The following is a 54,840-nucleotide window of genomic DNA, read 5'->3' as shown; positions in this document are numbered from 1 at the left end:
AGTATCAAAGGCTTGAATACCAGCAGAACGTGCAGCTTGTAAAATGGCGCACCGAGCATAGAGGAGTTCTACGCCGTCTGGGGACCGCTCGGTGCGCAAATTGCGGACATAGTCCTCGGCACCTAAAGCGATGCCAATAAGTCGTTGTGATGAGTGAGCGATATTTACCGCTTGTGTAATACCCATTGGTGATTCTATGGCTGCCAGTAAACCCGTGCTACCTTGTTCGCGGCCACAGCTTTTTTCAATACGTAAAATTTCATTTTCGATATCGATAACATCTTGTGCTGTATCGGTTTTAGGTAAACGAACAATATCAGCACCACCGCGCACGACAGCTTCGAGGTCAGCAACACCGAACGCTGAGTCAAGCGCATTCACGCGTACGACGGTTTCAATATCACGGTATAAAGGGTGCTGTAGCGCATGATAAACTAAGCGACGAGCAGTATCTTTTTCGCGTAAAGTAACCGAATCTTCGAGGTCAAACATTAGTGCATCGGCTTTATAAATAAACGAGTTACTGAGCATTGCCGCATTAGAGCCGGGAACAAACAGCATACTTCTGCGCGTGCGTGTTTTTCTTTCTGGCGTCATTATTTGTCCTCCCAAGGCAATGCTGTGATATCACAGGCTCTGGCTAGCAATGCTTCAAGTCGAGCTCTAAGTACGCACTCTAAAGCGCCCTTATCATCAACAATAATTTGAGCGCCTTGAATATCGTGTTGTTCGATTAACTCAAGCACGACGTGCTCAATGGCATCTCCAAATTGTTTTTCAACACTACTGCTAATTTGGATCGACACCTCTTCGGTATCTTCTAAAGGTTCTATTCGTACCATGACATCACTTGATTCAAGTGTGCCGGCAACGGCTGCGTGGAGTATTTTCATAGTTCACCTGTAACTAATTCAGAATTTTCGACGCGGTGAGAAGCCGATGAAGGGCGGGAAGCTAACATATTTTCTAAATAGAGATAGGTTGCTTCGGGGACAATCGGCTTGATCGCCGCCAGATCTTTTTTAGCGAGTAATCTGCGAACTTGTGAGGCTGAAACAGCCGTACCGTCATAGACCATTCGCGGAAATTCAACGAGCTCAATCGGTGGATAGCTAACTGAGCGAGTTTCCAGCCAAAAACGCATATCTTCGTTATATTGATTGGTGACTTTGCAAAATGGCTCTGTACCGACAAAGCGGTGGGTGATACCAAGAGCAGGAGCGATATATTGGCGGAAAATTTTAATGTCGATCTCGGTATAACAATTATCGACAACGGCTTTATCTTTGATGAAATAGCACGGGAAGGTAGCCCGAGAGATAATATATTCGGAGCCTTTGTGTATGGTTAAATTCTCAATCCCTTGAGTTCCAGCCTCAATTAATTCCAATCGAACGCTATAAGGGAAACGTGAGGTGTCTTCCTTAACCACAAACAAATGTAACCAGTCACATTCTTTCGCTGCTTTTTCAATTAAATAACGGTGACCAAGGGTAAATGGGTTGGCGTTCATAACGATTGCCCCAATTTTTTTACCTTCTTGACGTTGTTTTTTCAGGCTATTAATATAACGTTTTAAATAACAACAGCTATTTTCCATCAGTACCATGATATTGGGTACAGTGGCGAGTGTGTGAAAACCACATTGCTGAAATAAACTTTCATTTTGTGTTTTAGTATAAATAAATAAGTGAGTTGTATTATTTTCGTAAGCAAGATTGACCAACTCAGTAGCGAGTTTTAAGGCTAAACCTTCACCTCGAACATTATCACTAATAGCAACACACTTAATGACATTTTTAGCCAGACCACCACAAGCAATTAATTTATCATTGCGAGTAATAGTAATAAAAACGTCAATACTAGAATCAATATCTAAATCATTTTCTTTTAAAAACTGAGCTATTTCAGCTAGTTTCCTGTTCTCATGACGTTTCACATGGTTAAACGTGATGTTTTCGAACATATTAGTATCCTGCACCTCATATAGAGATGTTTTTAAGTTGTTACTAATGTTAAAGTTAATTAAATAAAAATTTCAGTATTAATTTAATAAATGAGTCATTAGTTTTTTATTTAATTATCTTTTTCAATATTAATATTAAAGATTATCTAATTAATATTTTTGACCTATTTCATGTTTCTAATAGGAGTTTGTAGTTGTTTAATGGTTTTAATGTTTTTAATTATTAAATAAGTTGTTTATTGCTTGGTTTTAATGTATTTAATCATTAATAAATACTTTATTAGTGATGCAATTGGCTGTATGGTCAGTGTATTCTGTGTTTTATCATGTAACAAAATTTTTACTTTTCAGTAGGTAATAGGGTATCTGATGAAAAAAGAATATTTGCATTTTCCGCTTCGAAAACACAAATCAATATCCTTTTCTGCTCGAGTCTTTCTTCTTTTATTGTTGGTTTCTATCGTTTTGACTTTGGGCCTAGGTAAGTATTTCACCGATACAGCTGAAAACCGTTTAATGGCGAATATTCGTTCACTGGCCATGAGCCAAGCAAAGCTTATTGCATCAATAGAGAGTATCGTCCAGTCAGTTAAAACTCGTGATATTCAAAAGCTAAAAGTGATTGCAGATAAACTTAATCAAGATTCGGATTACGACTATGTGGTGATTGGTGATGAAAACTCAATGCGTTTGTACCATCCCAATCAAGATAAAGTTGGGTTTAAGATGCAATGGAATAAGCCGGGGGCATTAGAGCGTGGCGAAAGCTATTTTATTGGTGGAGAAGGCTCTATCGGTAATGCCGTTCGCGCAAAAACCCCTATCTTTGATGAACAAGGTACTGTCATTGGTGTGGTTTCTATTGGCTATTTAACCAAGAACATTGAAACCTCACGTAGCGAGCTATTTGTCCAAACAGGGGCAACGTTTTTTGGTGTGCTGGTTATTTTACTTTTTTTGTCATGGGCATTTTCCCGTTTGATCCAACGGCAAATGTTAGGTTTAGAGCCAGAGCAAATTACGCAAATGGTCGTCGTACAAAAGGGGATCTTTGAAGCGGTTTTTGAAGGGGTGATTGCGGTTGACTGTACTGGGCGCATCATTAATATCAACCATAACGCCCGCCAAATGTTAGCATTGAGTGAACCCCCTAATCATTTAATTGGTCGTTCCGTCAGTGAATTAATTACCCCAGCAACCTTTTTTGTTCATGATATTGCGGTGACACAGCATGATGTGATTTGTGTATTTAATGGGTTAAATGTAATTGCTAACCGTATTGCCTTACAGGATGATAACCATTTAATGGGGGCGGTTATCAGCTTCCGTAGCCAAAATGATATCGAGTCTTTAAATGCACAATTGACACAAGTACGCCAATATGTTGAAAATTTGCGCTCACTACGCCATGAGCACCTTAATTGGATGTCAACGCTAAGTGGTCTTTTACAAATGAAAGAGTATGACCAAGCATTGGCGATGATCAAAGGTGAATCAGAATCACAACAGCAATTAATTGATGCACTGCGTAAGCAATTTTTTGATAAACAAGTGGCAGGATTGCTGTTTGGTAAATATCATCGGGCGAGGGAGTTAGGTTTACAATTGGAGTTTACACCAGGCTGCCAATTGAATTCATTACCACAGCAGCTGACGAGTACGGAATTTTGTGCCATTTTGGGAAATCTTCTCGATAATGCGTTTGAAGCTACTCTGAAAAATAATCGCGGTAATAAGCAAATAGAGCTGTATCTTTCAGATGAGAGTGCCGAGTTTGTGATTGAAATCGCGGATCAGGGGTGTGGTTTCCCTTCTGACATGAAAGAAAAATGGCTTGAAAGGGGGATGACGACGAAAACAGAATCTGTCGATGGACACGGGATCGGCCTATATCTTGTTGCCTCGTATGTAAAACGGTGCAATGGTGTGATTATTATTGAAGATAATCAACCACATGGTACTCTATTCTCAATTTTTATTCCGAAAGTGAAGATACAAAATGATTAAGATAAAAATCCTCATTGTGGAAGATGAACTCCTACTGGCAGAAATGCACGGTGAGTATATTAAATCCTATCCTGCTTGCGATAAGGTTTGGGTGGCGGGTGATCTCGCTCAAGCAAGAAAAATGATTGAATATATGAAGCCTGATCTGATCTTACTTGATAACTATTTACCTGATGGTAAAGGAATTGATTTGGTACATGAGTTGATTCAAGAAAGAAACAATGCTGATATTGTATTTACAACAGCCGCCAGCGATATGGATACGGTATCTGAAGCCATTCGCTTAGGTGTATTTGATTATTTGGTTAAGCCAATCGCCTATGAACGTTTGGGGCAAACATTAGATCGCTATATTCAACGTAAATCCGTGCTGCAAACAAATAACAAAACCAGTCAGAGCCAAATTGATGATATGTTCAATACCTATGCGCGAGGCGAAACCAAAGAAGAGCTGCCAACCGGTATTGATGCTTTGACTTTGGAAAAAGTACTCTCGCTATTCGCACAACCTAACGCGGAATATACCGCGGAGACGATTGCAGATACAATTAAACTAAGTCGCACAACGGCTCGTCGCTACTTAGAATATTGCTTAGCACAACATAAAATTGAAGCGGAAATAGAATACGGTAAAGTAGGGCGGCCGCAGCGTATTTACCGTGTCGCTAACAATAAATAAATGGTTAGAAACCGTTGCCTACTGATATCCAACCAGTAGGCAATAAACGCTATTTTTTAAGATTGTTTTCTAAGATTAATACTTTTTTCTCTGCCCGTTCATTGCCTTGAGCAGCAGCAATCTTGTACCAATACAAGGCTTTGCGATCATCTTGCGTCACCCCCATGCCATATTGATAACATGCACCACTGGCATACTGAGCGTCAGTGCTACCATGTTGTGCCGCACGTATAAACCAATGGCAAGCCTTCGCCTGATCGGCCTTGACCCCATCGCCGCGTGCATAAATCAAAGCAAGATTAAATTGAGCCGAAATTTCACCTTGTTCTGAAGCTAAAGTGAGCCATTTGATCGCTGATGGCACATCTTTAGTAATGCCTTGGCCATGTAGGTAAAGCATGCCTAAACTATTTTGTGCGGGTGAAAAACCTAACTGAGCAGAACGTGAAAAATATTGATAAGCCTGAGCATAATTAACTTTATCATACATACCTGTAGCCGCTTGATAGCCTAGTAGATAAAGCGCTTGAGGCTGATTTTGTTTAGCGAGTGCGAGATATATTTGCTGGGCTTTTTGCGCGTCTTCGGTGGCGGCAATACCTTTTTCATACCAATAAGCTAACATCAATTCTGCGGGTTGAAAGCGTTGAGCGGCGGCTTTTACTAACCACTCTTCTGCCTGTTGTTTATTCTTCGGCAATAGTTTATCGATTCCAGCCAATGTGTATTCAGCCATATTAAGTTGGCCTAATGGATCACCTGCATCAGCAGCTTTTTTCATCCAATACAGCATTTGCTGATTATTTTTACTGACACCTTTACCTTGTTGATACATTAAAGCGAGGTTAATTTGTGCTTTAGTGAATCCTTGCTCAGCGGATAGTTGGTACCATTTAGCCGCTTCACTTAGTTTATTTTCTGATTGATAAAGCATTGCAAGGTTAAATTGTGCTTCCATTTGCCCATCTTGCGCCTGTTTAAGCAAAATTTGCTTATCTTGAATCGGGGATGATGGCTCAGCATAACCGTTATGAGTAATGGCACTAAAAATCAGTAATAATGAAAGCAGTATTTTTTTCACTGAAGTTCCTTATATCAGCGTATCTGAAGGTAGGTTAACTTGCTGCATGACTCAGTGCAATGTTGAAAGCGTCAATACAGTTTGTAAAAAGTGCCATTTCGTCACATGCGAATAAAATTTCATGAAAAAATGAACTTTTTTTGCAAGAAAAGACTCTTAGATATAAGTATATTCTTTTGCTTGCGTGAGCATTCATATATTTACCCTCAATATTCATTTCGTTACGTAAAGTAATACGATAATGCAGCTATGAAATAGTCATTTCCAATCGAAATCACTAAGCTCTTTGAGTAGCATGCATGATGCCCAGTTAACCACTGGGCTTTTTTATCTAAAATTAAATCATTCGCTCGCAATTCATCTCCCATCTACGCTCTTATCACTGCGCTGATAACCTCTAAGATCTTCCAAACAATGATTGTTCGCGTTATATCAAGAATAGTTATTCATGAATTATCTCCATTATCATATCGGTAGTTGATATTTAATATGGTGAATAATGACTTAACTTAACGTAGTGATTTAAGAAAAGAGATTGTCGGATTCGGACAATAACTTAAATGGCAAGCTGTATTATAAATAGACAAAAAGGATGAATGGATTTTGTTGTCATATCTTGAAATAAGCATAATATGCTTAACAATGAAGTTACAATTGGTTGGTTAATGCGCAAGGATTGCCTGTTAAATTAACTGCAAAAGTGACATTAATCACGATATTAAGCTATTCATGGGGTAATTGGTACTAACTAAATCTTTATCTTTGGTGCATAAATAGCGTATATTGCTCAATTGATTTTTGCATTTCTAGCGGTGTTTATCCCTATAAATGTTGAATAAATAATCAAATATGCTTTAACTCATTGAATTTTATGTTTGTTGTTCATTAACATCGATTACACACACAGATGTTAATTTTGAAGGCTGGATTGATGGCGTACTCAGTCAGGAAAGTAGCTATTACTAGCCCTAAAAATCGAATTTCGAAACGTTAATTTTGAGAATATAACAATGCTGAGGGTATAGACAGTACCCCATTTTGCTTTTATTTATGTACAGGTTGTCATAGAGGTAACTAGTGTCCACAACTAACAACAAAGAGGAAGTCAGTCTTAACGCGTTTAAGCAACCTCGCTCGTTCTATCTAATCTTTTCTATTGAGCTCTGGGAACGTTTTGGTTATTACGGTCTTCAGGGGATCCTCCCAATTTACCTTAGCCAAGTGCTTGGCATGTCAGAGACAGAATCTATCACCTTATTTTCTGCCTTTGCTGCGCTAGTGTATGGTTTTGTTGCTATTGGAGGCTGGTTAGGCGATAAAATCCTAGGTACAAAACGTGTTATTGTTCTCGGTACATTAGTACTGATTGCTGGTTATGCTTTTGTCGCTTATTCAGATCATGATGTTTCTATGGTATATGTGGGGCTGGCAACAATAGCGGTTGGTAATGGTCTATTTAAAGCTAATCCATCATCGTTGTTATCGACGTGTTATGCCAAAGACGATCCTCGTTTAGACGGCGCATTTACCATGTACTATATGGCCGTTAACATTGGTTCCTTCTTCTCTATGTTGGCCACTCCTTGGCTGGCAAAACACTATGGCTGGGATATTGCGTTTTCACTGAGTGTTGTAGGTCTCGTGATCACACTGATTAACTTTTTTATGTGTAAAAAGTGGGTATCACAGCATGGCTCTAAGCCAGACTTTGCACCAATGGTGATTTCTAAGTTATTAGCCACTATTGTCGGTGTTGTTGCCTTGATTGCGATTTCAACATGGTTATTACATAACATGGGTATCGCTCGTGCAGCGTTAGGGATCATATCGCTAGGTATCATTATTATCTTCATCAAAGAAACTTTAGCGCTAGATGGTATTGCACGTCGCCGTATGATTGTGGCTTTGATTTTGATGCTAGAAGCGATAGTGTTCTTTGTTTTGTATAGCCAGATGCCAACATCACTGAACTTCTTTGCGTTGCATAACGTTGAACATGAAGTATTCGGTTTTAGCGTTGAGCCAGCGCAATACCAAGCTCTAAATCCATTGTGGATTATGATTGGTAGCCCAATCCTTGCTGCTATCTATAATAAAATGGGTGACCATTTACCAATGCCACATAAGTTTGCTATCGGTATGCTACTTTGCTCTGCGGCGTTCTTAGTACTACCTTTAGGAGCAAAATTTGCCAACGAAGCGGGTATTGTATCGGTTAATTGGTTGATTATCTGTTATGGTTTCCAAAGTATTGGTGAGCTTATGATTTCTGGTTTAGGCTTAGCGATGGTGGCACAACTCGTTCCTCAGCGCTTGATGGGCTTTATTATGGGATCATGGTTCCTAACCAACTCCGCTGCTGCATTTATCGCTGGATATGTTGCTTCTATGGCAGCAGTGCCAAAAGGAGAACTAACTAGCACTGTCGATTCATTAGCAGTATACAGTGATGTCTTCCTGAAAATTGGTATCGTGACGGGGATTATCGCTATTTTGATGGTAATAACAGCACCAATGCTGAATCGTATGACATTAGAGCGTGATTAGTCGCTACTGATTCTGTAGTCATGAATAAGAAAAGGCCACGATATTGAAGTGGCCTTTTTGTGATTTAATCGTATTACTTTTTCACTTTATGGACGATATCAACATATTTTGATTTATCGTCTTGTGTTGGATAAATACGGTAAGTGTATTCATCAGGTGAAACAGTGACGTTTTCGACGACACGTGTAAATAGAACTTCACCTTTATCATCTTTGGCTGTCAATGAACGGCTTTTACCATCATCACTAAATGACCATTCACCTTGCATTTTGGGTTTTCCATCAAGGGTCGTCATTTTAAAAGAACCATTTGGGTAATATTCTGCCAGTCCAAAGAAGTTAGCCACTTGCTCATTGGCTGGGTCGACTTTTTTGTTGTCCTGATCCAGAGCTTCTGTCGTCACCCAAACTTTATCAATCATCATATTTTCATAAGCATTAAGTGGTTTTTCTGCATTAGCATTAGCCACTACAGCCGATCCCGTAACCGTCGCTGAATTAGCTTGGGTTGTCGCTGCAAATGCAGTCACGCTAGATAAAGTAATGATTGCGGCAATCAGAGGTTTTAATTTCATAAATACTCCATTATTAGATGAGAATATGAACGGTTAAAAAGTATACCTGCTATTAACTTAGAAGAAGAAGAGCAAAATAGAAAGGTGAAAAGTATTGCGAATGGTGTCAATAATAGAGGTAGCTTTACAAAATAATCATCAAAATTAGTACAGAATAGAGTATATCCGTGGTGATTTGACAGTATTTGATTGAGTGGAAATATTGATGTTAATTGACAAAACTGGCAATCAATTAATGAATACCAGTTTCGATAATATGAAGATATTAGTTAAAATGTCGGTTATTAATTATTTTCAATGAGCGGTTATGGCCATTAATCAATAAAGTATTTGAAGTACGGCTTTGGCTATTTAATGATATCCCATCCATTAAGATGGTTGGGGTGATGGCAGTCGCCGCAAACATCACATCATCCGTACTCACCATGGTGTCTAACGTTAGGATCTCACCAATATTTACGCCCATTTGCTGACAGCGAATAGCTTCTTGCTCAGCTAATAGCCTATTTTGTGGCGTATCGCCTTTTGCCTGTGTTCGTGAGACCAAACGTGCTTGCATATCACCACCTAATGCACGAGCGATGGTTGCACTAATAATCCCCTCAGGTGCTCCACCAGTACCATACATCATATCGATAGCGTGTTCTGGTAAAATAGCTAACAGTGATGCTAAAACATCGCCATCAGGGATTGGGATAACCTTCGCGCCAAAATTACGTAGTGTTTGCATAATATGCTGATGACGGGGCTTATCTAAGACGGCAATCGATAAGCTTGAAATAGGTTTATTGAGAGCGGCAGAAAGATTTTCGAGATTTTTTTCTAGTGGATTAGCGAGATGAACAGCCTCTTTAGCGGCTGAACCTACGACTAATTTTTCCATGTACATATCTGGGGCTTGTAATAGTGTTCCCGTTGGCGCTGCTGCGAGAACGGTAATAGCATTATGTTCATTACACGCAACCATGCGTGTTCCATCGATAGGGTCGACTGCAATATCGAGTTTATGTTTCGCTGATAGATTACCAACTTGCTCGCCAATATATAGCATCGGTGCTTCATCGATTTCACCTTCACCAATCACTATTTTGCCATGAAAATCAATCTGATTAAGGCGATTACGCATAGCTTCTACTGCCGCCTTATCAGCGGCGTTTTTATCCTGTTTACCAACCCATTCATGTGCTGCTAGTGCAGCAACTTCTGTAACTGAAGCGATTGCATAAGCTAACTCATCGCTAATTTTCATTATTTATTTCCTGAATGCAAAAAACAGTAGATATGATACTTTTTTTGCCATCTATCTGGCAAATACATGGGAAATAAAACAACAGAGAGAAAAAATAGAAGAATAATAGAAGAATAAAAGTTAGCAGGTGGGGACCACCCGCTAACAGGAGAACTACAACATTTCAACTATCGCTATTCCACCTATAATCGAAATTAGTGCAGCAAGCGTACTTAATAGCACGGTGCCAGCGGAAGTTTCAGTATAGGCTTTATTGCTGATAGCTAAAGCAGGTACAGCTGTTGCTGTAGGCAGTACACCGATGATAAATGCTGCCTTTAACATATCGTCTTGTAGTCCTAGTGCGATACCTGCACCTAGGATCAAGGCAGCCTGTACAAAGTTTTTGATGAAAACGTTGAAAATGATTTCGGCATTAACGGTAAGTTTGATACCTGAAAGTAACAACCCTAGGAAAAAGAGTGCAACGCCTCCGGCTGTTTTACCTAACTCATTGACTGAGTTTTGTAAAATCTCAGGTAATTTGACGCCAAAAATAGCTAATAGGGCACCTAATATTGGTAAGAAAACTAATGGCTGGGCGATAGCTTTGCCAATTGATTTCAATACACCGTTATTTTGTTGCCTACCACTGATCATCAGTAAGGTGAATGGAATAATAATTATCGTATAGATTAAGTTACCAAGAACCATGGCAATTAAGCCAGAAGAACCAACAGTGGCTAATAATACAGGTGGCCCACAGTAAGCCATATCAGGGAAAGAAACCGACAATGCTTGCATCGCAGCATCTTTTTTATTATGACGGAAAAAGACTTTACCGCCAACAAAGCCAATAATATAAGAAACAATTAAACCAACAGCCAGTGCCAATAAATAATCAATATTTAACAATACAGAAGGTGGCGCTTGTGCCGCAGCCAAAAATAAAGCAAAAGGTAAGGCAATTTTAACGACAAAGTCAGCAAAGGCTTGCGAATATTCGCGTTTGATAAAACCATACTTCCCTGAGAGCCACCCAACAGCTAAACCAAGAATAATGGGTCCTAGGGCGGCCATTATAATATGTAGTAACATAATACTCCTCATTTTTTGATTATTTTGTTATGACTCAAATTTCACTGAGTAATCCAAAATAGCGACCATGTAATTTATACTGTGCACAAAGTCTCGATGCTTTCAGTTACACCTAAAATTATTTCGAGAAAACATCGTTTATCGATATGATTTCTCGAACTATTAATTAATCATCAAATTAATAAAATACACGTAGATATACATATCATAAATAAATAGAAATATACGTCAAAAGGAAAATTTTTTATTAGATAAAAATAAAATCATCCAACTAGGCGATTTATAACAATAAACAAAGTTAAAAAATCGATTAGATATAAATAATGCCTTCTATATCAATTGGGTAATTTATAGTATTTATACGCTAAATTGGTGTAATTATGGTATAAACCTATGTTAAGGCTCTTTTGGAGGGGGCTGTTTCAGTGTATGATTAATGGTCAGCTTTAATTTGTAATAATTTATTACAGCCCATTGGCAATGGGTAGAATGCTATCTACACTAGACTACGACTTGATTACTCTTTTTTTGTTAATTTTCTACGCTCTAAGTCATTCTGAAGTACAGCTAAGCGGCAAGGAGTGTGATCATTCTTTTTTAACGTATTGTACTGCTACTTGAAGCATAACGAGTATATATTGTGAGTTTGATTATGAGGGAAACCTATTTGTGGATATCCTGATACTGGTAGGGTTCATAGTTGTTGTTTTGGTGGTTGTTTCGCCAATTCTTTCCATTATTGCGCTAAGTCGTGCAAGTCGTTTGGAACAACAATTTTCACAACAAAATCAACGTATAGCATTTCTAGAAAAAGAACTGAAACTTCACACAAGTCATTTGTCGAATCATTCAACGGGATCCCCTCCTAGTCACACGCCATCATCAGTAGAACAAATGGTAGGTTCTGCATCACCGACAGATATCTCTATTGAATCACCAAAGCATGCTGATACTTCAACAGCGAAAACAGCGAGTATGTCGATGGAAGGGGAGCCACAAAAAATACAATCCGCAAGTTCGGCCTCTGTGCCTACGGTCGATGTCAATCGGTTTGATAGTAAAAATGCGCCAATTTACGCTGTTGATGTTAATCGTTTTGATGCTTCATCACAAAAAGAAAATAAAAATATTCGTGAGCAAAGTGATGGCTCTTGGCCTATTTTTAGTCATTTCTTCCATTGGATCTGGCAAGGCAACCCGTTAGCTAAAATAGGGATTTTACTGTTATTTTTTGGGATAGGTTATTTGCTTAAGTTTAGTGTCCAAAATAACGTTCTTTCCCCTCAAATACGTTTATTGATGAGTGCAGTAGGTTGTTTAGTTTTACTTGGCATAGGTTGGTATCTTAGACATAAGAAATCATTATTTGCCCTGATTTTGCAGGGGGGCGCGATAGGTTGCTTTTATATTACGATATTTGCCGCCTTCAAACTTTATACCATGTTGCCTTATAGCATGGCACTCATTGCGATGATTTTGGTATGTGCAGCAAGTATTGTGCTTGCGCTATTACAACGGGCGATTAGCTTAGCCATCTTAGCTTCTCTAGGTGGGTATTTAGCGCCAGTATTGTTATCGACCGGTGGCGGTAATCATATTCTGCTGTTCTCATACTACTTGATATTATCAATTGCTATTTTGGTTATCAGTGTTTGGCAGGCATGGCGCCCATTAAATTTAGTTGGCATGTTTATGACCTATGTGGTCGCTATATTATGGGGCTGGAATGAGTATCACCTAGAATATTATGTATCGAGCCAAATTTTTCTCATTGCTAATTTAATCGTTTTTAATGTACTCACTCAATTATTTGCATTACGTTATCCACACGAAAAACAAATGGTTGTTGATTATACTTTGCTATTCCTCCCACCATTTATCACGATGGTATTACAGTACGCAATTTCTTGGCAGATAGGCTTTGTGCCAGCCTTTGTGGCACTTTTATTAGGCGTTTTGTATTTGCTTGCCGGTTTTCAAATTCACAAACGATACGGTAGTTCAGGGAAACGCCTCGCATTAGGTAACATTGTCATTGGCGCAGGTTTTGTCACCTTAGCAATACCATTAGCGCTAACTTTCGAATGGACCTCAATTATTTGGTCAGTTGAGGGGCTATTATTGCTGTGGTATGGCTTCTCAGTGCGTAATAACAGATTAGTTACGGTAGGCATGGTGCTGATCATTATCAGCGCAGTCACGCTACTGGGTGGCTTCTCGCTATATTCATGGAGCAGAGCTAGCACCTATATGGTACCGATTTTATTGGTAGCTTGTTTTTGTGCAGGGGCACTGCTCCATTTATATCGTGAGTTATCGGCTTACTTTAAATTATTCAGTTATGGTTTTCTGCTACTAGGTTTAGTCGTTTGGTATTTTTGGTTACCGAACATTACCGATATTTTATCGTGGAGTGGGGAATCTGAAAGTTTCATTATTATGGCATTAGTGATTATTTCTGCTTGGTTATGGCGTTTGTTAGCCATTAAAACAGACTGGATCGCTTTATTACTGTGCCAATCATTTATCTGGTTAATTGGTTACTATTATCTTGCCTTAGATTTTATCAATGATGAAAATCCTATGGGGAGAGGTGAAGGCTCGTTGATTTGGCCTGTTATGTTGGGTAGCTCTATATTGTTTGTGATGAATGCGCATAAAGCACGTAATGTATGGTTACAGCGCATATTACACGGCGCAACGTTTTGGTTGATATTGGCCTTTATTGCGACACAAGTAAATTGGTTTGTAGCAATTTTACCTTGGGGTATGAATGAGTTTGGCTATTTTATTTACGTCATGGCTATCACATTAACAACCTTGGTATTGTATTGGTTACAAAATCAAAAAATGGCACCAATGAAACGTAATGGGATGATTTATTGGTATGCATTTTTACCTGTGACTGTGATTTTAATTTGGTTGTCTTTTATGGCTAATTTAGAAGACGGTAAATTGACATTTTGGAATTATATCCCACTCATTAACCCTCTGGATGAAGCGGGGCTATTTAGTATTGCTTCGCTATTATTGATGCGTCGTGGCCTTGTATTAAAGTTAAAACGAATTAGTGAATTTGATTTATTCGTTATTCGTGGGCTCGGTTTTTCTGCGGTGATCCTTAGTGGTTTATGGTTTAACGGTATTATACTCCGTGCAGTTGCTGATTTCTCTGAGATCAATTGGGCCTTCGATGCATTATTTGATTCTCGATTAGTACAAACCGTTCTTTCAATTAGTTGGTCACTTGTTGCACTTGGTTTTATGATTTTTGCTGCTTTAAAGCAAAATAGAGTTAGTTGGCTAATTGGTGCAGGTATTTTTGCGTGTGTTATCGCTAAATTATTTCTTGTTGATATCTATGGTCAAGATGGTTTATCCAGAGCAATTAGCTTTATTGCCGTTGCTGTGCTTATTTTGGTTGTGGGTTATTTTTCACCACTTCCACCAAAAGTCAGGCAAGAAAAAGGGGCCAATGGAGTAGATGATGATGCTAACTAAATATAAAGGGATGTTGCCGAGGATTTGTGTCCTCGCGGCTTCGTTATTATTTTCGAGTACTATATATGGGCAAAATAGCCAATCTTTAACGCCTTACGATTTTTATCAAGGTTCTGAATTAAGTGAGAACAATGAGAAAACTCCTTTCGCGTGGGTGGAATTACCCTCTGAAGCCTATATGAATTCAGCGCATTCGAAAACACTACAAGATGTTAGGGTATTCAATGGAACGGGGCAGGAAGTTCCTTCCGCACTCTTTTTTGATTCAGAAGAAAGCAGTGAAACCTCTCAAATTCCGTTTTCTTTACAACCTTTAATTATCAAAGCAGACCAAGTCAGCTCGAAAGAAGAAACGCTAAATGAACGGCAATATTTATTGGTTGAAGTTGTACCTAGTAAAGTAAGCCGTATTGAGATCCCATCGCTACAGAATAGACAAGATGTTAAGTATCAAGCCTTTTTATTAACACGTAAAAGTGAGCAGCAACGTAATTTGCCAATCCAAACCTTGTCTTTGGATTGGGATAGTAGTCAACAAGATTGGCAGGCAAAGTCTTTTATCTACGCTAGCCAAGACAAGCAGCGTTGGATAAACATTTCTACTAATCAACCAATAATGAGCTTAAATTCACATGCAGGGGAAATTCGTAGCAATACGATAGAATTATTATCTGGAAATGACCCAGCACTAATGGCGCCTTACTTAATGGTGATTACAGTCGCAGACAAAGAGGCACATATACCCGATTTAAAATCAGCCGAAGGAACTGCAAAAGTATTTCATTCAACAAGGCGACAAGAAACTTGTAACTTTACGACTAACAATGAAGGTATGTCGTTAAATCAACTTATTTATCGTTTACCTTCAGCACAGCCACTGAGCTCAATAGCGATACATTTGCAACAAACTAATCGGGTATTGCCATTACAGATAGAGTACACCGCGAATTCAGGCGAAAATTGGTTGCCACTATCTAATATAGTTGCTTATAACCAAATCAATGATGGTAAGCAGGTTCGCAATCCAGATGTATCCGTAAATGGCCTCATGGTTAAAAAATTGCGGATCACGGCATTGAAAGGAAGTTGGGATGATAAGCCGCCTTATGTTGAAGGGAAACGTGATGCTGTTAATTTAGTTTTTAATATGCAAGGTGCATCACCCTATTTATTAGCTTGGGGAAGCCAACTAGCAACCCTAGATAATCTAAGCTACCAAGAGCTATTAGGGCAGTCATTAACAGTTGAACAATTGATGCATCGTTATCCTGAATTATCAGCCTCAAATGAGATTATCGAGTTAGGAGGCGAGGAACAGCTTACTTCAAATATTTCAGCTGAAGGTTATTTTGATTGGGTGACTGGGATACTTTGGGGATTACTAGGGTTCGGAATACTGATATTAATTTATTTTTGTTGGTATTTGATAAAAGAGATCAATAGCAAAAGTTCTAAATGATCATTGAAGAAATAATAAAAAGGAGGTCATTGTACCTCCTTTGCTATTGATGGAGTTCTCAATAATTTATCAAATAAAATTAGATGATTACCTTTCATTAAAAAATTGACAAATCCCCCCAAATGATTACTCCTGAGAGCTACTTTTTGACAAGGAATTGAGTTAAAACAAAACTCTAGATTAAGGAGAACACGATGAAGACACAACTATTCTCAAAATTATTTATTGCGATAGCGTTGCTAACGAGTGCATCCGTATTTGCTCAAACAACTGAAACAATGCCTTCACACGAAAATGTGAAAATTGAGCATTCACTCAAACAAAATAAATTGGGAGATCTTGGCGATATTGAATCTATACGTGAACAAGTAGAAGTAAACCGCATTGAGCTATCAGAAACAACGACTGATCGTCGTTTTAATGGACGTCAATTCAGAATTGATGATAAAAAAGACTAACTATCACCTTTATTGTGTTACGCTTTTTTGATAACAATTAGCGTAAAATTACAGCCAGAGGAAACGATTATGTCTCAAGGCCAATGTTTGTGTGGTGCAGTAAAAATAGCAACTCAACAGCCAGTCGATAAAATTAGTGTTTGTCATTGTGAGATGTGCCAACGTTGGAACGGTGGGCCGAGTTTTACTATTGATTGCCATAGTGATGTTAGTATTGATGGGGAAGAGTTTATTACCCGTTTTGCATCATCGGAATGGGCAGAGCGTGCTTTTTGTAAGCAATGTGGCACTCATCTATTTTACCATCTTCATACTCCCTCTTCTTATTATGTTTCTTCAACATTGTTTGGAGAAACTAAAAGTGCAACTCTAGCAATGCAGATTTTCGTTGATAGTAAACCTGCTTACTACAATTTTGTTGAAAAAACGCCGATGCTGACAGAGCAAGATATCATCAGTTTGATGAGTAAATAAAGATCATGAGCTGGTTTTTACTGGCTCGTCTTTATCCTTTGTAATGCGAATGTCTCGAATATGGATTATAATAACTTAAAAGCCTAGTTGCTTATTATAGAGAATTATTTAATTCTAATAATTTAATAAGATAAGGCAAATTAAACTTTACCGCAGATTGTATAAATAACCATTAATGTTTAGGGATGTTCGCTGATGAACAGTATGAGAAATATGCGGCATGCTAGTAATATCGCATGGGTATTGCAGTGGGTATTGAATATTGGGTTGATTGCACTCGCTATTGTGCTTGTGTTCTTTTTAGCCAAAGAAACCTATACCATGGCATCGTTGATGTTTAGTGGCCAAAAAGAAGCAACAGCTTATGAGCTATTAGAAGGAATAGTCATCTATTTTCTTTATTTTGAGTTTATTGCTTTGATTACTAAATATTTTTTGTCTGGTTATCACTTCCCATTACGATATTTTATTTATATCGGAATTACTGCAATAATACGCTTAATTATTGTCGACCACAGTGATCCAATGACAACATTACTTCATGCCGGTGCTATTTTAGTCTTAGTTATTGCATTATTTATCGCCAATACAGAAAGACTGAAACGAGAATAGAATAATTCAAATTTTTTTTAATATAGGAAAAGGGATGAAACTCATTCCTTTTCCTTATGCATTTTTCAATTAACATAGAATATTAAGTAATAAAACATAGCTATTTTTATGTGAATCAGCGCATGTTTCTTTTTGGCAATGCTAATTCCTCTCATTCTAATGTTAAATTATACTAATACAATAAAATACCACTGGTTTATCCTGTTAAATATTTGAAAGAAAGTATTTTACTTTTTAGAAAGGGTTATCTACTGTGTAAAAGTTTATTATTCTATACTCGTCATCCTTTAAGTTGTAGGGGTGTTGACTACACTCAGCTAGCCGAGTACATAGTTTATCTATGCCCCCGTCTATCTTCGTTTGTCACCTACCTGAAACTCGAATGATTTAGAGTATAATAACCTAAGTAACTTGCAAATATGACAACAAATACACTCCCTAAAAAGAAAGGGTTTTTAAACCGTGTTGAGCGTATCGGAAACGTTATGCCCGATGTTACAATGCTGTTTATTTATGCCCTAGTGATCTGCTGGTTTTTATCTTATCTACTTTCATTTGTAGATTTTAATTATTATCATCCAGTGTCGAAAGAAAAAATATCTGTCGTAAATATGTTTAACTATGAAGAAATCATATTATTCATTACATCGGCAGTGAAAAACTTCATTAATTTCCCTCCATTAGGAATAACTATCGTCGCAACGTTAGGGATCGGCATTGCTGAAAGTAGTGGCTTTATTAATACTGCTTTGAAAAAAATGCTTTCCTTTATTACCCCTAAAATGTTGACGCCAACCGTGGTTTTTGTCGGTATCGTCTCTCATATTGCGTCAGACTCCGCGTATGTGATTTTGATGCCTGTTGCAGCCATGATGTTTTACGCCAGTGGTCGCCATCCATTAGCAGGTATTGCAGCGGCTTTTGCTGGGTTAGCAGGCGGTTTTACTGCGAGCTATACGCCATCAATTATTGACCCTATCATGCAAAGTTTTACCCAAGACGCAGCTCAAATGATGGCACCAGGTTACAGTGTTAACGTTTTGTGTAACTATTTCTTTAGCCTTGGTGGTACGTTTGGCGTGATTTTTACCTGCTGGTTTATTACTGAAAAAATTGTCGAACCTTGGCTAAATAAAAACTGCCCAATTACGACCAATGAAGTGGATGTCGATTCAGAACAAGATCTCAGTAAAATTACACCAATTGAGCACAAAGCATTTCGTGTCGCCGGCGGTATCGTGATTTTGCTTGGCGTAGGTTTATTTGCATTATTGTGGCCTGAAAACTCACCATTACGTGGTCCTGATGGTAGTTTAACCAGCCCTAAAGCCCCTATTATGCAAATCGTGGTACCGCTGTTATTTATTTTCTTTGCGGTGCCGGGTATTGTTTATGGTTATATGACTAAATCCTTTACCTCAACCAAAGATGTGGTTAAGGCAATGGAAAATATCACCAAGTCATTAATTCCATTTATTGTTTTTGCATTTTTTGCTGCTCAATTTCTCTATTCATTCCAGCATTCTAATTTGGGCACACTATTAGCGCTATCTGGTGCTGAATTATTGCGTACACTGGATATGCCTTCAGAAATGACGGTACTTGGCGTCATTATTTTGACGGCTCTGATTAATATCATGATCACATCTGCAACTTCTAAATGGGCAATTATGGCGCCAGTATTGGTTCCTATGCTAATGGCGGTGGGGATCTCTCCTGAACTGACACAAGCTGCATTCCGCGTGAGTGATTCCGCAATGAACGTCAGTACGCCAATGTTCCCATTCTATCCGTTGATATTGATGTATTGTCAGAAGTACTACAAAAATGCAGGTATTGGGACACTTTGCTCAATGATGATCCCGTTCACAATCGGTTTATTGATCACATTGACTGCAACGCTTTATCTGTTCTGGGCATTTGATATCCCAATCGGATTCGACAGTGGTTACACATGGCAGCCAGCGCCATAGTTTGCTGGACTGAGTAAAAAGGAATAGAAAATGAATCAATTAGGTAAACAGCTAGAACAACGTTTTTTCCGCTATCTTGCTATCGAAAGCCAAAGCGATGCTTCAGCAACGTTTGTGCCGAGCACCGAAGGACAACGTGAACTAGCAAAACTCCTCGCTAAAGAGCTAGAAAGCTACGGCCTTAAAGATATTTATATTGATGATCATGCGATCCTATATGCACTCCGTCCGGGCAACAAACCATCTGCACCTAAAATTGGTTTTGTTACCCATTTGGATACGGTTGATGTGGGATTATCCCCAGTTATCAAACCTCAGACTTTAAAATATGAAGGAAAAGACCTGTGTTTGAATGCACAAGAAGAGGTCTGGTTTAAAACTGAAGAGCATCCAGAAGCCGCTCCTTATGTAGGAGAAGAGATCATTTTTAGTGATGGAACCAGTGTACTTGGCGCTGATAATAAAGCCGCAGTTACGGTTGTCATGGAGCTAATGGATAAACTACAGAATGCTGATTTCGACTGTGGTGATATCTATGTCGCTTTTGTTCCTGATGAGGAAATTGGCCTACGGGGCTCCAAAATTATGGACTTATCCCGCTTTAAGGTCGACTTCGCTTATACGATAGACTGCTGCGCGCTAGGTGAAGTCGTTTATGAAACCTTCAATGCTGCTTCTATTGATATAACGATTAAAGGGATCACTGCACATCCAATGTCAGCAAAAAATGTGTTAGTTAACCCGATCCGCGTTGCGCATGACTTTATTGGCTGCTTTGATCGTTTTGATACCCCTGAACACACGGAGCATCGCGAAGGTTACTTTTATGTGACTGATCTCATTGCAAATCCAGATAATGCCAAAATTAAAATGGCAATTCGTGATTTTGATCGTAATAGCTATGAGGCACGTAAGCGTTATATCGGCGAAGTCGTAGAATTGATTAAAGCACGCCATCCAAAAGCAAAAATTGAATTCAATATTGTTGATGTATATAGCAATATTAGCGATTCATTGGGGGATGACCGCACTGCCATCGATTTAATTTTTGACGCATTAAAGATCCAAAATGTTGAACCAAACGTTATTCCAATGCGTGGTGGCACAGATGGCTCGGCACTGTCAGCGAGAGGTGTTTTGACACCTAACTACTTTACAGGCGCATTAAATTTTCATTCTAAATTTGAGTTTTTACCACTCAGCTCGTTTGAAAAAAGCTATTTAGTTTCTGAAACCATTTGTCGTTTAGTAGGGCAAAAATAATTTTATTATTTTTAATTTTATAATTATCAAATGACCATGTGTATGCATGGTCATTTAATTTATGGGTTAAATGATATATAACAACTAATTTTATTTGTTTATCTATCTGTTTATTATTAAATCTATCAGGTCATCGTTAATTTAAAATACTTTATTTTATATTCGGAACTTGTTATTTATGAAGAGTTTTGGAGATAAAATTGTCATAAAGTATAGGATGGAAAATGATTAATATAGCAATCATTGATGATAATAATATTTTAATTCGTGGACTTGAGGCAATATTTAACCGCCATAAACGATGTAGTATTGTTGCTTCATTCCCTTTTATCGAACAAGCCATTACATGGAATCGGCAGCAGAAGGCTAGTGTTATATTAATTAATAGTGATAATTGCCATTTCGAGTCACTAAAAACATTACAAACACTAAGACGCACTCAACCTGATGTAGGGATCATTATCTATAATATTCACCGCTATTATGCCTTTTTATTGAAGGCGCTTGATATCGGCATTCGTGGCATTCTAAGTGCGAAAATTGATGCAGATGAGCTTGTTGAAGCAATACAAGTCGTTAATGCTCGCAGCAAAATCATTTCACCGGATATTGCACAAACGATAGCTCTAAAACGTATTGATCAGAACGAGCAAGCTGATCTATATGATTTATTATCAACGCGAGAGCTCGAAATTATGCTATTTATTACTCAAGGCATTTCAATAAAGCAGATCGCTCAGATGTTGGCATTGAGTCCTAAAACAGTAAATACCTATCGATATAGAATGTTTGGTAAACTTAATATCCGTAGTGATGTAGAATTAACTCATATCGCTATCAGTAATGGGTTGATTGTAACCAAACAGGGTGTATCAGGGTGTCAGAACAGTTTGAACCAAAAGCTTTTTTAAAAACAGTCACTAACCAACCTGGTGTCTATCGTATGTATGACGCTGGGGGAACGGTGATTTATGTAGGTAAAGCAAAAGATCTTAAAAAACGCCTTTCCAGTTATTTTCGAGTCACTGTCAGTAGTCGTAAAACCGAGCAGTTAGTAAAAAATATTGCTTCTATTGACGTGACCGTTACTCATACAGAAACAGAAGCCTTGCTGCTTGAGCACAACTACATCAAGCTGTATCAGCCTCGTTATAATGTTTTACTACGAGATGATAAGTCATACCCTTATATCTTTTTAAGCAAAGAGACTCACCCTAGATTATCCATGCATCGTGGTGCTAAGCATGCAAAGGGGGAATACTTTGGGCCATTCCCTAACTCCTATGCTGTGAGGGAAACACTCGCGCTGATGCAAAAACTGTTTCCAATCAGGCAATGTGAAGACAGTGTTTATAAAAATCGTTCAAGGCCTTGCCTACAATATCAAATAGGGCGTTGTTTAGGCCCTTGTGTTAAAGGTTTAGTTAGTGATGAAGAGTACGAACAACAAGTTAATTATGTGCGCTTATTCTTAACCGGTAAAGATCAGCAAGTTTTAACTGGATTGATTGAACGAATGGAAAAAGCTAGTCAAGAACTACGCTTTGAAGAAGCGGCTCGTTTTCGTGATCAAATACAGGCGGTAAGAGCGGTTACTGAGCAACAATATGTTTCTGGTGATAGTGATGACCTTGATGTTATCGGTGTCGCTTTTGAGTCAGGACTAGCCTGTATACACGTCTTATTTATTCGCCAAGGAAAAGTACTCGGAAGTCGCAGCTATTATCCCAGAATTCCAGCCGGGACTTTATTAGAAGAAGTTGTACAAACATTTCTTGGACAATTTTATTTGCAGGGCAGTGAAAACCGGACATTACCGGGTGAGATTTTATTGGATTTTGCATTACCTGAAAAAGAACTATTAGCCGATTCATTATCACAGGTTGCAGGGCGAAAAATCCAAATCCAAACGCAGCCTCGAGGAGCGAGAGCTCGTTATCTAAAATTAGCACGAACCAATGCATCCACGGCATTGCTGACTAAATTGGCTCAGCAATCAACCATTCATCAACGTATGGCATCATTAGCCAAAATAGTTGAACTGGATTCAATATCTCGTATGGAGTGCTTTGATATTTCACATACCATGGGGGAGCAAACGGTCGCATCTTGTGTCGTTTTTGATAAAAACGGGCCAGTAAAAGCGGAATATCGGCGTTATAACATCACTGGCATCACTCCAGGTGATGATTATGCGGCAATGCATCAGGTATTAACACGCCGTTATGGTAAACATCTAGATGAAAGCAAAGTGCCTGATATTATTTTTATTGATGGTGGTAAAGGCCAATTGGGGCAGGCAAAAGACGTTTTTGATTCACTTGAAGTGGATTGGGATAAAAACCGACCTTTATTGATTGGCGTTGCTAAAGGAAGCGATCGTAAAGCAGGCCTAGAGACACTCTTTTTTAAACCTGAGGGGGAAGGTATCGCCTTACCAGCAGACTCACCAGCATTACATGTGATCCAACATATTCGAGACGAATCGCATAATCATGCGATCACTGGCCACCGTCAGCGACGGGCTAAAGTTAAAAATACCAGTGCATTAGAATCAATAGAGGGAGTAGGGCCAAAGCGTCGCCAAATGTTGCTAAAATATATGGGCGGATTACAGCCTTTAAAAAATGCAAGTATAGAAGAGATTGCAAAAGTGCCCTCGATCTCATACGCGCTAGCAGAAAAGATTTATAATGCATTGAAACACTAGGTGTCTTAGGGCACCATACTTATAAAATCCATTTTGGTCAAAAAGTTACTAAGTATGATGAAATTAAATATTCCTACGTGGTTGACCTTGTTTCGCGTCATCTTGATACCATTCTTTGTGCTGGCTTTCTATTTACCAGTAAGCTGGGGGCCTTTCGTGTGCGCATTGATTTTTGTTGTCGCTGCGGTCACAGACTGGTTTGACGGCTATCTGGCAAGGCTCTGGAAGCAAACGACGAAGTTTGGGGCATTTCTTGATCCTGTCGCCGATAAAGTTATGGTGGCGACCGCATTAGTGTTGGTGACCGAAAGCTTTGATGTTTGGTATGTGACTTTACCTGCTGCAACAATGATAGCCCGCGAAATTATCATTTCATCACTGAGAGAGTGGATGGCCGAAATAGGCAAAAGAAGCAGTGTAGCTGTTTCTTGGATTGGCAAATTTAAAACGACGGCTCAAATGATGTCATTGGTTGGTTTGTTATGGCGCCCAAATTTACTGATTGAGAATCTTGCGATCGCATTATTGTACATTGCCGCCATCTTAACATTCTGGTCAATGTATCAATATTTGAGGGCTGCATGGGCAGATTTGAGCGAAGCTTGATCGAAATGATTGAAAAAACAGCGAACGAACAGATTTAAGTGATTTTTTTAAATAATTGTGTTGACTCAAAATGTGAAATCAGTAGAATGCAACGCATCGAACGGCAACGAGGTTTACGAAAAAAAATAAGTAAATCAGCCAGTTTGAAAAAGATAGTTTAAGGCGGGAATAGCTCAGTTGGTAGAGCACGACCTTGCCAAGGTCGGGGTCGCGAGTTCGAGTCTCGTTTCCCGCTCCAATCTCAGCAGTGAGATTGAACAAGAAGGCGCGTTAGCAAAGCGGTTATGCACCGGATTGCAAATCCGTGTAGCTCGGTTCGACTCCGGGACGCGCCTCCAAAAATTTAGCCCAGGTGGTGAAATCGGTAGACACAAGGGATTTAAAATCCCTCGGCCTTTAGGCTGTGCGGGTTCAAGTCCCGCCCTGGGCACCAAATAAAAACCGCGTTGAATAACAACGGGTTAGGGAAAGAAAAGAGCGACCTTTAAGGTCGCTTTTTTTGTGCTCTAAATCACACTTCATAATACTTTCAGAATATCCTTTCAGAATATAAATTTCACACTCAGAATTTTTATGCATTATTTCTGATTACCTACTACGGGTACAATTTCTACTTTTCTATCATATCGAGCCGTTTGCCCTATATTCTTATGTCCTGATATTTTTTGCTTCTCTTGCAATGTGCCATCGAGGTCAGAGATCCCTTTAGCTTTCAAATCATGAAAGGTAAAGTCAAAAGATAGTTCAGGATTATTAATGGCTGCTTGTTCTTTTGCTTTTCTCCATCGACTATTAAATCCATCACGTGAATAAGCGCGGCCATTTTGTTGATGAACAATAAATAAACTGGATACACCATCATCAAGGGGAAGGCCAGTTGCCATTGTGATAACCGCTCTCAACCTATCAGACCAGCCTTTAATTTGACTCTTACCAGTTTTACCTTGCTTAATATAAATACCCGCTTCCATGAGCTGATCTTTTTTTAGTGATAAAACGTCTTGCTGCCGAGCGCAACACAAATAAGCGAGTTCCATAGCAACTTGTACTAATAATGGCGCAGATTGGTATAACGCGTCATATTCTCTATCTGTGATGTAACGTTCTCTCGCTTTTTCTTTGAATTGCTTAACACCTTGGCATGGATTTAGCTTTACCATTCCTCGTTCATAACCCCAACGGAATACACGAGACATAAACGTTTTTTCTCTATTGGCCTGAATTCGGCTTTTTAAACCCCGCCTATCCATATATTTACGGATATGTTCCGGCTTAATGTTGTTTGGATTCATTTTCCCAAATACAGGTAATACTTTATTTGAATATTTGTGATAGTCCTTTTGTGTTTCTTGTGATAATTCGATGAAATCAGCAGATTTTAAAAATTGCTCAACAAGAGAATTAAAGTTATCAGTATTTTTTTCATCGTTAATATACTTTTCATAGTGCGCCCAAACTTCGGCGACACTACTTTCAAGTGAACATAATCTTACAGTACCACCATTTATAGGCTTGAACTCAAAGGCTGAACGCCCCCTATAAACACGTTTTGGATAGCAATTATCTTCGGGGTTCTTTCTTGTTCTTGACATTACATAGCCCCGAAATTTGGTTCTTCTTGAGTTTGTGCTTGCGACCGCTTAGATAATGGGTTTTGAAAGTGCCCCCATGTTGTTCTAGGGTGACCATCAGGGCGCTTAATAAAGAAAATGCCCGCACGTTCTAAAGCTTTGCATTGCTGGGATGGTCGCTGATAACCTGTTAATTCAATCATTTCCTCATGAGTGATAATGTCATGATCGCTTTTCATTTTGGTCTTGCCTCATCATTAATAAAATAAGCAAATCTGCTGTATCACAAGCGCGTTTTATATCGGCTTCGGTTAATTGCTTGTTTTTAACGCTTGCTGCCAATCTGCCTAATTTAATATCGAAATCCGTTAATAACTGCTCTTCGGGTTTCCAAGGTTGTAATTGCATGGTGTTAACTCGTTTGGTCGTTGAGAAAACACCATGCTAGTTAGAAATAAAAAATAAAACTGATTATGCTTAATCAATTATTCGCTCGAATAATCGCCTCGACGGGATAGCATTCAGCAACCTTACCTTCACTAACTAATAGTTCTCTATCTACTAAACAGTTGATCTCATCAGGGTAGATATAGCCATAGGGTTCAAATTCACAATTAATAGCACTGCAAATCATCAGGAATAAACCAAACATTATTGTTTACCCCTCTGTTGCTGCACGGCCGTAGGTTGAATTTCAATTTTGATATACGCAGGAAAGTCATAAGAAACTTTGCAGCGCCTGTCCGTTGAAATAAAACCGTACGATCCATCGGGTAGGGTGATTTTTACTTCCTGGTCTTTTTGATGTTGGTGTCTTAGCATTGGTCTTGCCTCTTGGTTTCTTTACTTCTAATTGCAATCTTCAGTCTGGCCAACTGCAAAACTGCATCTTTATATTCTTCTGGGGCGTTGGCATAGAAACGATTAATAACGCCGTGTTCAGATTTTGTAATGCTCATTAAGTTTTCAATATCACAATTCAGAGGATTGCAATCGATAAACTTAATAACATGTCCTTTAGGGACAGGACCATTATGTTTTTCCCATACTAGAATATGTTTATGTTTCCATGTTCTAGGATGCGCTATTTTGACTTTGATGTATCCATCAGTAGTAATAACCTCGGTACCAATAGGTTGGTAATTATGAGGTATATTGTTCTTTTTAAATGATCTTGAATTTGCAGTGGTTAAACCTTTTTTACCTTTGTTTACTGGAATGTGACCTTTTGGAAACGCGCCAGATCTGCCTGTTTTAAGCTTTAGTCGCTTTCTAAAGCTATTCATTGCATCCTTAGAACGTGAGCAATTAAATTCTTTATTGAAAGCCAATGTTAATTTATCTAATGGCAGTAAATAGTTTTGACGCATCCAATCACACATAGCATCAGTATGAATAAAGCGTGTCATTTTTTTACTTCCAGATATTTAGGTGTATCCCGAATTCGACCTTCATCAGTCATACGTTTTACTGCGATGGCCAACTTGCCATTTTCAACAATTGAAGCAGCAACCTCAGTAACAGCCTTGGCTCTATTGATTTCATGCTTCAATTCGTCTCCTTTAAGGTCTTCATCAGAGAGCCTTTCAAGCTGTGCAAATAAGTGGTTGTGCAAATCTTCTAAATTATTCTTCATAATCAATACTCCGTGACATGTCACACTAATGCAAAATAGATGTAGATGCGGGTGCTTCTAATTGAATGAGGATTGCCTTCTTCATGCTTTCCAATATATTCCGTTCTTCTACAACAACATCCTGAGTGTGATCAGCACTCCAAGCGATAGAGCATTTTTGAGAGGATTGATCAAAGGTCACAATAACTTCTAATTTCATGGCCATAATATTATTTCCTATAATGCGCCCATTTTCAGAGCGCTGATGTAATTAACGGACTTGCAATGTACGCTCACCAATTTCGAGATGTGCGCCAGCCACTTTTTTGCCTTTTTCAATCGCTTCTTTAATGGCTTTTTTGTCCGGTGTAGTTACCACTTGAACTTGAACTAAATCGTTAGGAAGTAAATTCTCGTTTTCAATGACAACAGAGGTTGATCCTTTACGTGCAGTGAACGTATTTTTTGTTGTTTTAAGTTTATCCAACCCTGATTTTAACAAGCAATCTAAGGCATACTTTTTCAGGTTCTTAACTTGGTTTTCGAATGATTTTTTACGGTCAGATAAGCGTTTAGATTCCTCATCTAAAGTTTTGGCTTGCCCTTCCAAATTACGGGCATAGAGCATAATTGCATCCAGTTTATCGCCTAACTCACATTCAATACCTTCAAGGGTATCGGCGATATCTTCCGCAGTGAATTCACCATTTTCGACAAGTAGTTGTAATTTGCTGTAATCAGCAGCCATTGCAATAGCAGTAGTCTTGGTCATTAGATTGCCTCTTCTTTTTGCTCTAGTTGGATTAAGCGTTCATTTTTAATTTCTTTTAATCTAATCAAGCGAGCATTTAAATATTTTTCAACTTCGTGGTCTCTACGTTCTTTAGCTGATTTGATATGAATATCAATTTCACGAATAATAGAATTAGAAATTCCGTTCAACTCACTTTTAGTAATAGCATTTTCCATTGCCTTGGCATTCTTGGTTAGCTTATCGTCTAATTCATTTTTAATACGAATCATCTCATCAGCGTCATCTACTGCCGCTTTAATATCAGACTCAATTTTATTTTTAGCTACATACTCAGGGTTTTCGTGCATACCTAGATAAATGTCAGAGCTAAATCCGAGCATAGATAGTGCTTTTTTGATTGCATCTGTTAGTGATTTTTTCATTATTTCACCATCAGATTTAGGGCCATAATGTGTTTGATAAAGATATGGTGTTGCACCATAGCTTTCGAATTCAGCGCGATCACCAGTTGGCGTTAAGTACCAAAATTTAATCTTTACTGAATGATGCTGTTCACAGAATAACGTTCCATCTCCATTTCGAAGGAAACGAGTTGCGACTTGTTTATTGCGTTCATCTAGGACTGGTTCCGTCAGGGGCTTACCATCAATGAATCTTTCTTCAATAACCTCATAGTTCCAACCGATTCCGATAGGGCCGAAGATTTCAGTGGCGCGCATTATCATGTAAGTGCCGTTAATGCTAGTGCCTGTAAATCCCATACCGTCAAGAGGTTTAGTAAAGCGCGGATCAGTGCGCTGTACACGCTTCCAGATACTGAGGTTATCATTATTTTCTTTGAGCAAATCATCAAGGACGGCGGCGCGTTGCTCGAAATCGTCGTGCAGTACTGTCATTTCAGTTGCTGGTATTACAACAGGCTCTTTAGTTGGTTCAATAGCAGTTTCAGTAGCTGTGCTTTCTTCGACTTTAGCCGGCTTTTTTTTCTTGCGGGTACGTTTTGGTTTTTCTTCAATAACAGGTGATTTTTCTTCGATTATTGTTGATGATTGTTCATCGTTAGCTGGTTGCTGAATTAAATTATCAACTGAAAAACGGCCATTACCTAGAGATGTAATTTTTGGTTGCTCGGTACCGAGTTTCGAATCAATAAATGCTTTACGTGCATTGGCATTATCAATCAGCTCAGGTTGATCAAGGCTTTCAGTGATTAATGCAAAAATTTGCTCACGAGGAATATTTAAAACACCAGGGAAGGTGCGCAAGTCCATCGACCAGCGTTTCCATGCTTTGTCATCGTTACTGATGATCTCTTTAGCCCTGCGAACATCGGCACTCTTAGCATCACTTGGATTGACTTCTAATAGTGCAAGGGCAATTTCGATATCAAGTGCCTCGTAATCGCGTTTTAGCATCGGTTCTTCTTCAGATGCTGCTTCTGATTTAGGTTCTTCAGCTAACCAATTATTACCTAATCCAAGCGCTTTAATAATAGAGACGTTATCGTCTGCTATCTCATAAATGGCCTGAGCCATTTCAGCGGTTTGCTCTGCATTCATTGAGTCGAGTTTAACTATTCTTCCTAAGCCTTCTGCGATATTGCGAATTTTAGGTAATTCTTTGCTTTCATTAACAAAGCTCACAGCTTTACTGACATCAGAACGAGTGAATTGCGTTTTATTGAATAACAAAATAGCAGCGATACGAATAACGACATTTATTTTGTTAAAATCTTCATAAATGACAGGAACCCACTTTTCACCGTCGAATTCATTCTCAAGCGCAAACTTTTCATCAAATTTATCGAGAGCAGGGCGAGGGGATCCGAGAGCATCTTCACAAATAATCGGCTCATCGATATTAAAGTTATCCATTGAATCAGGGTATTCTTCAGATAGTTTGATCATCGCCGTTGCAGCAGCAATTTTGGCATTAGCCGCATTAAAAGCGATCGTTAAAGGTACAGCGCCGTTCGTCCGAGCATCGGTAGTCGGCTCGAATACACAGATAAAAGTTTTCATTATTGGTCTTGCCTCTTATTTTCCAGATTTGGCGAGCTTGATAGCTCGTTTAATTCCAGCTTTTTTAATGGTGGTTTGTTTATATTTACCCTTTACTGGGTTGGAATAAGCAGTGCCAGTTGATGGATAATATTCAACTTGCCGTTTACCACCGATAATAGAAATATGTTGAGTGCCGGAGCTAAAATCACAGTTATTTTCGTGCTCAATAACTGATAGCTCCGCATCTAATACAGCATCAATAGCTAGATTAATTGCATCCATCATATTCACCATTAATAAGGGATTTGTTCGTCGATTTTTGAAATTGGTTTGCCTTCTACACAGAGCAGCATTTGGATCTGATCTTCCAGTAAACTGGATTTTACCTGCGCATCAGCAAGTATTTTGTTTTGCTCTGATCGTAGATGTTCAATTTCAGCGTTAGCAAGTTCAACAGTGGTAGGTTCAACAAAAGGAATTTCAATTTGATGTTCAGCGACAACAAAACCTAATCCAGATTTGATATCTGCTTTGAATGCAAAAGTGTTGTATTCGTACGAGCCATCAAATTGTTTTTTAGCATGAACATAAAGCGTGACGCTTAGTTTTTTAGGTTGTGCTTTCATAGCAGCTCCTTTAAAATAACGGTGATCAGTGATTTATCATTGGTCTTGCCTCTTAAGCGGATTGGTCTCCGCTAAGAACTTCCGGTTAGCTTTGGTCGGCGACCCGGGTAAAAGAACCCACTTCGGTGGGTTTTTTTACGTCTGTATCAAATTCAAGTATTGCTGTTTCACTATCACCACAACAGTTGAATACTGTTTCTGGAAATGCTTCAAATAACGCAATAATTCTATCTAACTTAATATTTTTCATTTCATTTTTGGTTACACATATAATTGTCTCCTGTCATTTATGATGTTGCCCGTCTTTCCGAGCCGTCAGGTCAGTTCTTGCCTCGATCGTGGTCGATGGTCTTGCCTAGCTTTGGTCTAAATAAATTCCCTGATGTTGGTAAAAAAATCTGCCGTTCATCGTGGTAATCATGAAAGGTCGCGGTGAGAGCTTTGGTTCTCCTCCGACGAACAGCAGTAAAGCGAAATTGGTTTGAACACTTACCTAAACACTTGCTGTGTTGTTTTGCTTGCTGACAAATCTACAAGTTTAAATTGAATATTGCAAGTGATAATTACAAAATATTCTTGTAATTATTGACATGAAAAATTACAAGAAAGCTAAGTTCTTGTAATTTATATTGAATGGTTTGTGTTTATTTTAAGCGTAACGCTTGTAGGTTCTGGATTGGCTAAGAAGCACTTTTCCTGAGATGAAAAACTGTTCTTCATCTTCTTTCGTTATTTCCCAATCACGATATTTAACATTATCAGAAATAACAACTAGTTGATTTTTAATCATTTGCAACCGTTTAATATGAAGTGTCTGCCCAAATACAAACACATAAATACCATCACCATCAAAATGATTTATATGGATATCTATAAATATTTGGTCACCAGGACATATAGTGTCATTCATGCTATCGCCAGTAACAGTGATCATTTTTATGTTTGAACTAGGCCTATTTCCAAATAAACGTAGAGCTTCATCGGAGGTATACTCAATAGACCTAATGGTTTCTGTAAACTCCCCTTTAGTAATAATACCTGGTCCTGCACTAGCTTCAATATCAAGCAACTCAACGAAATATGAGTCCTCCTGTCGAGAAATCACAGTTGGTTTATCTACTGATTCAGCTGAAACACTATCCATAAGAAACCAATGCTCAGGATAGCCAGTAACCGAAGATAATGCGGATAGATTCGCTCCTCTAGGCGCAGTTTTACCACTCACCCAGAATTGAACAGATTGAGGGCTAACACCAATCCTTCGGGCTAACTCTGATTGAGACCAGCCTCTTTCATCCAATATTTGATTTATTCGTGTCGCTGACACGACATTCTGATTTTTTTTCATAATCTGATACTACAAGGATTCCTTGTAAAACTCACTTCAAGAAAAACTTGAAATAAGCTTGGGTTTAATTGTAAGATAAACTTGTAATCACTAAAGGAGACTACAAATGACACCACTTGTAAAAAATAAAATTAATCATTTAGCTAACCAATCTGAGATTGCTAGACGATTAGGAACTAAACCTCAAACAGTCAATCTTTGGTTTAAGAACGGCGTTCCTGCCCAGAAAGTTTTAAGCCTGTGTGAATGTTTAGAATGGCGTATTACTCCTCACGAAGTGGCGCCAGATATTTACCCTAATTCTTACGATGGCCTCCCAAGTGAATATCTAGTATTACAGGCTTCAAATTAAAAAACTGATTAAGCTTAATCAATTTTGCGACAGGAGACGCGAACAAATGAGTTTTGATATCGATATTGTCCGTTCTGAATTAGAGAGCTGGGCGACCGAACAAGGGCAGGAGCATGTAGCGATTGAGATCAGCCGTGCATACTCCCGAATAGTGCGAGATAAATCGCAGGGGCGTTTACATGTGATTGAAGATGAGAACGGTAGGGCGGATTGGAAGGCGATCAACAACAACAGGCAACAGATTTTCCGTTGGTTGCGTGGTGATTCTAGTGCGTCATTGCGAAAAATTACAGAGCTAATGCCAGCAATTGAAATGGCATTGCCAGCATCACGATTAGCTAGGCTTCGCGGTGATACCAAAAATTATTTAGCGTCAGTGGCGATACAACTTTTTGCTGATGCGATTAGTGAAGTTTTATTAGAGGGGCGTGACATGTCACACCATATTAATAATGCAGTTAATGCATTAAACGCTATCCCACGCCCGACCAGCGTACATTAAGAGGCAAGACCAATGCTAAGAACAATTGAAAAAATCACTTATTGCAATGGCTTTTTGTTGAATGGCCAACCTGCGGATAGAGAGCAAATTGAAGATATTTTCGAAGGTCGAAGGGCGGCTGCAATTAGTGTTTGGGTTCAATATGAACAGCAGAAGCAAAAATTGATGTTAAAAAAACTCACGCCTGAGCAATACAAAAATGCATGTCTTGAAATTGCTCGTGCTTTGGGGGTATAGAGTGAGACCATCCGATCTGATGCTAGATTTTGGACGACCAGTTGCTTATTACCCCGGTTTAGTGAAGCGCTTCGGCAGTGTTAATGCCGTCATATTCTTTAGCCAAATATTTTACTGGCAGGATAAAACAGATTCCGAGCTTGGAGTGTACAAGTCATCAGAGGATATTACAGCTGAAACGGGGTTAAGTTACAGAGAACAACTGACAGCGCGAAAACATTTGGTTAAGCGTGGTATTTTGGATGAAACCGAAAAGCGGTTAGAGCACAAAATATACTATCGTATAAATTGTGACAGACTTGACCAAATAATGACGCAACCTATTGATAAAGCCCCAAATGCGCAAAGCGCAGCTGGGGAAAGTCACAAAGGGGATTTCGCGGAGCAACAAAACGAACAGCCGCGACAAGACAAATCCTACGATGGCGGTGAAACAAATCCGCAATCCGATCCTACAGAGAATACAACAGAGAGTACTACAGAGAATAAAGACCCTTCTTGTCAGGTTGATTCACAACCAGACGAAAGTCTGAATGATAATTCATTTATGACTCGTCACCCCGATGCGGTTGTATTCAGCGCCAAAAAACGGCAATGGGGAACTTCTGATGATTTGCTGTGTGCGCAGTGGATATCTAAGCGAGTAAGGGATCTTTACGAAAACGCTTCCGAATTAGACGAGGATGTTGAGCTTCCTAAAGAGCCTAACTGGGCTTTATGGGCTAATGACGTTCGGTTGATGCGCACGATTGACGGTAGAACACACAGGCAAATCTGTCGATTGTTTGATAGGGCAAATAAACATCCATTTTGGTGCAAAAATATTCTTAGCCCCAGTTCGCTTAGGAAACAGTGGGATCAGCTTGTGCTAAAACTTTCAGATGTTTCACATGGCGAAGATAGCTTGCCTAATCAAGCCCACTGGAATAGCGCAGAAGCATGGGAGAACACATTATGAAAAATTTAATTTCAGTCATTGAGAGTAGAGATAGCAAAAAATTAGCTACTTTAATGCAGCCAATCAACAAACCTATGGGCATCAATGAGCATGCGGAAAAGTTAGTTGATATGTTGTTTGATAATTTAATACAAATTTTTCCTGCAGCAAAGCATACCGTGTTTTCAAATAAAGACGATATTTCAGCCACCAAAAGGCAATGGGTTCTTGCTTTTATCGAAAATAAAATAACCTCTGTTGAGCAATTGAAGGCAGGAATGAGTATAGCTCGGCAGCAAGAGTCCGATTTCTGGCCATCTTGTGGGAAATTCATTAGCTGGTGTAGAGAGGGAATGATGCAGGTTATAGGCTTTCCTTCTGTTTGTGAGGTAATGGCGGAGATGAAACGCTATAGCAACATGGAATGGAGATATCCTTCTGTTGAGCTGTTCCCATGGAAATCAGCAATTATGTATTGGATTGTACCAGAAGCAAGACGGCGAATGACTCAGTATAACTTATCGGATAAAGAAATTCGGGAGTTTATTAAAAAACAGCTGATAACTTATTATAACCAAATACAAGAAGGCAAACCGATCCCGCCAATAAAACCGTTAATTAACCGGACAAAAAGAGATGAGTCAGCATCCGAGCTTATTGATAAAGATGGTAAGTATCGTTTGATTGGTGAGGGTATGCTAAGAAAGATAAGGGAGAGGCTTGTATGTAAAAGTTGATATTAGAACTATTAAAACAATTAGTTACAGATAAAACAAAAGGTAAGAAAAAGGCTAGACCAAGCCATGACCACTAATATAGAGGCAAGACCAAATGATTATCAAAGACCCTATTACACACGAATCACTCGTGCGTGACACGAAACCTTTTTATCCTGACGATGGTTGTGATTATTCACCTTGTCACATAGATCGCCTTCATGCAGCAGCTCGAGCAAGAACAAAAGCACCTTATCAACCTAAACTGAAACCACAAAAGAGGTAGTTATGTCGGGGCAATCACGTTATTTGCCTGATGGGCTACCTCATAACCGTGCTTTATGGCCAGAAGAATATCGCGAACTGGAGCAGCTTGATTTATTGGCTAGTCGCCTGATTAGGCAGCTTAAGACTCAAAAAATATACAGAGAACGTGTTCTGGTCGAAATTGAAAAGGCACCTGAGGTACATCGGGAATTTTTTAGAGATAGGTTGAATTATTGGCGTGAGGTGATGAAGGTATGAACAATAAACCAGAAAAATTATTACAACATTTTAAATATGATAAATGCGTCCAAATGTGCAAAGACGGCTGGCGTGTCGTTCGTGAGCAGGAAGAGACCACTACATATAAGACTCATGCATTAACAGGGAAAAAACGCAGCTCAATACAAAAGAAAAACCGCTATTTTTTGGTAAACAAGTTTATATATCAAAGCAGACTGCAGAGTCATTGTGCTTTTTACAGCGCACAAATTTATCAAAAGTTCCTATGGCCAACACAGGGGTAAGCATTGATGAATAACGCCAGCATTACTCATGAAAGCTTTAACTTCAAAGATATGAAATGTTCACTCCACGAGTTAAATGGTCACTGCCAATCATCCGATAGCCTTATCGCTGTTATTGATGGCGATACACAACAAGTGTTCATGATTGAATGCCACCCTGTAAAACCTAACGAGGTAAATATGAAAAATAAAGTACAAATTGCCTGTGATTATCAAGGCCATGACTTTGGCGCGCATTATTTAGATAGTCAGTGTTTTGATGGCTACTTATGGGATATGGACGCTTGCGACGGTAGCGGAAATTTATATGAACCAATGGAGACAATTCCATGCCCTAAATGTAATGCAGATGCATGGTTAGAAAATTATCGTTGGTTATTTATCAATGATGGTGCTAATCATGGCTGTACAGGTTTGCCATTCAATAAAATAGGGCATTTTTATATACCCGATGAAATTAGAACTAAGCGCGGAGCAGTAAAGAAAATATACCGCTGGTTAAAGCGTGGTTATTACTACGGATTAAAAAATCGCCATTAATAATTGAGATAGATATGACTATTACATTAACAACAAAGCAAATAATAGCTATGGCTGATTTTGCTGGCTTAAAAGTAGAGCTGCACGGTTTACAAATTGACGACGAAACGGAATACACGCTAGATGAGAAGCATAATTTAGACTGCTTCGATAAGTCAAAGCCTGTTTTTTACTGCACTGAATATCCAGAAGAAGGCGCTATTCAGCTGGATTAATTTAACTCGCAGGGATGCAATGAAAGTGAAGATACATATGTATTAATTCAGTCTTTTGGGTGTGGATTAGTCACATGGATGTGAGTATGATTCCTGCTTTAAATAAGGAGGGATTATGAAACATAATATTGATGATTTCGACGGAATGAAAGACTTTATTATTAGCATTGTCACGATAGTTGCTTGGATTATAATTGGTGCCATTATAGCCATTGGTTATTTCACCATAGAGACTAAAGGTGAAAGTATCATTATTTCCTTTGTTTCCATGATATTTACTATAATTTCATCATTAGGTATTTTGGTGACTATTGGTGTTTATTTCTGGCAAAGGAGCGATGCAAAAAAATTAGCAAGCGAAGTAGAAAAATCAATTCTAAAGATGATTTTTTCTGAGTGCGAAAGGGTTGAAAGTGAATTAGAGCATGCGAAAAATGTTTTTTCTGTCTTAGATAAAAGAAAATTAGTAAATATAACAAGTAAAAATAATGGAGATATATTTATAATAACAAGCGTTAATGAAAATATGCGCTCTAACAATAATTATCTTAAAAGAATCGAACTATCCAGTATTGAGAATCTACTAGACTTAGCAATAAGTACAAATAGCAAATACTTTGAAGCTATATATTCCGTGATGGTGGATATTATGAGATACAATGAAGAACTTAGTCTTTGGTTACTCTCTGATGATGTAAATTATGAACACGCAGCTCTATATAGGATTAGTCTACGTGATATCTTGATTTTGATTAATAGAATAAAAACCACCCTGCACTAGCAAGGTTTTTTATACCTAAAATTCAGAGTAACAATTAATGCAAATAATCGTATATGTATTACTCATGCTAATACAAGGTTCTGCTGTGCCTGTATCTGAGCAAATATACACACAGAAAGAATGCGAGAGCCGTGCTATGCAGATAATGCAGGTGTGGAATGTTGAAATTAAGTGTGGAGAGGTGATTCGTGGAAGATAAACAAAATATACTTAATTCATTATTTATACGTTTAAATTGGGATGCGCAAGATACCGGCATGATTAGAATGCGAAATGAAAAAATGGGAGGCGAGCTTCAAATACGATGTACATCTTTATGGAAAGAATTAATTAATGCTATAGAACCAACAGAAGATTTAATTAATAGATTGACTAAATTTCATCATGATGTCGAAAAAGCAGCAAAAGAAACAGGGTTATATAAATAATCATTAAGAGGCAAGACCAATGAAAATGACCGCATCAGAACGCAAAGCCAAGCAGCGTGAGAGACAAAAACAGCAAGGCTTAGTTAAAGTTGAATTATTACTTGATGAGCAAGAAATGGAGATGCTTACAAGAAACTGTGCATTACGTAGACCAGGAAGAGAGCCGTACGATATCTCTGAGTATCTTTCTATGTTAATTAGAATTGATGACCGTTCAGTTATATCGTTAATTACCGAACTAAATAAACGGCGTTGTAAAAAATGTAATGAGCAATTGCCTGTGGCTGAGTGTTGTCTTAGTGGTGGTTCTGAGTGTTGGAATACACAAGGTTGGCATGAATTGAAGTTAGTCATTTAGGATTAGTCTCTATTACATTGTTTTCGTTAGATAAGATTTTATTTAACTACTTTTTTACTAAATACACATTATGAATTCAGCAAGCATTATTATATATATTGCTTGCTGAATTACATCGAGATAATGATAATAGAGACTCAAATATCCAAGGATTTCAATATGACTATCGAAGATGAATCACCCCAAGCTAAAGGCGGTAAAGCTCGAGCTGATAAATTGACAGCTGATGAACGAAAGAAAGTCGCTCAGAACGCAGCTAAAAAACGTTGGGAGAGAATCCAAAAAAATTTACCGGCAGCTCAATTTGAGGGAATTTTAAAGATTAATGACACTGAATTGGAGGTGGCTGTTCTAAATAACGGGAAACGCATAATCTCTCAATCGTCGGTGTTTAAAGCTCTAGGTCGTCCAAGCCGTGGTGTTAGGGCTACACTTGATGGTGAGATCATACTCCCCGCTTTCATGGATGCTGCAAACCTTGTTCCATATATAAATCAAGAGCTTATGGAGCTGATCAGACGTGAGCGATTTTTGGACAATTCAGGTGCCGAGCTTGAAGGTTATGATGCTTCAATTTTACCATTAGTTTGTGATGTTTATCTAAAAGCCCGTCAGGATGGAGCATTAAAATCTAATCAGATGGATACAGCGCAAAAAGCTGAAATCTTAGTTCGGTCACTTGCTAAAGTCGGAATTATAGCGTTAGTCGATGAAGCTACTGGCTACCAAGAAATTCGTCCAAAGGATGCGTTACAAGCTTATCTTGATAAAATCATAAGCAAAGAGCTTGCTGCTTGGGCAAAAAAATTTCCAGATGAGTTTTATGAAAATATTTATAAGCTAAGAAATTGGCCTTGGTGTGGCATGAGCAAGAACCGATTTAGTGTAGTCGCTCATTATACTAGAGATCTTGTATATGAACGACTCGGGGATTCTATTCTTCAAGAGCTTGAAAGAAAAACACCTAAACAATCTAATGGTCAACGAAAAAATAAAATGCACCAATGGCTTACAGATGATGTTGGTAATCCTATGTTATCCCAGCATTTGCATTCTTTAATAATGGTTCAACGTTTAGCGATCGCTAATGGATATGGGTGGAATCGTTTTATTAAGATGGTAGACCAAGTGATGCCACGAAAAGGTGGAACATTTGAATTAGAACTAAATGATACATCGCTGGATTAATCATTTAGTAATAGATATCGAATTTATCTCAAGTACTTCATGGCTAAATCAAATAGATGCAAACGAGCTATTAGCTATTAATGTAAGCACATAGATTTTATTTTGAATAGCAGTTAAAATTACTTCATTGGTCTGAACACCCAATCCTAAATACTTGCTGTGTCTACTGAGAGAAAAAGTATGGCACAGCATAGCTTTATCAAAATGTCTAACGACACTCTTGTACCGGCTAATCCCGCTGCGAGATATTTTCTGCATTCAAAAATCAAGTGTGGTGATGTGCTTTATGCTGATTTTAAGAAAGCACGTAATCCACGATTCCACCGCAAGTACTTTGCACTCCTCAATCTAGGCTATGAATACTGGGAACCAACCGGTGGTACAGTTTCGCCTGAAGAAAAAGAGCTGGTTCGTGGTTACGTTAAATTCCTCGCTTACTACACCGATAACGACGATGCCCTCCAATCAGCTGCTGATGTTTATCTCGATGAGATAGCACAGAAACGCGCACGTAATATTTCAGCGACTAAATCCTTTGATGCCTTTCGTTATTGGGTGGTCGAACAATCAGGACATTATGAAACCTTTGAAATGCCAGACGGTAGCCTACGTCGTGTAGCCAAATCAATCAGCTTTGCCAAAATGGATGACCTAGCCTTTGGCGAACTCTATAAATCAACCCTCGATGTGCTCTGGAACTTCATTCTATTCCGTAAATTCCCCACCCCAGAAGCTGCTGAAAATGCGGCGGCTCAGTTATTCAATTTTACCTAGAGGCAAGACCAATGACCAAAAAATCAAAGACCAAAGAAGATAAACAATGGCTATCAGATGTCGCCGAACTCGGCTGTATTTGCTGCCGAAATATGGGGTATGGACCATCACCGGCGGAAATTCATCATACGCGAGCGGGGCAGGGTATGGCTCAACGAGCTAGCCATAAAGATGTATTGCCGTTATGTCCACCTCACCACCGCGCTAGCTATGACACTGGTTTTCATGCGGCCCCTAAAACATGGCAACAAATCCACGGTACCGAAATTGAGTTACTGGAACAAACCAAAAGAGAAGTTATGGAGCTGCGCGCATGTCGAGTATAAAAAGTATTTCTGATGGTCTGGCATTAGACAAAGATCGTGAGGTCTGGCTCCAAAACTGGTTATCGTTATTCGGAGCCTGGGTTTATAGCGGACGCTTAGAAAAGCGGCAAAGTAGTATCATTGCTGAGTTTATGGCAAGAGTAGAAAGGCGCGATTATCCTGAGCGCGAAATGTGTAATGATGACGATGGTATGTTGATCGCAAAAGTTGTTGATAAGATTTATCACATAGACCGCATAGCATTCACTTTATTGTTATTGCGCTATGCTTTTGGTAGTTCTGATAGAGCCATTGCACGTTATTATTATGGGATAGCCAATCCAAGGCAAATGCTCCGTAGAAATTGTACAGTTGAATATAGAAAACCGTCAATGTCTACTTGCAGAAGAGAGACAAAAGAAATTATTCGCTCAGCTGAATATTTAATTTACCCACACCTCTATAATGCATTTAAAAACCGCGATAATGAGTGGAAAATTAAAAATAAAGGTGAGAACGTGTTGACATCTTTGAGCCAATGATCCATCATTTAGGTATAAGTTGCCGTTTTAGTAACTGTGATGAACTAACCCAGCCAATGCGCTGGGTTTTGTTTAAATAATACTTACCTTACGAAAATTGAAGTTTTATCGCATTGTATGATTGGTTTAAGCCTACAACAAAAGCTATTACAGATAGAGCGCCAAATAAAAACATGGCTAATATAGGTATTATGATTTTTTTATTACTAAGCGAGAAGGACTGGAGTATGTTTGTCATGTAGGCGAAAAAGGTGCACATTACAGTGAAAAAAATACCGTACCCAAAACTATACATAGAACTGGCAAATAGTTGAAGTACTGATTGGTTTAAACCTTTATTCCAGACATTACTAAAAAAAGCCAGAAGAGCAACAATTGCACCTCCATGTGCTAGAAATAACATTTTTACTATCTGTAATCCTGATTCATAATTGATTCTTGCTATTTCAATTTGGGCGTGAAGGCTATTTGAAGCGTCATTTATTTCCTCTTTGTTAGTCAAGTCATCTTTTTTAAGAGTGCTGATATCCTCTGTGCTCGTTAAGTTATTCGTATTAGTTGTTTCTGACATAAATACCCTCATTTTAAATTCAATGATTTTAGCCAATTAATTTCATCTTATCGTGAAAGAGCTCGATCATCACTAATCTTAATTTATTTAACTCAGGCACTCCGTAGGGGGTGAGATCATGCGTATGGATAAATATAGCAACGCAGCCTACGGCAGTGCTGGGCTAACAGCATTTTTCGCAAGTTTATCACTTTATGAGTGGGGCTTTATTATCGGGATGGCGTTTAGCATCATTCTTGGCCTCGCTACCTTTTTTATGAATAGGCGGGAACAACGAAAACGAACTCGTTTATTTGAAGACCTGGTCAATAAGACTGACCCACAAAACCCATCAGCTACCGCACGAAAAGCCGCCGAATTAATGGCGAAAGCGCCCAAGGATATCTAATGTCACTCAAACAAAAATTAACTGTGCTTGTTGGCGCTGGGGCTTCGGCTATTGCTTTAACTGTGATTGCACATTTTGAAGGTGTTAGATATGAGCCTTATGAAGATGTGGGTGGGATATTAACAGTCTGTTATGGGCATACGGGAAAAGACATTGTCCCCGATAAAATTTATTCAAAAGAAGAATGCAGCGAACTGTTAGAGCTTGATTTTATGAAAACTAAATTACAGGTAGATCGCCTTGTTAAAGTTCCTGTTGATGAACATACAAAAGCAGCCCTTTATTCATTTGCTTTTAACGTTGGTACCGGTGCGTTCGCTAAATCGACAATGCTTAAAAAGCTAAATGCAGGCGACCAATACGGTGCTTGTGAAGAATTGAAAAAATGGGTTTACGCTGGTGGAAAGGTTTGGCGTGGGTTAGTTAATCGCAGAGAGGCGGAGGCGGCCATATGTCATGGAAACCTATAGTGGCTGTAATTTTCTTTATGCTGTTAGCGATATCAATAATTGTATTTGGTGCTCACAGACTCACTGATAATACATGCGGCACTGATAAAGCCAGTTTAGAAAAGCGTTGTCAAAAAGCTATCGATCACTACAAGGGTAGGCAGGTGAATTATGAAATTCGATAAGTCATTTTGGCTATTTATCATGGTAGTGATATTAGGCTGGTGGATTGTTGCTGAGCATGATACGAGGATTGAAGTTCAAAAAGAGAATAAGCAGTTACGCCAAGATAATAACAATCTAAGCGAAACGATTTCTAAGCAATCACTTCAATTTAACCGGTTTAATCAAATCGCTTCAGTTGCATACCGAAACGGCATTCAGGCCGACACTAAAGCACAGGAGAAAATCATTGAATATCGTACGATACTCAAAAAAGAGTCTGTTTGTGATCCTCTTGTGCCCCAGCCTATTGCTAACGGGCTGTACGAGTACACAAACGAGTTACGTTCCAGCGCAATGCACACCGATACCGGCAACATTAACTGAACCTGTTCTAGCACCATTACCACCCGATAGTGATGGAAAAACATTGTCATATTCACAGACCATTCTATGGATCCCCCTGTTATTAGCGACAATTGGTAAAGCTAATCAGCAACTAGAAGCTATCAGAGAGATTGAAGCAGCTAGGACCAATAACTAAAAGTAGGGAGGTATCATGTTTAATGATTCATACGCACCAGCCTTCCTTGTCCTCGGTATTGTATGTGCGGTGTTCGGGTGGGGAGTAATTGAAGGTCTGATTTATCTCTGCGAGTGGATATTTTAGGTTTCTTGAAAGTATTAGAGAGCAGGGTTGATTATGCTATCAAAGCCCAAATATCATATAGACACTAATAATCTCGGAATAAGGATCTGTATGGTAAATCATATGATGTATACACATAGTGATACATGCTCACATAAAAATGTGGGCATAGATGGAGAATATGTTGAAAGATTTCATATTGTGCAAGGGCAGCTTGGTGCAATATCTAGGCTAATTAACTATTTTAACGCTAACGATATAGATGTTAGCTTTCTGTATAAAAAAACAATGGCTAAATATGATGGTGGTGCAACTTCTCCATTCATTCAGTTGGTATTTTGTAATAATAGAGATGCCACTCTGACGAAAGAAGAATTTTTTAGCAAATACCTGCAAATATATAATCATGAATATCCCAATAGTAGAGTCGAATAGCAATCTAAAACTTCATCAACTTATCACAAAGCCTACTTTCGAGTGGGCTTTTTAATAGGTTAAGGAGATAAACACGATGGCTAAACCGGATTGCAATTCAACCCGGATTTATTGGTTAAACAGTCTTACCATCAAGTTTCACGGATGCACTTGCACTACTGTTAGGAATATAAATTTCTATTTTTTTACCAGAATCGGTCATGACAGTTATTGTCACTGATCTAGGTGGTGCTCCAGTGTCATCACCAGTAAATGCTTCAACGATTTCTGATGAGCTTTTATCATCATTAATAATTGGCATTAAGTCACCATTAACTAAACCTGCATGAATCGTAAGGTTTCCCATACAACACCTTTTATTTGAGATAAGTGAATGGCACTCAACGATAAACAAGAAATGTTTTGTCGCGAGTACCTCATCGATTTAAATGCCACACAAGCGGCTATTCGTGCGGGGTATAGTGAGAAAACTGCTAACGCACAATCAAGCCGACTGTTAATAAATGTTAACATTCAAAATAGAATTAAAGAACTTAAAACAAATAGGAATGAGCGTGTTGAAATAGATGCTGATTATGTCCTTATGAGGTTAGTTGAAATTGACCAAATGGATGTACTGGATATTCTCACTGAGAACGGTGACTTAAAACCCATCAAGGATTGGCCTAAATCTTGGCGAACCACACTAAGTGGTTTAGATATCATGTCCATTTCTTCGGGTGAAGAAGATACTGAAGCATTGCTTAAGAAAATCAAATGGCCTGATAAAGTGAAAAACTTAGAACTATTAGGTAAGCATGTCAAAGTGCAAGCATTTAAAGAGCAAATCGAAGCTAAAGTTAAGAATGAGCATAACATCATGCTGGTTTCATCTTGTGACAATGTGGATGACTGGGAGAAATCGGCACAGCAGCAACAAGGCGAGGTACTCGGTGGATGAAGTACAATGTCGTTTGGAAACCTTTACCCGGATCCCAATCGTTATCTCTAAGTTGCCCCTGTAACGAAATATTGTATGAAGGAACACGAGGCCCCGGCAAAACAGCGGCTCAACTGGCTCGTTTTAGGCGTAATGTTGGCGTGGGTTATGGCTCATTTTGGCGTGGTGTTATATTCGATACGGAATACAAAAACCTTGGTGACATCATCACGCAATCAAAACGTATGTATCGACTGTTTAAAGACGGCGCTCGCTTTTTAGCATCAGCCTCGGAATTACGTTGGGTATGGCCTACAGGTGAAGAGTTGCTATTTCGTTTTGGTAAAGAAGCGGATGATTATTGGGATTACCACGGACAAGAGTTCCCTTTTATTGGTTTTAACGAGTTAACCAAGCAAAAATCATCTGAATTTTATGAAATGATGTTTTCCTGTAGGCGTTCATCGTTTAGGCCAGAAGATTATCCACTGAAAAACGGTTCACTATTGAGGCCTATCCCGCTTGAAGTTTTTAGTACCACTAACCCCTTTGGCATCGGTCATACATGGGTGAAAAAACGCTTCATCGAACCTGCGCCGCGCGGAACGGTTATCCGTGAAACCCAAAAAGTATTTAACCCACAAACTGAGCGGGAAGAAGATATTACATTAACCCGCGTGGCTATTCATGGTTCCTTTAAAGAAAATCCTTACCTAGATCCTGTATATATTGCGACTTTAATGTCAATTAAGGATCCCAATCGTAAAAAAGCATGGGTGGAAGGTTCTTGGGATGTGACGAGCGGTGGGCGTTTTGACCATCTTTGGAATGCAACTCATCACGTTATTAAGCCGTTTCGAATACCTGATAGTTGGATTGTTGATCGTTCCCATGACTGGGGGGAGTCAAAACCCTTCTCTAATCTGTGGTGGGCGCAATCAGATGGTACAGAAGCCACATTACCAGATGGTCGTAAATTTTGCCCTCCTGCTGGCTCCTTAATTTTGATAGGTGAATGGTACGGTTGTCCGCCTGATGAATTGAATAAAGGGCTGAACATGTCATCAACCAACGTTGCTAAAGGCATTAAGTGGATTGATGAGCGCTTGGTTGGATTAGATGCTGTTATTCCTCACGAAATAACCCAAGGCGGTATTACGCAAGGGCAATTAAACATCATGCCCAATATCTGTAAAAAAGTGATTAAAGGCCCTGCTGATAACTCTATCTATACCCCTAACGATGACGAGGACTCCATCGCACAAAAAATGGAGACTCAAGGTGTCGAATGGATGAAAGCAAACAAAAACCCCGGCTCTCGTATTAACGGAGCGTCTTTATTTGCTGACATGCTAGAGGCGGTGGTCGAAGGTAAGAAAACAGAGTCAGGAATGCCAGAAAAGCCAGCCTTTTATGTGTTTGACTATTGTCGCGGGTGGATCAGCCGAGTTCCTGTTTTAGTTCGAGACTCTAAAAACCCTGATGATGTAGATACTGAGCAAGAGGATCATGATTGGGATGCTACTCGCTATCGTGTACTTCATAAGCCATATAAACCTACCGGAACAGTAACTAAACTTAGGATATAAACTATGCCTGATATTTCAACTCCCAACCTTGACTATAACGATATGGTTGAGGCTTGGGATATCAATGATGCATTAATGGGCGGAACGTTGTATATGCGCACATTAGGCGAGCAATACATGCCTAAATGGCCTAAAGAAGATAATGATTCTTACAAGGAAAGACTCGCAACAGCAACATTATTGCCCGCTTATGAAGAAACCATTAATCAGAACGTAGGGCGTGTTCTTGCGGCACCTATTGTATTGAGTGAAGAAACTCCGCCTGAAATTGTTGAAATTGCCACTGATGTTGATATGGAAGGCAGTCGCCTTGATGTATGGGCACAGCAATTCTTCTATATCGCATTACAGTATGGTTTGGCGCATGCATTGGTTGATTATCCCAGAGTGGATTTGGACCTAGTCAAAACCAAAAGTGATGAAAAGAAGCTCGGGGCTAGGCCGTATGTAACTATGCTTAACCCTCGTCAGGTGATTGGTTGGAAATCCGAAACCAAAGGTGGGAAAACATACCTGACTGAACTGCGCGTGAAAGAAATTATTACGGTAGATGGTGATGACTTCGGGCAAACAAAGGTAGAGCAGATACGCCACATTATGCCCCGCAAAGTTGTTATTTATCGCCGAAATAAAGGTAAAGATGGGAATGACATATGGGTACCCCATGAAGAATGGAAAACTTCGCGTGATGACATTCCGCTAGTCACGCTTTATACAAAACGTACAGGATTTATGCGTGGGTCACCACCATTGCTTAATTTAGCTATTTTGAATATCAAACACTGGCAGAGCCAAAGTGAACAAGACAACATCTTGCATGTTGCACGGGTTCCTTTATTGGTGGCTTATGGCTTGAATGACGGTGCAGAACTCACTATCGGCTCATCATCAGCAACGAAATTTGATGATAAGACTAGGGGTGGGCTTGAATATGTTGAGCACACTGGATCTGCTATTGGCGCCGGTAAAGAATCCATTGCCGATTTAGAACAGCAAATGCGCCAAGCCGGTGCAAAGCTGATCAAAGGTGATAACACATCGACAAAATCTGTCGAGCAAACCAACGAAGAGAAAATGCAGGAAAACTCGCCACTCTACACGATGGCGATTTCGCTTGAGGATGCGCTTGATAACATTCTACAGATTTTTGCTGAGTACAAAGGACTTCCCGCGGGCGGCAATGTGGATGTCAGAACTGAGCTTGAAATCAGCGACAAAGAGATTAACTCAACAGCCGCGCTGGCGGTTCAAGCCTTGCGCCAAGGTGGTGATATTCGTCGTATTGACGCGATTCGCGCATTACAAGCGTTAGGTTTAATTGACCAAGATACCAAGCCTGAAGAGGTTATTGATGAGTTAAAAAATCAAGATCCCTCATTCATGGAGTAGCGTATGGCGACAGCAAATGACTTTATCCAAAATGAAAGTATTGCTCACGCCATTTGGGTCAGTCGGTACAGCACTGGCGTGGCTAAGCGAATCGTTAAATTACTTAACCAGAGCGATGCAGAGCTAGTGGCTCGGCTTTTGGTAGCGATGGATGGATTAGATTCTAAGAACTTCACTGTTGAGCGACTAGAAAGCCTGTTGGGTAGTGTGCGAGAAGTCAATAAACAGGCGATTGATTCTATTCATGCTAACCTATCTAGTGAGATGTTAGCTTTTGCACAACACGAAGCCGGTTATCAGTTATCGTTATTTGCTACCGCGATCCCTGAGCAAGTGATTAAGCAGGTTTCCCTGCAAAGTATCTCTGCACAACAAGCCTATTCCGCTGCCATGTCTCAACCCTTTCAAGGCCGATTATTGAAAGGTTGGATGAAGAACCTTGAAGCAGACCGCATGGCCAGAATATCAAATGTGGTGAGACAGGGCTTTTTGTTGGGTGATACCACCGAGCAGATAGCCCGAAAGGTGCGCGGTCATGCCAATAAAGGCTATCAGGATAGTGTGTTGCAATTAAGTCGCTCAAATGCCATTAGCATTACCAAAACGGCATTAGGACATATGGCGTCTGTGAGCCGTGATCACTTTGCTAACGCAAACAGTGATATCGTCAAAGGTAAACGCTGGATATCAACACTGGATAATCGAACGACACCAGAATGCCGAATTCGTGATCAGCTTATGTACACGATGGATAACAAACCGATTGGCCATAAAATTCCGTATCTGCAAGGACCCGGAAAACTGCATTTTTGCTGTCGTTCGACTGAGGTACTTGTTTTGAAATCTGCAAAGGAGTTAGGGCTTGATATTCGCGATATTCCTAACAGCTCCAGAGCCAGTATGGATGGGCAAATCCCCTCTGAAATTAATTACGCGGATTGGTTGAAAAAACAAAAGCCAGATAGACAAGATGAAATACTCGGTAAAACTCGCGCATCACTCATGCGTAACGGTGGTTTATCGTTTGATGAGTTTTATACCGACAAAGGTGAGTATTTATCACTAGAGCAACTTAAACGAATAGACAGTGAGGCGTTTCGTCGCGCTAGGCTGTAAAGCCAACTGATTACCAAGACTCCTAACGGGGTCTTTTTTTATACCTGTTATTGGGCGGATGCCACATAACGAACGGTCGGATGACCTTTTAAAGCCGGAAGGCGAGGAAGATGATATGAAGTTAAAGACAGTCGAAGTGAATGGTAAAAGTTACGCTGAAATTGATGATAAAGGCTTTCCTATTTATCAGCACGATGATGGTAAAGAAATCGGTTTCGATGCGGCGCAAGCAGTTAGCAAAATTACATCATTGAACGGTGAAGCCAAATCACATCGTGAAGCCAAAGAAGCGGCGGAAGCGAATCTGGCTAAATTCGCGGGTATTGAAGACCCCAAAAAAGCATTGGAAGCCATTGAGACGCTAACTAAAATTGACCAGAAGAAACTGATTGATGCTGGTGCAGTGGATCAAGTTAAAGCCGATATTACCAAATCATTCCAAACCCAATTGGATGAAGCTAATAGCAAAGCCAAAACACTTCAAGAGCAGCTTTATAACTCGATTATTGGTGGTAGCTTTGCAGGATCTAAATTCATCACCGAAAAGATGGCTATTCCTGCCGACTTTGTTCAAGCCCGCTTCGGTCAATCATTCAAAATTGAAGACGGTAATGTCGTGGCTTATGACCCATCAGGTAACAAAATTTATTCTCGTGCTAAGCCAGGTGAGTTAGCGGGCTTTGATGAAGCGCTGGAATTCTTAGTGGAGCAGTACCCGCAAAAAGATCACATTTTAAAAGCCTCTGATAATAGTGGCATGGGCACAAAATCAACTCAGCATCAAGCAGGGCAAAAAACAATGAAGCGTGCAGCATTCAATACGTTAAGCCCAGTAGAACAAAGCTCTACAGTCAACAACGGTATTACAATCGTAGATTAACCCTCCAGATGCCTTTCGGATGATCGGCATCGTTAGGTCTGGATAGGCCATCAAAAAAAACAAATCATATTTAAATCGATAAGGAACAATACATGTCCAATACATTAACACCGCTTATCCCGACGATTTATACCGCACTTGATACGGTTTCTCGGGAGCAAGTCGGTTTTACCCCTGCGGTATCACGCAATGCTAAAGCAGACGCAGCAGCTAAAGGCCAAACAGTTCGAGCTCCGGTTACAACGGGGGCAACCGCGGTCGATATCATTCCTGGCGCTGTTGCACCCAATGATGGCGATCAATCGATCGGTAGCGTAGATGTTGAAATCACCAAGTCCAAAATGGTACCTGTCAAATGGAATGGTGAAGAACAGCTTGCGTTAGGCCCTACTGGAACTTACAACACCATTCTTGCGGATCAATTTAAACAAGCATTTCGTACGTTATCTAATGAAGTGGATTCAGACCTTGCAGCACTTTACTACGCATCTTCTCGTGCGGTAGGTGAAGCGGGTAAAGCACCGTTTGGCGTAGCGGGTGATTTAAGTGATGCGGCAAATGCCCGTCAAGTGATGAGCGATAACGGAGCACCAACCACCGATTTACAGATGGTACTCGGGTCTTCTGCAATTGCTAACTTGCGTGGTAAACAGTCCGTTCTGTTCAAAGTGAACGAATCCGGTACCGATACATTATTGCGTGAAGGTGTCATCGGTCGCTTAGAAGGCTTCAATATTCACGAATCCGCGAATATTAAAAAACACGCTTCTGCTGCAACCGGCTATTTGGTAAATGGCGATAAAAAAGAAGGCGACATCATCATTGCGGTGGATACGGGGACGGGGGCTTTCAAAGCTGGTGATACCGTTACGTTCGCTGGGGATGCTCATCAATACGTTATTGCTGCAGCGACAGCATCAACCATCACTCTAGCGGCTCCGGGCTTGCGCCAAGATTTAGCCGATGACACGGTTATTACGGTACTGGGTACTTATACGGCGAATATGGCCTTTGATCGTGGAGCATTCCTACTGGCTGCACGTACGCCAGCAATGCCAGAAGGTGGGGATACCGCAGATGATGTCATGAATGTGACTGATCCAAAGTCGGGCATTACCTTCCAAGTGGCGCTCTATCGCCAATATCGCCAAGTGCGTTATGAAGTTGGTTTGTCATGGGGTGTTGCACCGATTAAGGCAGAGCACAGCTGCATTATTTTAGGTTAAATCATAAAGGGGCTTCGGCTCCTTTTTTTCTTTGGAGGAATCAATATGGCTAAAAAACCAAAAAATATTGACGAAACAGAGCTAGGTGAACAGGCTGCCGAGCGGCAAGTTGAATTGATTGCTATGCACTTGAATGGTATCGATGCGGATGTTCACCCTAATGAAGTTGAACGCTGGACGAATGAGGGCTGGCAAGCTAAGTAAGGGCATTTCATGGTCGAATATATCACGATTGAGGATGTCGATTTAAAACTGGGGACTGATTGGGCTGAAAAGTCTAAAAAGCCTAAATCAGTACTATCAGCCAACGCATGGCTAACCTCACTGAATCTTCGAGATTTTGGTCATGGTGATATTCCTGATGATGTAAAACAAGCGGGTGCCTATGCGGCTGAGGTTGCTTCTAAAGGTAAACTTTATCAGCAAGCGGATAGCGGTTCGCTGACCAGTAAAACGGTTAATGCTGATGGAGCTTCAGTGTCTAGATCCTATGCGGAGTTAAATTCAGGCAGTACGACACGTTTAGACCCCGACTTGCAACTGGCGTTAGCGCTACTTAGCCGATATGGAGTTAATACTCAACAAGTGCGATTGCGTAGGGGGTAATAATGGGGCTTCGTGACGAACTACAAGCCGAATTAGCAGCAGCATTTGATGATGACCTCGCGGATGCCGTCAATACGTTTGATGGGAAATACATTATCAAAGGCGATGATTGGGATCCTGTTACAGAAACCAGCACTGATACGGTTATTGAGTATTCAGGGAGAGGTGTTTTATCGCGCTATGCGACCTCAAAAATTGATAACGTAAATATCCTTATGGGGGATTTAAAACTCACCGCATTAACCAATGAAGTCACTGGCACACCTCAAGTTAACCATACTATCACGACAAAAGACCTCGTCACTCACGAGTTGAGAGCGTACACCGTTAAATCGGTGGGGACTGACCCAACAGGCGCGACATACTCCATTCAATTAAGAGGGGGATAATATGGCGAAGCAAAGCTGGTCTATTCCTCCCTCTGCATTCGCGGGACTTGTTGAAGCCGATGTAAATCGAAAAATGCGCGTTATCGCTATACAGTTATTGACTGAGATTGTGCAACGTTCACCCGTTGATACCGGGCGATTTCGCAATAACAATGCGGTGAGCATTCAACATCCTGATTATAGCGAAACTGGCTTTACGGGAGGGGCAAAGTTAGAGCGTGGTTCAAGCAGTGGTGTACAGGCGTATTCGATGGGGATAGGTAAAATAGGCGAAGCCAGTCGAGAGCGTTTTCCTGTCATCTATATTCAAAACAATCTTCCCTATGCTTCAAGTCTTGAAAATGGTCATTCTGGCCAAGCGCCTGAAGGGATTTATCGGTTGTCATTCGAAAGCATAGCACAGGCATACAAATGACATTAACAGAAATTAGAAACGCCATCACTCAACGAATGACGGCGCAGACCGCTATTGCTAAAAACGATGTGAGACACTCGAACGGTAGGCCATACGACCCAACAGGGAAATCTATTTGGGCACGTTTAACCATCAAACATGGCTTATCAGGCACACAAGAAATTGGAAACGGTCCTGTCGTTCATCGTACCGGTATCGCGTTCATTCAATTATTTGTTCCCTTGGAAACGGGCACGCTTTTTATCACTCAAATTGCAGATCAACTGAGAGAGTTATTTGAAAACCAAACCGATGGTCAGTTGGATTATTTTTCAGTGTCTGCTGATGATATTGGTGATGAAGGGCATGGCTGGTATCAATTTAATCTATCCATTCCCTATCGCGCACTCTAGGAGGCTAAATGGCATCAGGTGCAAAAACGGTCACGGCTTTTATCCGTGAGACAACGACTGGAACCACTCCAACGAGTGGTGTCTGGAATTTATTAACACGAACAAGCTACGGAGTTAAGCCTACGCAGAATACGTCTGATAATGACGAAATCGGCGGAACTCGAATGGCACAAGGTAAGTCACTCACAACCGTTGATGTGGGTGGTGATGTCGGCGCTAAGTTTCGTTATGGTCAACACGACGATTTTCTTGCGTCTTGTTTTGGTGCTGAGTGGGTTAATAATGCACTGACTATGGGCGATTCACGCATTACTTTTTCACTTGCAACTTACGCCTCTGATATCGGTGTTGCTTCGATTGCTCGTGGTTGCCAAGTTGGTTCAATGCAAATTGAAACCCCTGCCGATGGAGACGTAACGGTAACAGTGACTTTCGCGGGGCTAGATTTTGACTCTAAAGGTGATGGTACTAAGTATTATACTGAGCCGGTCGATAATGCAGGCAAGTTGCGTTACAGCTTCAAAGAGGTCACTAACCTTAAACTGAATGGCATCCAAGGCGGTAACGGCTTCTGTGTGGATTCCTTTAGCTTGAATTTTGACAACAATATGCAGACGCAACGCTGCATTGGTACAGGTTCGCCATTTGCAGGAGCGAACATCCCGACCACCTTTACGCCATCGGGTACGATTACCCTCTCCTGGTCTAAAGCCGCTTGGGAAATTTGGAAAAAAACGCTAACGGGTGAAACTATCCCGTTTGAATTCACGCTGCAAAATGCGGAAGGGGGCTATACCTTCTTGTTCCCCGCAGTACAAATTGATGGCGATTGGCCTGATGGTGGTAACACTGACATTATTCAGGTTCAACTCAATATTACAGCAGCAGACACACCACCAACCATTACACGCATCCCACTCGTTACGGGTGATGACGATTAATTATCTCGCCCGTTAATTCGGGCTTTTTCTTGCTAAAGGTAAATCAATGCTAATTATTAATAAAGAGTCAAAATTGGAAGTAACAAAATGGATTGAGCCACAAGAAGGTGTGAAATTGCTGATCGGTTCGATTGAAAACGAACAGTATCGTTCGACAAGTGCAACCATCTACCGCCATATTGACCGACTCGATAATAAATTAAACGTGGGTACCCCTGAATTTGATTTAACTAAAATTGATATCACGCAAACGCCTGACGATTTATTAATGGCTACAGTTGCGCGTTATTTATTGAAAGATTGGCAGGGTGTGGGTGAGCAAGATATTAATGGTAATCAAATAGCCATTGAATACTCGCCTGAGCGTGGGGCTATACTATTAAAGCAAAACCCTGAATTTTACTGGAAGATCCTTAATGCGGCGATTGAATTAGGCAAAGAAGAAACTGAAAACGTGGCTGATACCGTAAAAAAGCACTAGATGCTCAGAAGTGGTTGACTGAGTTTGGTGGTGAGCTAGGTGATAAGGCCAAGTGGAAGCGAAAGCAGCTAGGCCTTCCCGACATTCCTGCCCCTAAATTTGATGGTGTCATTAATGAGCTTTTAATGGCTTACGGTATTATCGGTCGCAACCGTCGATATGCAGGTATGACAGCATGTCCATTACCTCTATCACTTGGCGATATCGACCAGTATCTAACATCAAAACCCACAGCAATAAGCCGCAAAGAATTCGATGCGGCTATTTTTGCGCTTGATGATCTATTCCGTGAAGAATGGATGAAAGAGCAGGAACGGAAGGATAAAAACGATACTTAGCATTAGGTAAGTTTTTTCAATTTATTTCTTAGTTTAGGTTTTACATCCAATTGCTTCAACTATTTGCTAATATTCAATCATTGATAATTAAAAGGTATTGATGATGAAAAGAATATTAGCAGTGGTTGCTGTGGTTGCTTTGCTAACAGGGTGTGACAGTAAACCAGATGCCCCGTTCGGTTTGAAGTGGGGGCAGAGCATCGATAGCATCAGTTTTATTAAAGATGGTGATTGTGAGAAAAAACCAGAAACAACGGTGTGCGTGTTTGGTGCAGAACAGCCATTTAGTGAACTTTCATATTACAATTCATTAAAATTTGATAAAGCCGGATTATTTGAAGTGGAGTCGATGTTTATTGGAGGTCAAGATTATCTACCTGATTTTAAAGAGTTTGGAAATAAACTGAGCCAAGAAATTGATTACTTAAAATCTATAGGGTTTAACCAAGATGCGCTAACTAATATCTCTGATAAATGCAAAGAATCAGATAGCTGCAATAATATTAAAGAAGCTTCTGAAAGTAGCTATGGAAAATCAGAGGTATGGATATGGGAAGAACCTAACCGAAAGGTTCACCAATTAACAGTTATTTTTAATAAATAACTAGCAAATCAATCAAATTAACCCTGCCAGTTGGCGGGGTTTTTTCGTTCTAGGAGATAGAAATGACTGAGCAGACCTCAAG

Annotated in this window: 72 protein-coding genes and 3 tRNA genes (2 of these 75 running past the window's edge); 53 read left to right on the top strand and 22 right to left on the bottom strand. The window is 39.7% G+C overall.

Features of this window, described 5'->3' with window-relative positions; all coding sequences use genetic code 11:
* The 3 genes in view from citE to citC are tightly spaced (each overlapping or abutting the next) and all read right to left on the bottom strand, a layout consistent with a single transcriptional unit that may run on beyond the window.
* Window positions 1–597, bottom strand: partial view of a citrate (pro-3S)-lyase subunit beta gene (gene citE / locus M1E96_RS12895; protein WP_070926190.1) — the 5' portion only. 300 nt of this gene lie to the left of the window's left edge; the window shows 597 of its 897 coding nt (coding positions 1–597); the start codon lies at window positions 595–597; its stop codon lies off the left edge, out of view.
* Window positions 597–893 (bottom strand): citrate lyase acyl carrier protein, encoded by a 297-nt coding sequence (gene citD / locus M1E96_RS12890; protein ID WP_272579624.1) that lies wholly within the window; start codon window positions 891–893, stop codon window positions 597–599. The genes citE and citD overlap by 1 nt, the downstream gene beginning before the upstream one ends.
* Window positions 890–1,966, bottom strand: coding sequence for a [citrate (pro-3S)-lyase] ligase (gene citC / locus M1E96_RS12885; RefSeq protein ID WP_070926194.1), 1,077 nt, complete (start codon window positions 1,964–1,966; stop codon window positions 890–892). The genes citD and citC overlap by 4 nt, the downstream gene beginning before the upstream one ends.
* A 369-nt stretch (window positions 1,967–2,335) precedes the next feature.
* On the opposite strand from citC, the gene dpiB reads away from it, so the two are divergent.
* Both dpiB and dpiA read left to right on the top strand, forming a co-directional pair.
* Entirely contained in the window at window positions 2,336–3,973 is a 1,638-nt protein-coding gene (gene dpiB / locus M1E96_RS12880; protein ID WP_140182364.1) for a sensor histidine kinase DpiB, read from the top strand.
* Complete coding sequence (gene dpiA, locus M1E96_RS12875; protein WP_070926196.1) at window positions 3,966–4,652, top strand: two-component response regulator DpiA; 687 nt, start codon at window positions 3,966–3,968, stop codon at window positions 4,650–4,652. Before dpiB ends, dpiA begins: the two co-directional genes overlap by 8 nt.
* 49 nt (window positions 4,653–4,701) lie before the next feature.
* On the opposite strand, the gene M1E96_RS12870 is transcribed toward dpiA, so the two are convergent.
* On the bottom strand, window positions 4,702–5,733 hold the full coding sequence (locus tag M1E96_RS12870; protein WP_337979407.1) for a tetratricopeptide repeat protein: 1,032 nt from the start codon (window positions 5,731–5,733) through the stop codon (window positions 4,702–4,704).
* A gap of 1,077 nt (window positions 5,734–6,810) precedes the next feature.
* On the opposite strand from M1E96_RS12870, the gene dtpA reads away from it, so the two are divergent.
* Window positions 6,811–8,280, top strand: a complete 1,470-nt coding sequence (gene dtpA, locus M1E96_RS12865) for a dipeptide/tripeptide permease DtpA (RefSeq protein WP_337979406.1) — start codon at window positions 6,811–6,813, stop codon at window positions 8,278–8,280.
* A gap of 73 nt (window positions 8,281–8,353) precedes the next feature.
* Here dtpA and M1E96_RS12860 read toward each other — a convergent pair whose 3' ends face one another.
* The 3 genes from M1E96_RS12860 to M1E96_RS12850 form a co-directional block, all read right to left on the bottom strand.
* Window positions 8,354–8,854, bottom strand: coding sequence for a DUF4822 domain-containing protein (locus M1E96_RS12860; RefSeq protein WP_070926201.1), 501 nt, complete (start codon window positions 8,852–8,854; stop codon window positions 8,354–8,356).
* A gap of 265 nt (window positions 8,855–9,119) precedes the next feature.
* The gene (gene glpX / locus M1E96_RS12855; RefSeq protein ID WP_272579628.1) at window positions 9,120–10,103 is read right to left on the bottom strand and encodes a class II fructose-bisphosphatase; all 984 of its coding nucleotides are present in this window, start codon (window positions 10,101–10,103) and stop codon (window positions 9,120–9,122) included.
* A gap of 153 nt (window positions 10,104–10,256) precedes the next feature.
* Window positions 10,257–11,180, bottom strand: coding sequence for an AEC family transporter (locus M1E96_RS12850; protein ID WP_272579629.1), 924 nt, complete (start codon window positions 11,178–11,180; stop codon window positions 10,257–10,259).
* 669 nt (window positions 11,181–11,849) lie between these two features.
* Here M1E96_RS12850 and M1E96_RS12845 point away from each other — a divergent pair.
* From M1E96_RS12845 to M1E96_RS12785, 13 genes are all read left to right on the top strand, one after another.
* A complete protein-coding gene (locus M1E96_RS12845) occupies window positions 11,850–14,681 on the top strand; it encodes a DUF2339 domain-containing protein (RefSeq protein WP_369427098.1) in 2,832 nt (943 codons plus the stop codon).
* Entirely contained in the window at window positions 14,668–16,140 is a 1,473-nt protein-coding gene (locus M1E96_RS12840; RefSeq protein ID WP_337979405.1) for a DUF3999 family protein, read from the top strand. Before M1E96_RS12845 ends, M1E96_RS12840 begins: the two co-directional genes overlap by 14 nt.
* A gap of 194 nt (window positions 16,141–16,334) precedes the next feature.
* Window positions 16,335–16,598, top strand: coding sequence for a hypothetical protein (locus M1E96_RS12835; RefSeq protein ID WP_272579632.1), 264 nt, complete (start codon window positions 16,335–16,337; stop codon window positions 16,596–16,598).
* Between the two features lie 69 nt (window positions 16,599–16,667).
* Entirely contained in the window at window positions 16,668–17,072 is a 405-nt protein-coding gene (locus tag M1E96_RS12830; protein ID WP_272579633.1) for a GFA family protein, read from the top strand.
* Between the two features lie 195 nt (window positions 17,073–17,267).
* Complete coding sequence (psiE, locus tag M1E96_RS12825) at window positions 17,268–17,684, top strand: phosphate-starvation-inducible protein PsiE (RefSeq protein WP_140182356.1); 417 nt, start codon at window positions 17,268–17,270, stop codon at window positions 17,682–17,684.
* A 419-nt stretch (window positions 17,685–18,103) separates the two neighbouring features.
* Complete coding sequence (locus M1E96_RS12820) at window positions 18,104–19,657, top strand: AbgT family transporter (protein ID WP_140182354.1); 1,554 nt, start codon at window positions 18,104–18,106, stop codon at window positions 19,655–19,657.
* A 30-nt stretch (window positions 19,658–19,687) separates the two neighbouring features.
* On the top strand, window positions 19,688–20,920 hold the full coding sequence (gene pepT, locus M1E96_RS12815) for a peptidase T (protein WP_070926216.1): 1,233 nt from the start codon (window positions 19,688–19,690) through the stop codon (window positions 20,918–20,920).
* 224 nt (window positions 20,921–21,144) lie between these two features.
* A complete protein-coding gene (locus tag M1E96_RS12810) occupies window positions 21,145–21,831 on the top strand; it encodes a LuxR C-terminal-related transcriptional regulator (protein WP_070926218.1) in 687 nt (228 codons plus the stop codon).
* Window positions 21,798–23,630: an excinuclease ABC subunit UvrC gene (gene uvrC, locus M1E96_RS12805; RefSeq protein WP_319068527.1), complete on the top strand. Its 1,833-nt coding sequence runs from the start codon at window positions 21,798–21,800 to the stop codon at window positions 23,628–23,630. The genes M1E96_RS12810 and uvrC overlap by 34 nt, the downstream gene beginning before the upstream one ends.
* Window positions 23,631–23,687: 57 nt before the next feature.
* Window positions 23,688–24,236 (top strand): CDP-diacylglycerol--glycerol-3-phosphate 3-phosphatidyltransferase, encoded by a 549-nt coding sequence (pgsA, locus tag M1E96_RS12800; RefSeq protein ID WP_140182403.1) that lies wholly within the window; start codon window positions 23,688–23,690, stop codon window positions 24,234–24,236.
* A 162-nt stretch (window positions 24,237–24,398) separates the two neighbouring features.
* Window positions 24,399–24,474, top strand: a tRNA-Gly gene (locus tag M1E96_RS12795).
* A 26-nt stretch (window positions 24,475–24,500) separates the two neighbouring features.
* A tRNA-Cys gene (locus M1E96_RS12790) sits at window positions 24,501–24,574 on the top strand.
* A gap of 8 nt (window positions 24,575–24,582) precedes the next feature.
* Window positions 24,583–24,669: transfer RNA gene (locus M1E96_RS12785), tRNA-Leu, on the top strand.
* 145 nt (window positions 24,670–24,814) lie between these two features.
* Here the strand turns inward: M1E96_RS12785 and M1E96_RS12780 are convergent.
* The 13 genes from M1E96_RS12780 to M1E96_RS12720 all read right to left on the bottom strand — a co-directional run bounded on the left by M1E96_RS12780 (window position 24,815) and on the right by M1E96_RS12720 (window position 32,153).
* Window positions 24,815–25,828: a tyrosine-type recombinase/integrase gene (locus M1E96_RS12780; protein WP_140186858.1), complete on the bottom strand. Its 1,014-nt coding sequence runs from the start codon at window positions 25,826–25,828 to the stop codon at window positions 24,815–24,817.
* Entirely contained in the window at window positions 25,828–26,046 is a 219-nt protein-coding gene (locus tag M1E96_RS12775) for a DUF4224 domain-containing protein (protein WP_140186856.1), read from the bottom strand. The genes M1E96_RS12780 and M1E96_RS12775 overlap by 1 nt, the downstream gene beginning before the upstream one ends.
* Window positions 26,030–26,215, bottom strand: a complete 186-nt coding sequence (locus tag M1E96_RS12770; RefSeq protein ID WP_014658109.1) for a hypothetical protein — start codon at window positions 26,213–26,215, stop codon at window positions 26,030–26,032. The genes M1E96_RS12775 and M1E96_RS12770 overlap by 17 nt, the downstream gene beginning before the upstream one ends.
* Before the next feature lie 73 nt (window positions 26,216–26,288).
* Window positions 26,289–26,459: a hypothetical protein gene (locus M1E96_RS12765; protein ID WP_196993033.1), complete on the bottom strand. Its 171-nt coding sequence runs from the start codon at window positions 26,457–26,459 to the stop codon at window positions 26,289–26,291.
* A 163-nt stretch (window positions 26,460–26,622) separates the two neighbouring features.
* Window positions 26,623–27,216, bottom strand: coding sequence for an HNH endonuclease signature motif containing protein (locus tag M1E96_RS12760; protein ID WP_196993031.1), 594 nt, complete (start codon window positions 27,214–27,216; stop codon window positions 26,623–26,625).
* The gene (locus tag M1E96_RS12755; RefSeq protein WP_196993030.1) at window positions 27,213–27,443 is read right to left on the bottom strand and encodes a hypothetical protein; all 231 of its coding nucleotides are present in this window, start codon (window positions 27,441–27,443) and stop codon (window positions 27,213–27,215) included. Before M1E96_RS12755 ends, M1E96_RS12760 begins: the two co-directional genes overlap by 4 nt.
* 25 nt (window positions 27,444–27,468) lie before the next feature.
* On the bottom strand, window positions 27,469–27,648 hold the full coding sequence (locus tag M1E96_RS12750; protein WP_140186850.1) for a hypothetical protein: 180 nt from the start codon (window positions 27,646–27,648) through the stop codon (window positions 27,469–27,471).
* Between the two features lie 45 nt (window positions 27,649–27,693).
* Window positions 27,694–28,194, bottom strand: a complete 501-nt coding sequence (locus M1E96_RS12745; protein WP_369427097.1) for a siphovirus Gp157 family protein — start codon at window positions 28,192–28,194, stop codon at window positions 27,694–27,696.
* Window positions 28,194–30,197: a hypothetical protein gene (locus M1E96_RS12740; RefSeq protein WP_369427096.1), complete on the bottom strand. Its 2,004-nt coding sequence runs from the start codon at window positions 30,195–30,197 to the stop codon at window positions 28,194–28,196. Before M1E96_RS12740 ends, M1E96_RS12745 begins: the two co-directional genes overlap by 1 nt.
* A gap of 15 nt (window positions 30,198–30,212) precedes the next feature.
* Window positions 30,213–30,461, bottom strand: coding sequence for a hypothetical protein (locus M1E96_RS12735; RefSeq protein WP_349493178.1), 249 nt, complete (start codon window positions 30,459–30,461; stop codon window positions 30,213–30,215).
* Window positions 30,462–30,472: 11 nt separating this feature from the next.
* Window positions 30,473–30,805, bottom strand: a complete 333-nt coding sequence (locus M1E96_RS12730; protein ID WP_369427095.1) for a hypothetical protein — start codon at window positions 30,803–30,805, stop codon at window positions 30,473–30,475.
* 85 nt (window positions 30,806–30,890) lie between these two features.
* Window positions 30,891–31,055: a hypothetical protein gene (locus M1E96_RS12725; RefSeq protein ID WP_369427094.1), complete on the bottom strand. Its 165-nt coding sequence runs from the start codon at window positions 31,053–31,055 to the stop codon at window positions 30,891–30,893.
* Between the two features lie 399 nt (window positions 31,056–31,454).
* Window positions 31,455–32,153, bottom strand: a complete 699-nt coding sequence (locus M1E96_RS12720) for a helix-turn-helix transcriptional regulator (RefSeq protein ID WP_070926239.1) — start codon at window positions 32,151–32,153, stop codon at window positions 31,455–31,457.
* 106 nt (window positions 32,154–32,259) lie between these two features.
* On the opposite strand from M1E96_RS12720, the gene M1E96_RS12715 reads away from it, so the two are divergent.
* From M1E96_RS12715 to M1E96_RS12635, 17 genes are all read left to right on the top strand, one after another.
* Complete coding sequence (locus M1E96_RS12715) at window positions 32,260–32,505, top strand: YdaS family helix-turn-helix protein (RefSeq protein WP_070926242.1); 246 nt, start codon at window positions 32,260–32,262, stop codon at window positions 32,503–32,505.
* Window positions 32,506–32,551: 46 nt separating this feature from the next.
* Window positions 32,552–33,007, top strand: a complete 456-nt coding sequence (locus M1E96_RS12710; RefSeq protein ID WP_369427093.1) for a toxin YdaT family protein — start codon at window positions 32,552–32,554, stop codon at window positions 33,005–33,007.
* Between the two features lie 12 nt (window positions 33,008–33,019).
* Window positions 33,020–33,244 carry a hypothetical protein gene (locus M1E96_RS12705; protein ID WP_369427092.1) on the top strand — a complete coding sequence of 75 codons (225 nt, stop codon included), beginning with the start codon at window positions 33,020–33,022 and terminating at the stop codon, window positions 33,242–33,244.
* Window position 33,245: 1 nt separating this feature from the next.
* Entirely contained in the window at window positions 33,246–34,202 is a 957-nt protein-coding gene (locus M1E96_RS12700; protein WP_369427091.1) for a hypothetical protein, read from the top strand.
* Entirely contained in the window at window positions 34,199–34,918 is a 720-nt protein-coding gene (locus M1E96_RS12695; RefSeq protein WP_369427090.1) for a replication protein P, read from the top strand. The genes M1E96_RS12700 and M1E96_RS12695 overlap by 4 nt, the downstream gene beginning before the upstream one ends.
* A 94-nt stretch (window positions 34,919–35,012) precedes the next feature.
* A complete protein-coding gene (locus M1E96_RS12690; RefSeq protein ID WP_369427089.1) occupies window positions 35,013–35,183 on the top strand; it encodes a palmdelphin in 171 nt (56 codons plus the stop codon).
* Window positions 35,184–35,185: 2 nt separating this feature from the next.
* On the top strand, window positions 35,186–35,422 hold the full coding sequence (locus M1E96_RS12685; RefSeq protein WP_369427088.1) for a hypothetical protein: 237 nt from the start codon (window positions 35,186–35,188) through the stop codon (window positions 35,420–35,422).
* Complete coding sequence (locus M1E96_RS12680; RefSeq protein WP_349493185.1) at window positions 35,419–35,688, top strand: hypothetical protein; 270 nt, start codon at window positions 35,419–35,421, stop codon at window positions 35,686–35,688. Before M1E96_RS12685 ends, M1E96_RS12680 begins: the two co-directional genes overlap by 4 nt.
* 6 nt (window positions 35,689–35,694) lie before the next feature.
* Entirely contained in the window at window positions 35,695–36,228 is a 534-nt protein-coding gene (locus tag M1E96_RS12675; protein WP_349493186.1) for a hypothetical protein, read from the top strand.
* A gap of 14 nt (window positions 36,229–36,242) precedes the next feature.
* On the top strand, window positions 36,243–36,443 hold the full coding sequence (locus tag M1E96_RS12670) for a hypothetical protein (RefSeq protein ID WP_349493187.1): 201 nt from the start codon (window positions 36,243–36,245) through the stop codon (window positions 36,441–36,443).
* A 115-nt stretch (window positions 36,444–36,558) separates the two neighbouring features.
* Window positions 36,559–37,224, top strand: coding sequence for a hypothetical protein (locus M1E96_RS12665; protein WP_349493188.1), 666 nt, complete (start codon window positions 36,559–36,561; stop codon window positions 37,222–37,224).
* A 188-nt stretch (window positions 37,225–37,412) separates the two neighbouring features.
* A complete protein-coding gene (locus M1E96_RS12660; RefSeq protein ID WP_349493189.1) occupies window positions 37,413–37,652 on the top strand; it encodes a hypothetical protein in 240 nt (79 codons plus the stop codon).
* A 19-nt stretch (window positions 37,653–37,671) separates the two neighbouring features.
* Window positions 37,672–38,010 (top strand): hypothetical protein, encoded by a 339-nt coding sequence (locus M1E96_RS12655; RefSeq protein ID WP_369427087.1) that lies wholly within the window; start codon window positions 37,672–37,674, stop codon window positions 38,008–38,010.
* 159 nt (window positions 38,011–38,169) lie between these two features.
* Entirely contained in the window at window positions 38,170–39,198 is a 1,029-nt protein-coding gene (locus tag M1E96_RS12650; RefSeq protein ID WP_369427086.1) for a P63C domain-containing protein, read from the top strand.
* 180 nt (window positions 39,199–39,378) lie between these two features.
* Window positions 39,379–39,972: a DUF1367 family protein gene (locus M1E96_RS12645; protein WP_369427085.1), complete on the top strand. Its 594-nt coding sequence runs from the start codon at window positions 39,379–39,381 to the stop codon at window positions 39,970–39,972.
* Window positions 39,973–39,983: 11 nt separating this feature from the next.
* A complete protein-coding gene (locus M1E96_RS12640; protein WP_369427084.1) occupies window positions 39,984–40,298 on the top strand; it encodes a Ref family recombination enhancement nuclease in 315 nt (104 codons plus the stop codon).
* Window positions 40,286–40,819, top strand: a complete 534-nt coding sequence (locus M1E96_RS12635) for an antiterminator Q family protein (RefSeq protein ID WP_369427083.1) — start codon at window positions 40,286–40,288, stop codon at window positions 40,817–40,819. Before M1E96_RS12640 ends, M1E96_RS12635 begins: the two co-directional genes overlap by 13 nt.
* A gap of 88 nt (window positions 40,820–40,907) precedes the next feature.
* Here the strand turns inward: M1E96_RS12635 and M1E96_RS12630 are convergent, their stop codons facing one another.
* Complete coding sequence (locus M1E96_RS12630) at window positions 40,908–41,390, bottom strand: hypothetical protein (protein ID WP_369427082.1); 483 nt, start codon at window positions 41,388–41,390, stop codon at window positions 40,908–40,910.
* 118 nt (window positions 41,391–41,508) lie between these two features.
* Here M1E96_RS12630 and M1E96_RS12625 point away from each other — a divergent pair, with 118 nt between their 5' ends.
* From M1E96_RS12625 to M1E96_RS12610, 4 genes are all read left to right on the top strand, one after another.
* Window positions 41,509–41,778 carry an HP1 family phage holin gene (locus M1E96_RS12625; RefSeq protein WP_004912034.1) on the top strand — a complete coding sequence of 90 codons (270 nt, stop codon included), beginning with the start codon at window positions 41,509–41,511 and terminating at the stop codon, window positions 41,776–41,778.
* Window positions 41,778–42,248 (top strand): lysozyme, encoded by a 471-nt coding sequence (locus M1E96_RS12620; RefSeq protein ID WP_369427081.1) that lies wholly within the window; start codon window positions 41,778–41,780, stop codon window positions 42,246–42,248. Before M1E96_RS12625 ends, M1E96_RS12620 begins: the two co-directional genes overlap by 1 nt.
* 150 nt (window positions 42,249–42,398) lie before the next feature.
* Window positions 42,399–42,776, top strand: coding sequence for a hypothetical protein (locus M1E96_RS12615; RefSeq protein ID WP_369427080.1), 378 nt, complete (start codon window positions 42,399–42,401; stop codon window positions 42,774–42,776).
* A 385-nt stretch (window positions 42,777–43,161) separates the two neighbouring features.
* Window positions 43,162–43,473 carry a hypothetical protein gene (locus M1E96_RS12610; RefSeq protein WP_369427079.1) on the top strand — a complete coding sequence of 104 codons (312 nt, stop codon included), beginning with the start codon at window positions 43,162–43,164 and terminating at the stop codon, window positions 43,471–43,473.
* A 115-nt stretch (window positions 43,474–43,588) separates the two neighbouring features.
* Here the strand turns inward: M1E96_RS12610 and M1E96_RS12605 are convergent, their stop codons facing one another.
* Complete coding sequence (locus M1E96_RS12605) at window positions 43,589–43,819, bottom strand: hypothetical protein (protein ID WP_369427078.1); 231 nt, start codon at window positions 43,817–43,819, stop codon at window positions 43,589–43,591.
* Between the two features lie 27 nt (window positions 43,820–43,846).
* Here M1E96_RS12605 and M1E96_RS12600 point away from each other — a divergent pair, with 27 nt between their 5' ends.
* The 16 genes from M1E96_RS12600 to M1E96_RS12525 all read left to right on the top strand — a co-directional run.
* Window positions 43,847–44,413: a terminase small subunit gene (locus M1E96_RS12600; RefSeq protein WP_369427077.1), complete on the top strand. Its 567-nt coding sequence runs from the start codon at window positions 43,847–43,849 to the stop codon at window positions 44,411–44,413.
* A complete protein-coding gene (locus M1E96_RS12595) occupies window positions 44,410–45,981 on the top strand; it encodes a terminase (RefSeq protein ID WP_369427076.1) in 1,572 nt (523 codons plus the stop codon). The genes M1E96_RS12600 and M1E96_RS12595 overlap by 4 nt, the downstream gene beginning before the upstream one ends.
* A 3-nt stretch (window positions 45,982–45,984) precedes the next feature.
* On the top strand, window positions 45,985–47,370 hold the full coding sequence (locus M1E96_RS12590) for a DUF4055 domain-containing protein (protein WP_369427075.1): 1,386 nt from the start codon (window positions 45,985–45,987) through the stop codon (window positions 47,368–47,370).
* Window positions 47,371–47,373: 3 nt separating this feature from the next.
* On the top strand, window positions 47,374–48,486 hold the full coding sequence (locus tag M1E96_RS12585) for a phage minor head protein (RefSeq protein WP_369427074.1): 1,113 nt from the start codon (window positions 47,374–47,376) through the stop codon (window positions 48,484–48,486).
* 115 nt (window positions 48,487–48,601) lie between these two features.
* Complete coding sequence (locus M1E96_RS12580) at window positions 48,602–49,366, top strand: DUF6651 domain-containing protein (RefSeq protein ID WP_369427073.1); 765 nt, start codon at window positions 48,602–48,604, stop codon at window positions 49,364–49,366.
* A 92-nt stretch (window positions 49,367–49,458) separates the two neighbouring features.
* Complete coding sequence (locus tag M1E96_RS12575; protein WP_369427072.1) at window positions 49,459–50,592, top strand: P22 phage major capsid protein family protein; 1,134 nt, start codon at window positions 49,459–49,461, stop codon at window positions 50,590–50,592.
* Window positions 50,593–50,637: 45 nt separating this feature from the next.
* Window positions 50,638–50,796 (top strand): hypothetical protein, encoded by a 159-nt coding sequence (locus M1E96_RS12570; RefSeq protein ID WP_369427071.1) that lies wholly within the window; start codon window positions 50,638–50,640, stop codon window positions 50,794–50,796.
* Between the two features lie 9 nt (window positions 50,797–50,805).
* Entirely contained in the window at window positions 50,806–51,198 is a 393-nt protein-coding gene (locus M1E96_RS12565; RefSeq protein WP_369427070.1) for a protein singed, read from the top strand.
* Between the two features lie 2 nt (window positions 51,199–51,200).
* A complete protein-coding gene (locus M1E96_RS12560) occupies window positions 51,201–51,587 on the top strand; it encodes a glutamate 5-kinase (protein ID WP_140187724.1) in 387 nt (128 codons plus the stop codon).
* Between the two features lies 1 nt (window position 51,588).
* Entirely contained in the window at window positions 51,589–52,002 is a 414-nt protein-coding gene (locus M1E96_RS12555) for an HK97 gp10 family phage protein (protein ID WP_369427069.1), read from the top strand.
* On the top strand, window positions 51,999–52,394 hold the full coding sequence (locus M1E96_RS12550; protein ID WP_369427068.1) for a phage tail terminator-like protein: 396 nt from the start codon (window positions 51,999–52,001) through the stop codon (window positions 52,392–52,394). The genes M1E96_RS12555 and M1E96_RS12550 overlap by 4 nt, the downstream gene beginning before the upstream one ends.
* Window positions 52,395–52,402: 8 nt before the next feature.
* Window positions 52,403–53,335, top strand: coding sequence for a phage tail tube protein (locus M1E96_RS12545; protein ID WP_349493209.1), 933 nt, complete (start codon window positions 52,403–52,405; stop codon window positions 53,333–53,335).
* Between the two features lie 46 nt (window positions 53,336–53,381).
* Window positions 53,382–53,816: a hypothetical protein gene (locus M1E96_RS12540; RefSeq protein WP_349493210.1), complete on the top strand. Its 435-nt coding sequence runs from the start codon at window positions 53,382–53,384 to the stop codon at window positions 53,814–53,816.
* A 14-nt stretch (window positions 53,817–53,830) separates the two neighbouring features.
* A complete protein-coding gene (locus tag M1E96_RS12535; RefSeq protein WP_369427067.1) occupies window positions 53,831–54,154 on the top strand; it encodes a hypothetical protein in 324 nt (107 codons plus the stop codon).
* A 103-nt stretch (window positions 54,155–54,257) separates the two neighbouring features.
* The gene (locus tag M1E96_RS12530) at window positions 54,258–54,758 is read left to right on the top strand and encodes a hypothetical protein (RefSeq protein WP_369427066.1); all 501 of its coding nucleotides are present in this window, start codon (window positions 54,258–54,260) and stop codon (window positions 54,756–54,758) included.
* 62 nt (window positions 54,759–54,820) lie between these two features.
* Window positions 54,821–54,840 carry the 5' portion of a tape measure protein gene (locus M1E96_RS12525; RefSeq protein WP_369427065.1) on the top strand. The gene runs 3,379 nt beyond the window's last position, so 20 of the gene's 3,399 nt are visible here — the first part of the coding sequence; it begins with the start codon at window positions 54,821–54,823; the stop codon falls past the right edge of the window.

This window comes from Providencia sp. PROV236 (assembly GCF_033676985.1).
GTDB lineage: Bacteria > Pseudomonadota > Gammaproteobacteria > Enterobacterales > Enterobacteriaceae > Providencia > Providencia manganoxydans.
The sequence above is the reverse complement of the archived record's forward strand: the minus strand, read 5'-3'. Positions and strand labels throughout refer to the sequence as shown.

Excerpts from the sequence above, each read along its gene's own strand:
- M1E96_RS12655 (WP_369427087.1), top strand. The coding sequence starts at position 37,672 with ATGAAAATGACCGCATCAGAACGCAAAGCCAAGCAGCGTGAGAGACAA.
- citC (WP_070926194.1), bottom strand. The coding sequence starts at position 1,966 with ATGTTCGAAAACATCACGTTTAACCATGTGAAACGTCATGAGAACAGG.
- M1E96_RS12745 (WP_369427097.1), bottom strand. The coding sequence starts at position 28,194 with ATGACCAAGACTACTGCTATTGCAATGGCTGCTGATTACAGCAAATTA.
- dpiB (WP_140182364.1), top strand. The coding sequence starts at position 2,336 with ATGAAAAAAGAATATTTGCATTTTCCGCTTCGAAAACACAAATCAATA.
- M1E96_RS12850 (WP_272579629.1), bottom strand. The coding sequence starts at position 11,180 with ATGTTACTACATATTATAATGGCCGCCCTAGGACCCATTATTCTTGGT.
- M1E96_RS12710 (WP_369427093.1), top strand. The coding sequence starts at position 32,552 with ATGAGTTTTGATATCGATATTGTCCGTTCTGAATTAGAGAGCTGGGCG.
- M1E96_RS12580 (WP_369427073.1), top strand. The coding sequence starts at position 48,602 with ATGAAGTTAAAGACAGTCGAAGTGAATGGTAAAAGTTACGCTGAAATT.
- M1E96_RS12735 (WP_349493178.1), bottom strand. The coding sequence starts at position 30,461 with ATGGATGCAATTAATCTAGCTATTGATGCTGTATTAGATGCGGAGCTA.
- M1E96_RS12635 (WP_369427083.1), top strand. The coding sequence starts at position 40,286 with ATGTCGAGTATAAAAAGTATTTCTGATGGTCTGGCATTAGACAAAGAT.
- M1E96_RS12835 (WP_272579632.1), top strand. The coding sequence starts at position 16,335 with ATGAAGACACAACTATTCTCAAAATTATTTATTGCGATAGCGTTGCTA.
- M1E96_RS12720 (WP_070926239.1), bottom strand. The coding sequence starts at position 32,153 with ATGAAAAAAAATCAGAATGTCGTGTCAGCGACACGAATAAATCAAATA.
- M1E96_RS12545 (WP_349493209.1), top strand. The coding sequence starts at position 52,403 with ATGGCATCAGGTGCAAAAACGGTCACGGCTTTTATCCGTGAGACAACG.
- M1E96_RS12690 (WP_369427089.1), top strand. The coding sequence starts at position 35,013 with ATGATTATCAAAGACCCTATTACACACGAATCACTCGTGCGTGACACG.
- M1E96_RS12560 (WP_140187724.1), top strand. The coding sequence starts at position 51,201 with ATGGGGCTTCGTGACGAACTACAAGCCGAATTAGCAGCAGCATTTGAT.
- M1E96_RS12600 (WP_369427077.1), top strand. The coding sequence starts at position 43,847 with ATGGCACTCAACGATAAACAAGAAATGTTTTGTCGCGAGTACCTCATC.
- M1E96_RS12530 (WP_369427066.1), top strand. The coding sequence starts at position 54,258 with ATGAAAAGAATATTAGCAGTGGTTGCTGTGGTTGCTTTGCTAACAGGG.
- M1E96_RS12725 (WP_369427094.1), bottom strand. The coding sequence starts at position 31,055 with ATGAAAAATATTAAGTTAGATAGAATTATTGCGTTATTTGAAGCATTT.
- M1E96_RS12765 (WP_196993033.1), bottom strand. The coding sequence starts at position 26,459 with ATGTTTGGTTTATTCCTGATGATTTGCAGTGCTATTAATTGTGAATTT.
- M1E96_RS12565 (WP_369427070.1), top strand. The coding sequence starts at position 50,806 with ATGGTCGAATATATCACGATTGAGGATGTCGATTTAAAACTGGGGACT.
- M1E96_RS12775 (WP_140186856.1), bottom strand. The coding sequence starts at position 26,046 with ATGAAAAGCGATCATGACATTATCACTCATGAGGAAATGATTGAATTA.
- M1E96_RS12685 (WP_369427088.1), top strand. The coding sequence starts at position 35,186 with ATGTCGGGGCAATCACGTTATTTGCCTGATGGGCTACCTCATAACCGT.
- M1E96_RS12540 (WP_349493210.1), top strand. The coding sequence starts at position 53,382 with ATGCTAATTATTAATAAAGAGTCAAAATTGGAAGTAACAAAATGGATT.
- M1E96_RS12570 (WP_369427071.1), top strand. The coding sequence starts at position 50,638 with ATGGCTAAAAAACCAAAAAATATTGACGAAACAGAGCTAGGTGAACAG.
- M1E96_RS12810 (WP_070926218.1), top strand. The coding sequence starts at position 21,145 with ATGATTAATATAGCAATCATTGATGATAATAATATTTTAATTCGTGGA.
- M1E96_RS12760 (WP_196993031.1), bottom strand. The coding sequence starts at position 27,216 with ATGACACGCTTTATTCATACTGATGCTATGTGTGATTGGATGCGTCAA.
- M1E96_RS12750 (WP_140186850.1), bottom strand. The coding sequence starts at position 27,648 with ATGGCCATGAAATTAGAAGTTATTGTGACCTTTGATCAATCCTCTCAA.
- M1E96_RS12610 (WP_369427079.1), top strand. The coding sequence starts at position 43,162 with ATGATGTATACACATAGTGATACATGCTCACATAAAAATGTGGGCATA.
- M1E96_RS12630 (WP_369427082.1), bottom strand. The coding sequence starts at position 41,390 with ATGTCAGAAACAACTAATACGAATAACTTAACGAGCACAGAGGATATC.
- M1E96_RS12645 (WP_369427085.1), top strand. The coding sequence starts at position 39,379 with ATGGCACAGCATAGCTTTATCAAAATGTCTAACGACACTCTTGTACCG.
- M1E96_RS12675 (WP_349493186.1), top strand. The coding sequence starts at position 35,695 with ATGAATAACGCCAGCATTACTCATGAAAGCTTTAACTTCAAAGATATG.
- M1E96_RS12620 (WP_369427081.1), top strand. The coding sequence starts at position 41,778 with ATGTCACTCAAACAAAAATTAACTGTGCTTGTTGGCGCTGGGGCTTCG.
- M1E96_RS12670 (WP_349493187.1), top strand. The coding sequence starts at position 36,243 with ATGACTATTACATTAACAACAAAGCAAATAATAGCTATGGCTGATTTT.
- pepT (WP_070926216.1), top strand. The coding sequence starts at position 19,688 with ATGAATCAATTAGGTAAACAGCTAGAACAACGTTTTTTCCGCTATCTT.
- M1E96_RS12840 (WP_337979405.1), top strand. The coding sequence starts at position 14,668 with ATGATGCTAACTAAATATAAAGGGATGTTGCCGAGGATTTGTGTCCTC.
- dpiA (WP_070926196.1), top strand. The coding sequence starts at position 3,966 with ATGATTAAGATAAAAATCCTCATTGTGGAAGATGAACTCCTACTGGCA.
- citD (WP_272579624.1), bottom strand. The coding sequence starts at position 893 with ATGAAAATACTCCACGCAGCCGTTGCCGGCACACTTGAATCAAGTGAT.
- psiE (WP_140182356.1), top strand. The coding sequence starts at position 17,268 with ATGAACAGTATGAGAAATATGCGGCATGCTAGTAATATCGCATGGGTA.
- M1E96_RS12640 (WP_369427084.1), top strand. The coding sequence starts at position 39,984 with ATGACCAAAAAATCAAAGACCAAAGAAGATAAACAATGGCTATCAGAT.
- M1E96_RS12575 (WP_369427072.1), top strand. The coding sequence starts at position 49,459 with ATGTCCAATACATTAACACCGCTTATCCCGACGATTTATACCGCACTT.
- M1E96_RS12590 (WP_369427075.1), top strand. The coding sequence starts at position 45,985 with ATGCCTGATATTTCAACTCCCAACCTTGACTATAACGATATGGTTGAG.
- M1E96_RS12550 (WP_369427068.1), top strand. The coding sequence starts at position 51,999 with ATGACATTAACAGAAATTAGAAACGCCATCACTCAACGAATGACGGCG.
- pgsA (WP_140182403.1), top strand. The coding sequence starts at position 23,688 with ATGAAATTAAATATTCCTACGTGGTTGACCTTGTTTCGCGTCATCTTG.
- M1E96_RS12625 (WP_004912034.1), top strand. The coding sequence starts at position 41,509 with ATGCGTATGGATAAATATAGCAACGCAGCCTACGGCAGTGCTGGGCTA.
- glpX (WP_272579628.1), bottom strand. The coding sequence starts at position 10,103 with ATGAAAATTAGCGATGAGTTAGCTTATGCAATCGCTTCAGTTACAGAA.
- M1E96_RS12665 (WP_349493188.1), top strand. The coding sequence starts at position 36,559 with ATGAAACATAATATTGATGATTTCGACGGAATGAAAGACTTTATTATT.
- M1E96_RS12555 (WP_369427069.1), top strand. The coding sequence starts at position 51,589 with ATGGCGAAGCAAAGCTGGTCTATTCCTCCCTCTGCATTCGCGGGACTT.
- M1E96_RS12605 (WP_369427078.1), bottom strand. The coding sequence starts at position 43,819 with ATGGGAAACCTTACGATTCATGCAGGTTTAGTTAATGGTGACTTAATG.
- M1E96_RS12585 (WP_369427074.1), top strand. The coding sequence starts at position 47,374 with ATGGCGACAGCAAATGACTTTATCCAAAATGAAAGTATTGCTCACGCC.
- M1E96_RS12860 (WP_070926201.1), bottom strand. The coding sequence starts at position 8,854 with ATGAAATTAAAACCTCTGATTGCCGCAATCATTACTTTATCTAGCGTG.
- M1E96_RS12770 (WP_014658109.1), bottom strand. The coding sequence starts at position 26,215 with ATGCAATTACAACCTTGGAAACCCGAAGAGCAGTTATTAACGGATTTC.
- M1E96_RS12695 (WP_369427090.1), top strand. The coding sequence starts at position 34,199 with ATGAAAAATTTAATTTCAGTCATTGAGAGTAGAGATAGCAAAAAATTA.
- M1E96_RS12650 (WP_369427086.1), top strand. The coding sequence starts at position 38,170 with ATGACTATCGAAGATGAATCACCCCAAGCTAAAGGCGGTAAAGCTCGA.
- M1E96_RS12595 (WP_369427076.1), top strand. The coding sequence starts at position 44,410 with ATGAAGTACAATGTCGTTTGGAAACCTTTACCCGGATCCCAATCGTTA.
- M1E96_RS12780 (WP_140186858.1), bottom strand. The coding sequence starts at position 25,828 with ATGTCAAGAACAAGAAAGAACCCCGAAGATAATTGCTATCCAAAACGT.
- M1E96_RS12730 (WP_369427095.1), bottom strand. The coding sequence starts at position 30,805 with ATGAAAGCACAACCTAAAAAACTAAGCGTCACGCTTTATGTTCATGCT.
- M1E96_RS12830 (WP_272579633.1), top strand. The coding sequence starts at position 16,668 with ATGTCTCAAGGCCAATGTTTGTGTGGTGCAGTAAAAATAGCAACTCAA.
- M1E96_RS12615 (WP_369427080.1), top strand. The coding sequence starts at position 42,399 with ATGAAATTCGATAAGTCATTTTGGCTATTTATCATGGTAGTGATATTA.
- M1E96_RS12820 (WP_140182354.1), top strand. The coding sequence starts at position 18,104 with ATGACAACAAATACACTCCCTAAAAAGAAAGGGTTTTTAAACCGTGTT.
- M1E96_RS12680 (WP_349493185.1), top strand. The coding sequence starts at position 35,419 with ATGAACAATAAACCAGAAAAATTATTACAACATTTTAAATATGATAAA.
- M1E96_RS12705 (WP_369427092.1), top strand. The coding sequence starts at position 33,020 with ATGCTAAGAACAATTGAAAAAATCACTTATTGCAATGGCTTTTTGTTG.
- M1E96_RS12755 (WP_196993030.1), bottom strand. The coding sequence starts at position 27,443 with ATGAAGAATAATTTAGAAGATTTGCACAACCACTTATTTGCACAGCTT.
- M1E96_RS12740 (WP_369427096.1), bottom strand. The coding sequence starts at position 30,197 with ATGAAAACTTTTATCTGTGTATTCGAGCCGACTACCGATGCTCGGACG.
- M1E96_RS12715 (WP_070926242.1), top strand. The coding sequence starts at position 32,260 with ATGACACCACTTGTAAAAAATAAAATTAATCATTTAGCTAACCAATCT.